The organism is Aliivibrio salmonicida LFI1238, assembly GCF_000196495.1.
Lineage (GTDB): Bacteria > Pseudomonadota > Gammaproteobacteria > Enterobacterales > Vibrionaceae > Aliivibrio > Aliivibrio salmonicida.
This window is the reverse complement of sequence record NC_011313.1, coordinates 634,387-692,057: the sequence shown is the minus strand read 5'-3', so window position 1 is coordinate 692,057 and position 57,671 is coordinate 634,387. Positions and strand designations below refer to the sequence as shown.

62 protein-coding genes and 2 pseudogenes (2 of these 64 only partly in view) are annotated in these 57,671 nt (G+C 37.2%); 25 read left to right on the top strand and 39 right to left on the bottom strand.

Annotation, left to right across the window (positions count from 1 at the left end; translation table 11 throughout):
• Nucleotides 1–2,369: the 5' portion of a bifunctional acetate--CoA ligase family protein/GNAT family N-acetyltransferase gene (locus VSAL_RS19380; protein WP_012551956.1), read on the bottom strand. The gene continues 316 nt to the left of window position 1, outside the view; 2,369 of the gene's 2,685 nt are visible here — the first part of the coding sequence; the start codon lies at nt 2,367–2,369; its stop codon lies beyond the left edge, outside the window.
• A gap of 243 nt (nt 2,370–2,612) precedes the next feature.
• Here VSAL_RS19380 and VSAL_RS19375 point away from each other — a divergent pair, with 243 nt between their 5' ends.
• Together VSAL_RS19375 and VSAL_RS19370 are read left to right on the top strand one after the other, a co-directional pair.
• Nucleotides 2,613–3,170 carry an SPOR domain-containing protein gene (locus tag VSAL_RS19375; protein ID WP_012551955.1) on the top strand — a complete coding sequence of 186 codons (558 nt, stop codon included), beginning with the start codon at nt 2,613–2,615 and terminating at the stop codon, nt 3,168–3,170.
• A 49-nt stretch (nt 3,171–3,219) separates the two neighbouring features.
• Nucleotides 3,220–4,212: a D-alanine--D-alanine ligase gene (locus VSAL_RS19370; protein ID WP_044583653.1), complete on the top strand. Its 993-nt coding sequence runs from the start codon at nt 3,220–3,222 to the stop codon at nt 4,210–4,212.
• Between the two features lie 15 nt (nt 4,213–4,227).
• Here VSAL_RS19370 and VSAL_RS19365 read toward each other — a convergent pair whose 3' ends face one another.
• Entirely contained in the window at nt 4,228–5,145 is a 918-nt protein-coding gene (locus VSAL_RS19365; protein WP_012551953.1) for a tyrosine-type recombinase/integrase, read from the bottom strand.
• A 164-nt stretch (nt 5,146–5,309) separates the two neighbouring features.
• On the opposite strand from VSAL_RS19365, the gene VSAL_RS19360 reads away from it, so the two are divergent.
• A complete protein-coding gene (locus VSAL_RS19360) occupies nt 5,310–5,660 on the top strand; it encodes a DUF3319 domain-containing protein (RefSeq protein WP_012551952.1) in 351 nt (116 codons plus the stop codon).
• 43 nt (nt 5,661–5,703) lie between these two features.
• Nucleotides 5,704–6,015, top strand: coding sequence for a stress response translation initiation inhibitor YciH (gene yciH / locus VSAL_RS19355; RefSeq protein ID WP_012551951.1), 312 nt, complete (start codon nt 5,704–5,706; stop codon nt 6,013–6,015).
• A gap of 508 nt (nt 6,016–6,523) precedes the next feature.
• On the opposite strand, the gene VSAL_RS19350 is transcribed toward yciH, so the two are convergent.
• The 3 genes from VSAL_RS19350 to VSAL_RS19340 are packed head-to-tail and all read right to left on the bottom strand — an operon-like array spanning nt 6,524 to nt 8,237.
• Entirely contained in the window at nt 6,524–6,871 is a 348-nt protein-coding gene (locus VSAL_RS19350; protein ID WP_044583578.1) for a DUF1293 family protein, read from the bottom strand.
• Nucleotides 6,802–8,049, bottom strand: a complete 1,248-nt coding sequence (locus tag VSAL_RS19345; RefSeq protein ID WP_012551950.1) for a replication initiation factor domain-containing protein — start codon at nt 8,047–8,049, stop codon at nt 6,802–6,804. Before VSAL_RS19345 ends, VSAL_RS19350 begins: the two co-directional genes overlap by 70 nt.
• Nucleotides 8,046–8,237: a hypothetical protein gene (locus VSAL_RS19340; RefSeq protein ID WP_044583576.1), complete on the bottom strand. Its 192-nt coding sequence runs from the start codon at nt 8,235–8,237 to the stop codon at nt 8,046–8,048. The genes VSAL_RS19345 and VSAL_RS19340 overlap by 4 nt, the downstream gene beginning before the upstream one ends.
• 123 nt (nt 8,238–8,360) lie before the next feature.
• Between VSAL_RS19340 and VSAL_RS23675 the strand changes: the two genes are divergently transcribed.
• Nucleotides 8,361–8,537: a hypothetical protein gene (locus VSAL_RS23675; protein ID WP_012551949.1), complete on the top strand. Its 177-nt coding sequence runs from the start codon at nt 8,361–8,363 to the stop codon at nt 8,535–8,537.
• Between the two features lie 25 nt (nt 8,538–8,562).
• Here the strand turns inward: VSAL_RS23675 and VSAL_RS24300 are convergent, their stop codons facing one another.
• Genes VSAL_RS24300 through VSAL_RS19320 form a run of 3 tightly spaced genes read right to left on the bottom strand, consistent with a single transcriptional unit; the run spans nt 8,563 to nt 10,249 of the window.
• Nucleotides 8,563–8,847, bottom strand: coding sequence for a DUF1293 family protein (locus tag VSAL_RS24300; RefSeq protein WP_049940463.1), 285 nt, complete (start codon nt 8,845–8,847; stop codon nt 8,563–8,565).
• Nucleotides 8,814–10,061, bottom strand: a complete 1,248-nt coding sequence (locus tag VSAL_RS19325; RefSeq protein WP_012551950.1) for a replication initiation factor domain-containing protein — start codon at nt 10,059–10,061, stop codon at nt 8,814–8,816. Before VSAL_RS19325 ends, VSAL_RS24300 begins: the two co-directional genes overlap by 34 nt.
• Nucleotides 10,058–10,249, bottom strand: a complete 192-nt coding sequence (locus VSAL_RS19320; RefSeq protein ID WP_044583576.1) for a hypothetical protein — start codon at nt 10,247–10,249, stop codon at nt 10,058–10,060. Before VSAL_RS19320 ends, VSAL_RS19325 begins: the two co-directional genes overlap by 4 nt.
• A gap of 123 nt (nt 10,250–10,372) precedes the next feature.
• Between VSAL_RS19320 and VSAL_RS23670 the strand changes: the two genes are divergently transcribed.
• Together VSAL_RS23670 and VSAL_RS19310 are read left to right on the top strand one after the other, a co-directional pair.
• Nucleotides 10,373–10,549, top strand: a complete 177-nt coding sequence (locus VSAL_RS23670; RefSeq protein ID WP_012551949.1) for a hypothetical protein — start codon at nt 10,373–10,375, stop codon at nt 10,547–10,549.
• Nucleotides 10,550–11,351: 802 nt separating this feature from the next.
• Nucleotides 11,352–11,816: an RDD family protein gene (locus tag VSAL_RS19310; protein ID WP_012551948.1), complete on the top strand. Its 465-nt coding sequence runs from the start codon at nt 11,352–11,354 to the stop codon at nt 11,814–11,816.
• A 55-nt stretch (nt 11,817–11,871) separates the two neighbouring features.
• Here the strand turns inward: VSAL_RS19310 and VSAL_RS19305 are convergent, their stop codons facing one another.
• Nucleotides 11,872–12,735, bottom strand: a complete 864-nt coding sequence (locus tag VSAL_RS19305) for a phytanoyl-CoA dioxygenase family protein (RefSeq protein WP_012551947.1) — start codon at nt 12,733–12,735, stop codon at nt 11,872–11,874.
• Between the two features lie 415 nt (nt 12,736–13,150).
• On the opposite strand from VSAL_RS19305, the gene VSAL_RS19300 reads away from it, so the two are divergent.
• The gene (locus VSAL_RS19300; protein WP_012551946.1) at nt 13,151–13,717 is read left to right on the top strand and encodes a PhnA domain-containing protein; all 567 of its coding nucleotides are present in this window, start codon (nt 13,151–13,153) and stop codon (nt 13,715–13,717) included.
• 81 nt (nt 13,718–13,798) lie between these two features.
• Here VSAL_RS19300 and VSAL_RS19295 read toward each other — a convergent pair whose 3' ends face one another.
• The 10 genes and pseudogenes from VSAL_RS19295 to VSAL_RS19250 all read right to left on the bottom strand — a co-directional run bounded on the left by VSAL_RS19295 (nt 13,799) and on the right by VSAL_RS19250 (nt 24,109).
• On the bottom strand, nt 13,799–14,395 hold the full coding sequence (locus VSAL_RS19295; protein ID WP_012551945.1) for a hypothetical protein: 597 nt from the start codon (nt 14,393–14,395) through the stop codon (nt 13,799–13,801).
• Nucleotides 14,396–14,642: 247 nt separating this feature from the next.
• A complete protein-coding gene (gene pntB, locus VSAL_RS19290; protein WP_012551944.1) occupies nt 14,643–16,019 on the bottom strand; it encodes a Re/Si-specific NAD(P)(+) transhydrogenase subunit beta in 1,377 nt (458 codons plus the stop codon).
• 11 nt (nt 16,020–16,030) lie between these two features.
• On the bottom strand, nt 16,031–17,587 hold the full coding sequence (gene pntA / locus VSAL_RS19285; RefSeq protein WP_012551943.1) for a Re/Si-specific NAD(P)(+) transhydrogenase subunit alpha: 1,557 nt from the start codon (nt 17,585–17,587) through the stop codon (nt 16,031–16,033).
• Between the two features lie 259 nt (nt 17,588–17,846).
• The gene (locus VSAL_RS19280; RefSeq protein ID WP_012551942.1) at nt 17,847–18,125 is read right to left on the bottom strand and encodes an HlyU family transcriptional regulator; all 279 of its coding nucleotides are present in this window, start codon (nt 18,123–18,125) and stop codon (nt 17,847–17,849) included.
• A gap of 111 nt (nt 18,126–18,236) precedes the next feature.
• Nucleotides 18,237–18,794 (bottom strand): OmpA family protein, encoded by a 558-nt coding sequence (locus VSAL_RS19275; protein ID WP_012551941.1) that lies wholly within the window; start codon nt 18,792–18,794, stop codon nt 18,237–18,239.
• A 109-nt stretch (nt 18,795–18,903) separates the two neighbouring features.
• On the bottom strand, nt 18,904–20,040 hold the full coding sequence (locus tag VSAL_RS19270) for an ABC transporter permease (RefSeq protein WP_012551940.1): 1,137 nt from the start codon (nt 20,038–20,040) through the stop codon (nt 18,904–18,906).
• Nucleotides 20,033–21,157 carry an ABC transporter permease gene (locus VSAL_RS19265; protein WP_231850926.1) on the bottom strand — a complete coding sequence of 375 codons (1,125 nt, stop codon included), beginning with the start codon at nt 21,155–21,157 and terminating at the stop codon, nt 20,033–20,035. Before VSAL_RS19265 ends, VSAL_RS19270 begins: the two co-directional genes overlap by 8 nt.
• Nucleotides 21,158–21,181: 24 nt before the next feature.
• Nucleotides 21,182–22,162, bottom strand: coding sequence for an HlyD family secretion protein (locus VSAL_RS19260; protein WP_012551938.1), 981 nt, complete (start codon nt 22,160–22,162; stop codon nt 21,182–21,184).
• 5 nt (nt 22,163–22,167) lie between these two features.
• Nucleotides 22,168–23,552: pseudogene (locus tag VSAL_RS19255) on the bottom strand (TolC family protein).
• Nucleotides 23,553–23,647: 95 nt separating this feature from the next.
• Nucleotides 23,648–24,109, bottom strand: a complete 462-nt coding sequence (locus VSAL_RS19250; protein WP_012551937.1) for a TetR/AcrR family transcriptional regulator — start codon at nt 24,107–24,109, stop codon at nt 23,648–23,650.
• 463 nt (nt 24,110–24,572) lie between these two features.
• Here VSAL_RS19250 and VSAL_RS19245 point away from each other — a divergent pair, with 463 nt between their 5' ends.
• Complete coding sequence (locus tag VSAL_RS19245) at nt 24,573–24,869, top strand: YfcZ/YiiS family protein (RefSeq protein ID WP_012551936.1); 297 nt, start codon at nt 24,573–24,575, stop codon at nt 24,867–24,869.
• 69 nt (nt 24,870–24,938) lie between these two features.
• Here the strand turns inward: VSAL_RS19245 and cspE are convergent, their stop codons facing one another.
• Nucleotides 24,939–25,148: a transcription antiterminator/RNA stability regulator CspE gene (cspE, locus tag VSAL_RS19240; protein ID WP_012551935.1), complete on the bottom strand. Its 210-nt coding sequence runs from the start codon at nt 25,146–25,148 to the stop codon at nt 24,939–24,941.
• Between the two features lie 44 nt (nt 25,149–25,192).
• On the opposite strand from cspE, the gene VSAL_RS19235 reads away from it, so the two are divergent.
• Together VSAL_RS19235 and VSAL_RS19230 are read left to right on the top strand one after the other, a co-directional pair.
• Entirely contained in the window at nt 25,193–25,963 is a 771-nt protein-coding gene (locus VSAL_RS19235) for a hypothetical protein (RefSeq protein ID WP_012551934.1), read from the top strand.
• A gap of 39 nt (nt 25,964–26,002) precedes the next feature.
• A pseudogene (locus VSAL_RS19230) lies at nt 26,003–26,915 on the top strand (LysR family transcriptional regulator).
• Nucleotides 26,916–26,919: 4 nt separating this feature from the next.
• On the opposite strand, the gene VSAL_RS19225 reads toward VSAL_RS19230, so the two are convergent.
• Nucleotides 26,920–28,023, bottom strand: coding sequence for a 1-acyl-sn-glycerol-3-phosphate acyltransferase (locus VSAL_RS19225; RefSeq protein WP_012551933.1), 1,104 nt, complete (start codon nt 28,021–28,023; stop codon nt 26,920–26,922).
• Between the two features lie 183 nt (nt 28,024–28,206).
• Here VSAL_RS19225 and VSAL_RS19220 point away from each other — a divergent pair, with 183 nt between their 5' ends.
• On the top strand, nt 28,207–28,827 hold the full coding sequence (locus tag VSAL_RS19220) for an AraC family ligand binding domain-containing protein (RefSeq protein WP_012551932.1): 621 nt from the start codon (nt 28,207–28,209) through the stop codon (nt 28,825–28,827).
• Between the two features lie 30 nt (nt 28,828–28,857).
• Here the strand turns inward: VSAL_RS19220 and VSAL_RS19215 are convergent, their stop codons facing one another.
• A complete protein-coding gene (locus VSAL_RS19215; protein ID WP_012551931.1) occupies nt 28,858–29,370 on the bottom strand; it encodes a hypothetical protein in 513 nt (170 codons plus the stop codon).
• A 6-nt stretch (nt 29,371–29,376) separates the two neighbouring features.
• On the bottom strand, nt 29,377–29,886 hold the full coding sequence (locus VSAL_RS19210; protein WP_012551930.1) for a nicotinate-nicotinamide nucleotide adenylyltransferase: 510 nt from the start codon (nt 29,884–29,886) through the stop codon (nt 29,377–29,379).
• Nucleotides 29,887–30,049: 163 nt separating this feature from the next.
• On the opposite strand from VSAL_RS19210, the gene nadE reads away from it, so the two are divergent.
• Nucleotides 30,050–30,880, top strand: a complete 831-nt coding sequence (gene nadE, locus VSAL_RS19205) for an ammonia-dependent NAD(+) synthetase (protein WP_012551929.1) — start codon at nt 30,050–30,052, stop codon at nt 30,878–30,880.
• On the opposite strand, the gene VSAL_RS19200 is transcribed toward nadE, so the two are convergent.
• Nucleotides 30,877–31,161, bottom strand: a complete 285-nt coding sequence (locus VSAL_RS19200; protein ID WP_012551928.1) for a GIY-YIG nuclease family protein — start codon at nt 31,159–31,161, stop codon at nt 30,877–30,879. The two genes, nadE and VSAL_RS19200, sit on opposite strands and share 4 nt — an antisense overlap.
• Nucleotides 31,161–31,826 carry a YceH family protein gene (locus VSAL_RS19195; RefSeq protein WP_012551927.1) on the bottom strand — a complete coding sequence of 222 codons (666 nt, stop codon included), beginning with the start codon at nt 31,824–31,826 and terminating at the stop codon, nt 31,161–31,163. Before VSAL_RS19195 ends, VSAL_RS19200 begins: the two co-directional genes overlap by 1 nt.
• 155 nt (nt 31,827–31,981) lie before the next feature.
• On the opposite strand from VSAL_RS19195, the gene VSAL_RS19190 reads away from it, so the two are divergent.
• Both VSAL_RS19190 and VSAL_RS19185 read left to right on the top strand, forming a co-directional pair.
• Complete coding sequence (locus VSAL_RS19190; RefSeq protein ID WP_012551926.1) at nt 31,982–32,395, top strand: bactofilin family protein; 414 nt, start codon at nt 31,982–31,984, stop codon at nt 32,393–32,395.
• 100 nt (nt 32,396–32,495) lie between these two features.
• Nucleotides 32,496–32,804 carry a DUF496 family protein gene (locus tag VSAL_RS19185; RefSeq protein ID WP_012551925.1) on the top strand — a complete coding sequence of 103 codons (309 nt, stop codon included), beginning with the start codon at nt 32,496–32,498 and terminating at the stop codon, nt 32,802–32,804.
• Nucleotides 32,805–32,848: 44 nt separating this feature from the next.
• Here the strand turns inward: VSAL_RS19185 and VSAL_RS19180 are convergent, their stop codons facing one another.
• The 4 genes from VSAL_RS19180 to VSAL_RS19165 all read right to left on the bottom strand — a co-directional run bounded on the left by VSAL_RS19180 (nt 32,849) and on the right by VSAL_RS19165 (nt 35,679).
• Nucleotides 32,849–33,286: a PAS domain-containing protein gene (locus tag VSAL_RS19180; protein WP_012551924.1), complete on the bottom strand. Its 438-nt coding sequence runs from the start codon at nt 33,284–33,286 to the stop codon at nt 32,849–32,851.
• Complete coding sequence (locus tag VSAL_RS19175; protein ID WP_044583575.1) at nt 33,287–34,291, bottom strand: response regulator; 1,005 nt, start codon at nt 34,289–34,291, stop codon at nt 33,287–33,289. It abuts the gene before it with no gap.
• 128 nt (nt 34,292–34,419) lie between these two features.
• A complete protein-coding gene (locus VSAL_RS19170) occupies nt 34,420–34,791 on the bottom strand; it encodes a hypothetical protein (protein ID WP_012551922.1) in 372 nt (123 codons plus the stop codon).
• A 336-nt stretch (nt 34,792–35,127) separates the two neighbouring features.
• Complete coding sequence (locus VSAL_RS19165) at nt 35,128–35,679, bottom strand: DUF3332 domain-containing protein (RefSeq protein ID WP_012551921.1); 552 nt, start codon at nt 35,677–35,679, stop codon at nt 35,128–35,130.
• Nucleotides 35,680–35,988: 309 nt separating this feature from the next.
• Here VSAL_RS19165 and VSAL_RS19160 point away from each other — a divergent pair, with 309 nt between their 5' ends.
• A complete protein-coding gene (locus VSAL_RS19160; protein WP_012551920.1) occupies nt 35,989–37,227 on the top strand; it encodes an L-lactate MFS transporter in 1,239 nt (412 codons plus the stop codon).
• Nucleotides 37,228–37,498: 271 nt separating this feature from the next.
• Nucleotides 37,499–38,143 carry a hypothetical protein gene (locus tag VSAL_RS19155; RefSeq protein ID WP_044583574.1) on the top strand — a complete coding sequence of 215 codons (645 nt, stop codon included), beginning with the start codon at nt 37,499–37,501 and terminating at the stop codon, nt 38,141–38,143.
• 8 nt (nt 38,144–38,151) lie between these two features.
• Here VSAL_RS19155 and VSAL_RS19150 read toward each other — a convergent pair whose 3' ends face one another.
• The 3 genes from VSAL_RS19150 to VSAL_RS19140 form a co-directional block, all read right to left on the bottom strand.
• Entirely contained in the window at nt 38,152–38,523 is a 372-nt protein-coding gene (locus VSAL_RS19150) for a PilZ domain-containing protein (RefSeq protein WP_012551918.1), read from the bottom strand.
• 274 nt (nt 38,524–38,797) lie between these two features.
• Nucleotides 38,798–40,198, bottom strand: coding sequence for an NAD(P)-binding protein (locus VSAL_RS19145; RefSeq protein WP_012551917.1), 1,401 nt, complete (start codon nt 40,196–40,198; stop codon nt 38,798–38,800).
• 178 nt (nt 40,199–40,376) lie between these two features.
• Nucleotides 40,377–40,610, bottom strand: coding sequence for a hypothetical protein (locus tag VSAL_RS19140; RefSeq protein ID WP_012551916.1), 234 nt, complete (start codon nt 40,608–40,610; stop codon nt 40,377–40,379).
• 190 nt (nt 40,611–40,800) lie between these two features.
• On the opposite strand from VSAL_RS19140, the gene VSAL_RS19135 reads away from it, so the two are divergent.
• Entirely contained in the window at nt 40,801–42,447 is a 1,647-nt protein-coding gene (locus tag VSAL_RS19135) for an ABC-ATPase domain-containing protein (protein WP_012551915.1), read from the top strand.
• Nucleotides 42,448–42,718: 271 nt separating this feature from the next.
• Nucleotides 42,719–44,086, top strand: a complete 1,368-nt coding sequence (locus VSAL_RS19130) for a YjiH family protein (protein WP_012551914.1) — start codon at nt 42,719–42,721, stop codon at nt 44,084–44,086.
• A gap of 116 nt (nt 44,087–44,202) precedes the next feature.
• On the opposite strand, the gene VSAL_RS19125 is transcribed toward VSAL_RS19130, so the two are convergent.
• From VSAL_RS19125 to VSAL_RS19115, 3 genes are all read right to left on the bottom strand, one after another.
• Nucleotides 44,203–45,882 (bottom strand): HD domain-containing phosphohydrolase, encoded by a 1,680-nt coding sequence (locus tag VSAL_RS19125; protein WP_231850925.1) that lies wholly within the window; start codon nt 45,880–45,882, stop codon nt 44,203–44,205.
• A gap of 120 nt (nt 45,883–46,002) precedes the next feature.
• The gene (locus VSAL_RS19120) at nt 46,003–46,491 is read right to left on the bottom strand and encodes a hypothetical protein (RefSeq protein ID WP_012551912.1); all 489 of its coding nucleotides are present in this window, start codon (nt 46,489–46,491) and stop codon (nt 46,003–46,005) included.
• 48 nt (nt 46,492–46,539) lie between these two features.
• On the bottom strand, nt 46,540–46,962 hold the full coding sequence (locus tag VSAL_RS19115; protein WP_012551911.1) for a DUF3010 family protein: 423 nt from the start codon (nt 46,960–46,962) through the stop codon (nt 46,540–46,542).
• Nucleotides 46,963–47,340: 378 nt separating this feature from the next.
• Between VSAL_RS19115 and VSAL_RS19110 the strand changes: the two genes are divergently transcribed.
• Entirely contained in the window at nt 47,341–47,817 is a 477-nt protein-coding gene (locus VSAL_RS19110) for a CreA family protein (RefSeq protein WP_012551910.1), read from the top strand.
• A gap of 48 nt (nt 47,818–47,865) precedes the next feature.
• On the opposite strand, the gene VSAL_RS19105 is transcribed toward VSAL_RS19110, so the two are convergent.
• Complete coding sequence (locus VSAL_RS19105; protein ID WP_012551909.1) at nt 47,866–48,504, bottom strand: OmpA family protein; 639 nt, start codon at nt 48,502–48,504, stop codon at nt 47,866–47,868.
• 219 nt (nt 48,505–48,723) lie between these two features.
• On the opposite strand from VSAL_RS19105, the gene VSAL_RS19100 reads away from it, so the two are divergent.
• The gene (locus VSAL_RS19100) at nt 48,724–49,161 is read left to right on the top strand and encodes a DUF3069 domain-containing protein (RefSeq protein WP_012551908.1); all 438 of its coding nucleotides are present in this window, start codon (nt 48,724–48,726) and stop codon (nt 49,159–49,161) included.
• Between the two features lie 47 nt (nt 49,162–49,208).
• Nucleotides 49,209–49,454 (top strand): DUF2960 domain-containing protein, encoded by a 246-nt coding sequence (locus tag VSAL_RS19095; protein WP_012551907.1) that lies wholly within the window; start codon nt 49,209–49,211, stop codon nt 49,452–49,454.
• An 8-nt stretch (nt 49,455–49,462) separates the two neighbouring features.
• Here the strand turns inward: VSAL_RS19095 and viaA are convergent, their stop codons facing one another.
• Nucleotides 49,463–50,911, bottom strand: a complete 1,449-nt coding sequence (gene viaA / locus VSAL_RS19090) for an ATPase RavA stimulator ViaA (RefSeq protein WP_012551906.1) — start codon at nt 50,909–50,911, stop codon at nt 49,463–49,465.
• A gap of 27 nt (nt 50,912–50,938) precedes the next feature.
• Nucleotides 50,939–52,579, bottom strand: coding sequence for an ATPase RavA domain-containing protein (locus tag VSAL_RS19085; protein ID WP_012551905.1), 1,641 nt, complete (start codon nt 52,577–52,579; stop codon nt 50,939–50,941).
• A gap of 372 nt (nt 52,580–52,951) precedes the next feature.
• Here VSAL_RS19085 and ltaE point away from each other — a divergent pair, with 372 nt between their 5' ends.
• A complete protein-coding gene (ltaE, locus tag VSAL_RS19080) occupies nt 52,952–53,950 on the top strand; it encodes a low-specificity L-threonine aldolase (RefSeq protein ID WP_044583650.1) in 999 nt (332 codons plus the stop codon).
• 106 nt (nt 53,951–54,056) lie between these two features.
• Here ltaE and mlc read toward each other — a convergent pair whose 3' ends face one another.
• Nucleotides 54,057–55,271 (bottom strand): sugar metabolism global transcriptional regulator Mlc, encoded by a 1,215-nt coding sequence (mlc, locus tag VSAL_RS19075; protein WP_044583573.1) that lies wholly within the window; start codon nt 55,269–55,271, stop codon nt 54,057–54,059.
• Nucleotides 55,272–55,454: 183 nt separating this feature from the next.
• Here mlc and queE point away from each other — a divergent pair, with 183 nt between their 5' ends.
• Complete coding sequence (queE, locus tag VSAL_RS19070) at nt 55,455–56,135, top strand: 7-carboxy-7-deazaguanine synthase QueE (protein ID WP_012551902.1); 681 nt, start codon at nt 55,455–55,457, stop codon at nt 56,133–56,135.
• Nucleotides 56,136–56,239: 104 nt separating this feature from the next.
• On the top strand, nt 56,240–57,671 hold the 5' portion of the coding sequence (gene pyk / locus VSAL_RS19065) for a pyruvate kinase (protein ID WP_012551901.1). Its footprint extends 14 nt past the window's final position; 1,432 of the gene's 1,446 nt are visible here — the first part of the coding sequence; its start codon is at nt 56,240–56,242; its stop codon lies off the right edge, out of view.

Here is a 57,671-nt window from a genome sequence, read left to right as displayed (position 1 = left end):
TCACGATCGTAATCAATTTGAGTAAAATTCGCGAGAGCTTCATGATTAAACTCACCGACCTCAGAAAAGAAACGTTTATATAAATCGTCATGAGAAACTAGAGAAATGAAGTGTGCATGTTTCGGTTCATCTTCAGGAAGAATAGGGCGAAGTAAAACGCTTGAGCCATCTTTCAATTTCGCAAATTCTTCAAGCTCATTTGGATAAGGTCGAATTGCGAGACGTTTATGAATATCTCCACTAAAATGTTGAACTTTCATTGATGAATCAACAATTGTCAGATCCATTCCAGAAATAAGCAAAGGATGGATATCTAACTCTACAATTTCAGGACAATCGAGTACCATTTGGGATAAGCGAACAAGAAAGGCACTCAAGTCAAAGATACTCATTTTGTTTGGTGTATTTCTATGTTGAATAATGTTTTCTTTAATGGCGTATTTAATTAAGTTCTCAGCAAGAGCCATGTTTAATGGAGGCAGGGCAACCGCCGCATTATTATTGAGATCCCATTCAGATCCACCTTCCCCTAATAAGATCACAGGACCAAAGACGGGATCTTGACACACTTTAATTCGTAATTCTTGAGATCCAGAACGAGTGGCCATTTTCTGCACGCTTAAACCTGAAACTCTTGCTGCTGGGTAGCTTAGCGATACTCTGTCTATTATAGATTGAGCTGCGTTAATCACTTCTTCACGTGTCTTTAAGTTCAACATAACCCCCTGAACATCGGACTTATGGGCAATATCTGGAGATCTTAATTTTACAGCAACAGGGTAACCAATTTTATCGGCGACATAGGCCGTTTCTACTGGTTCTTCAGTGATCCAAGTATCAAGCGTTTTAAATCCATAACATTCATAAAGCGTTTGAACTTCATGAGTATCTAAACTAACAATATTTTTAGTTACGCAGTTATCTAACCACTTTCTTGCCATTATGGCATCGTGTTTACTGATATGGCCGGATGAAACGGGTGTTTCTATCAGTAATTTTTGATTTCGATGATATTCAACAAGATGCAAGAATGCAGAGACACCACTTTCAGGAGTTCTATATGTTGGTATTCCCGCTTCTGTAAACAATAAACGGGCTTCTTTAGAAGAGGTTTCTCCAGACCAATTGGTCAAAATAGTGAAATGAGTCTTTCTTTTATGATCGCGAATTAATTTGATCAACGTTTTGGCTGTTTTTTCTGCATTAGAAACGGCAGAGGGGCTGTGCATAATTAAAAGTGCATCACAATCTTCATTATCTAATACGGCATTAACCGCATCACAATATCGTTTTTCATCAGCATCTCCACCAATATCAATAGGGTTTGAATGGGACCAATTTTGAGGTAATACATCATTTAATTGAGATATCAGTTTCTCACTTAGATTGGCTAACTGTCCTCCTTGCTGCATCAGGCTATCTACTGCCATAATTGCGGGACCACCGCCATTTGTGACAATCGCGAGGCGATGACCTCGAAAAGGAATAGGGTGTGCAAGCGTTTCAACCGCAGCGAACAATTCATGAGTATTCGATACTCGAAGCATACCTGCGCGTCTTATTGCTGCATCATAAACAGCATCTAAACTTATCTCGCCATGAGTGTGCAATTGAGCCGCTTCACTTCCAGCGACAGATCGCCCACTTTTAACTACCAATATACGGCGATTTCTTGCCGCGGCCCTTGCAGCAGACATAAAGCGTCGAGCGTCTTTGATTGAATCGATATAAAGTAAGATAGCTTCTGTTTTAGAGTCAGTGCAAAGCGTGTCAAGTAGCTCGCTAAAATCAATATCAAGCCCATCTCCCAGTGAAACAAACGCAGAGAATCCAATGTTTTTCTCATTGGCCCAATCTAATATCGTTGTACATACCGCAGCTGATTGAGAAATAAAAGCAATGTTCCCTTTTTTGGCATTAATAGGTGAAAATGAAGCATTTAGGTTTATCCAAGGAAGAATAATCCCAAGGCTATTTGGCCCCAAAATACGCATATCATATTTGGTTGCGATACGTAATGCTTGAAATGGTAATGGCTCGCCAATGCCATTGGAGTGTAAATTCATATCAGAGGATAAAATAATAACGCATTTTACGCCTTTCCTCCCTAATGCTTCAAGCAACGCTATATTCCGTTGAGAGCTTGTACAAAGCACCGCAAAATCAGGGGTAATCGGGAGCTTTTCTATTGAATCATAAGCGAGAATCCCACACACGGATTTATAACTCGGATGTACAGGCATTATAGGACCATCAAATCCACCTTCTAAAAGGTTTCTCATGACAATATGTCCAGCTCGATTAGAGTGAATAGAAGCACCAATAACGGCAATTGATTGAGGACGTAAAAGCTGTTTCAAATCCGACATGTTTACTCCTTTTATTTCTTTATAAAGAATAAGATAGCTGAGTAAATTTGATTTGACTGTCTTAATGTGAATAAACAAAAGATAGCGCACAAAAAGGACTTAATTTTAGTTAACACCAAGGTATTTCTTGGTGTTGAGCACAAAGATAACAGTTATTTAAGTGGTTTTATGGTTTGTACTTGATTGTGAGTAGCATCAAGTGCAGAATTAAGGCATCAGCATGACTATATATGTGAATTTAAAATGAAAAGAATCATTCCGATTACGTTAACCGCGCTACTTGCCGGGTGTACTAGCAGTTCGTACACAACAAATATTACAACGGATTCATCAGAAGAAGTGTATCAAGTTACTCAACCGATTGAGCAAGAAGACACAACATTTGATGAGACTGAAATTACAGTAGCCTCTGAGACTGAGAAACCAGTAGTAAAATTGACACCTGAAGATGCGGTAGTTGAATCATCTGACAACGCAGTGAAAATTTTACCACCTACATCAAAGCAAGATGAAATGAATAACCGTTATGGGTATACACTTCAAATCCTAGCGTTGAGCCGTAAAACAGATTTATCTTCATACGCTGCAAAATTGCAGGGTGAACAACCAGTATGGATGAATAGAAAAACAGTAAACAACATGCCTTGGTATACTATTTTATATGGTGACTTTTCTACACCGGCAGAAGCACGAGAAGCCATAAAACAGCTACCTGCTGAGATTCAGGCTTATGGTCCTTTTGTTCGTAGTATTAAAAGTATTAAAAATTCAGAAAACCCTGAATTACATAAATTAAATTAATTTTAAATAGGTGCAGTTAATTGCACCTTTTCTTTTTGCAGAAGATATTATGACTCACATTCTTTTACTTTGTGGCGGTAGCGGTACTGAACATGAAGTTTCATTGGTTTCTGCCAATTATATAGCCCAACAACTGTCTGAACTCAATACATTTCAAATCACACATCTTGAGATTAAAGATGGCAGTTGGTTTCATATTGAATCTGGTTTGAAATATGAATTACGCTCAGACAAAACGTTACTTTGTAATAATGAAGCGACAGCCCCTGTTGATTATGTAGTTCCCTGTATCCATGGTTACCCTGGTGAAACAGGCGATATCCAATCAATGCTTGATATGTTTTCAATTCCTTATTTAGGTTGTAACGCAGAAGCAAGTACAAACAGCTTTAATAAGATAACATCGAAGCTTTGGTACGACGCGTTGAGTATTCCAAATACGCCGTATTTATTTTTGACTGAAAACAACCAAACCACCCATGATGAGGCATTGGTTGCTTTTGACCAATGGGGCAGTTTGTTTGTCAAAGCCGCATGCCAAGGTTCATCTGTTGGTTGTTACCACGTAACGTCAAAAGAACAAGTAGTTGAAGCGGTAAACAATGCATTCACTTACTCAGAGCAAGTATTAGTAGAAAAAGCAGTCAAACCAAGAGAACTTGAAGTTTCAGCTTATGAAATTGATGGCGAACTTTATACTACTTTACCTGGTGAAGTTACTGCTCCTGATGGTGCTTTCTATACGTATGAAGAAAAATATGGCAGTGGTAGTCATTCAACCACAACATTAGACGCTAAGAATTTAACTGAAGAACAAATCGAGTTAATCAATAAATACAGTCGAAAAGTATTCACTCAAATGAAATTGAAAGACTTATCTCGTATTGATTTTTTTCTTACCGATGAAAACGAAATATACTTGAATGAAGTGAATACCTTTCCAGGTATGACACCAATCTCAATGTTTCCAAAATTGTTAGAACATAATGGCCATTGCTTTAAAACCTTCTTGCAAAAAGCCATACTGAACGCATTAAAATAAAACAAATAGCCTGATTTATATCGGGCTTTTTTTTGTTTGAAATGTTTTCTTCTGCTCTTCAGAGCGCTTAGTTTGACCTATATATTGATTCGGCATCGCAGGGCTTATCCAACGACCCATTTCTTGAATCTCTTGAATTGAATATCCTTTCTTTGATAGTTCTTTTGTTGCCCCAACACGAGCAGAAAGGCCTGAGAAATTAACCGTATGATTTAATAATATATTCGCACGTCTAAAGATACGATAAATCGAAGAATCATTGAGATGGTTTAATGAGAGGTTTTCATGACGATCCATTGAGCGAAATAGGTAACCCTCTAGAATTTGTGATGCTTCTAACCACTTAGTTAGTAACTGACTTATTTTGATTGAAAGCGGATAATAATATTCTTTCATTTTAATCAAGCCCAAACCTTCATCATTAAAACTAACGTCCGTAACTTTCAAGTCTCTAAGTTCCCCGCGTTTTAATAATAATTCGAACATTAAATGCCAGATCGCTAGGTCACGAATGTCTTTCAATTCAACTGACTCAGAAAGCTGATACTCTAATTTCTTCAGCATTTGAGATGTTATTCCTTCGGTCTGTTTACTGTCATCTTTTTTTGCCAGCCTAATGCTTCCAAGGGAGGCTTTAACTTGTGCATTTTTTGTTGGATCGTTAAATTCAAACGCGATGTGAATATGAGAAATTGAAATTAATGACCGACGAATAGAAGACATTTTCTTTTCTTTCGCTTGTTTCTCTATAAATATACGAATCGCAGTAGTCGAGGCCGGTAGAGCATTCACTTGATGAAGTTGACAAAAATGAACAAAATTAACCCAATCATTTTTAAATGAGACTAAACTATTATCTGAATAGTCTTTTTTCAATATTGACTGTAATTCTTGAATTGTTAATTCACCATTTAAAAAAGTAACGGTATTCATGATGTTTACCTTTAGTAACTAACCTAATGCACTATAACACGATAGTTTAATCCACATAAGATCACGGTTCTCAGTTTTTAATGTATTTTAACTAGAAAAAAGGCACTATTTATTAGATGCTTAATCTATAAATTATCATCAATATCCAAACAAGAGTAATGAGTATGCATAAATCATTATACAGAGGATTTTTCATTGAGAACAAAACAGGAATCCCTGATGGTTGGAAGGTCTTGATTAAAAATAAAGTGCTACAAGGCCACTTAAGTGCAGTAAAGAAAAGCATTGATTGGTGGAATGAAACCGGCTCTATTATTCAACCGAAAGAATTCGGTGATATGGGTGAAGCGACTCTCAATGAGAAAAAAAGCAAAACTCAAACAGAAGAATATAAAGGTTATGCTTTAAAAAATGACACTGGTGAAATGAAGGAATGGTATTGCCTGTACCAGGGTAAATTAGCAAAAGGCAGTATCAAAGCAATAAAAACCTTTTTGGATAAACGAGTAAAATAATTTACAATCAGTCTATTACGAATTTATTCATATCGAGATTATTATGTCTTTAGTATATTCAACAGATATCGGCCGCATTAAACAAGAAGAACCTAAACAAGAACGCCCTAAAGGTGATGGAATTATTCGTGTACAACGCCAAACTAAAGGCCGGAAAGGTAAAGGGGTTTGTATTATTTCTGGGTTAGATATGGAAGATGCTCAATTGAAGTTATTAGCAGCTCAATTAAAAAAAGTATGTTGTTGCGGTGGCGCGGTTAAAGATGGTGATATTGAGATCCAAGGCGATAATCGTGAAAAGATTAAAGAGTTTTTAACTAAGCAAGGACATACCGTTAAATTAGCTGGCGGTTAAAATAATCCGTAGCTAGCAACAAGCTAATAATCGATAGATAGATACGAAGTATTATTTAATGATTATTAGCTATTTTATGGTAAATACGATTATAGTTAAATAGCTTGGTTATGAACATTGGGATGTTATAGGGTAGAGAAAGCAGGTAGATGATGTTCCATACAGTAACTTCAAACCCTATTTAACATAATATACATAATGCGCACTAGCGTATTAATTTAACCTTACGAGCCTTTCTATTTATCAAATAGAAAAAACGGCCTTTACGGATAATACATTGAACCATTTAGTTTCCTCCTTACTCATTTTCACAGATTAGGTTCACTGCGTTCAGCGAATCAGTGAAAATCGAGTCTATAAAAATATTGAATTGTCTTTTACTAAATCAGTAACCGATGCTGTTGGTAACGAATTATTAGTCCCAACGTTTGCGCATAATGTTTTCATAATTACTTCTTAATTAGATTGAGGATGGAATCAGACAAGGAGACCCCACCCTCAGAGAGTTCTATTTATTCGCCATTGATGATTGGAAATGTTTTTTAATTTCGTCATCAACAGGAATCAATTCAATAACAAGTGCGCCTGCTAATGGATTATTATAATCAATTTCAGTATTCAATTTATATTCACGGCGTGGAACTAATGCACCCGTTTTTTCTAACATCAAAGCGTAATCGTAATTAACATGAAGCGGTTGGTCATACTTACTAACCTCACCTGTTTCACCCAGAACGCGACGTTTAAAATTTGTCAAATCCAATGGAGGCAAAGAACGACTAACATTTAATATGGCCGTTTTACCGCGCTCACCTTCCATAAATGTAATACCAAGAACAAATAAACCTTTTGACATGATTCATACTCCAGAGCTGAATAAACTAATTTTTTATAAGTAGAAGGAAAGCCAAGTTTATGACCGCCCCGAGATACAGACGAAATAACTTTATCCAAATCACCATCAAAGAATAAAACTAAATCATTTAATAATTTTCCGTATTGACGTCTAAGCCAAAACGTAGATGTAAGTAAATCTAATACTGGACGCTTATACGGACTACGCTTTGCACTAAATGGTTTACTAGATTCAATTGAACGAGCAAAATCATTTAAAGCAGCAAAGCCACCCGCTAAATTTAATAAGATATCAATATCCCATTTCTTTAATTCAACTTCCGAGCGATACCAAGTAACACCAATATCAGTAACCTTTTGTTCTAATGCTTTATTGTATATACGCCAATAGACTGGAGATTGACGAGAGCCTATCGAAATTTGTTCTTTCTCGAATCGACGATCATTAAATGATTCACCGAAATGAAATTTTCTTTGGTCGTCAACTACTGGAGAACGACCGCGAGGATTTACTCTAAACGCATCTTCATAAGCCGCTTTCAAAGCATATTCACAATCAAAAATTCCATCATAGTCATCATAAGCAATATCAACACGAGATAACTTTGTGATACCAAGAACATTACTTAAATAATGGTGCAGTGAAAAAAGTGAACGACGAGCTAACACATGCTTACAACCAGTTCCTGAAATTTGGAAATGAACTGTATTGTTATTGCCACCGATACCAACCTTTCCACAAAATTGCTCACCATCATTAGAAATCAAGTTAAATGAGTTTTCATAAAACTGGAATGGCTTATCCAAAGGCGCAGACAATGACAAACCAAGAACATGACTAACAAAGACTTTTAGTGAATCTTCATAATATGCAACGAACTCATTTCTAATGTATTTATTATATGCCGCTAATTCTTCCTCACCACCGACACGCTGACACTCGTAACGAGGCTCTACTGGAAACTTAAACTGATAATCACAAGCTGAATAATTATATTTAGGTGCATCAATAGACGGAAAATAAGGTAAAACTTTAGGAGACAATTCAGGATCAACCGCACCAGACAAGTGTCTTAGATTAGAAATACTGAAAGAAAAACTAAGCCAATCCAAATTTACAGAGCCACCTTGATGATGTTTTTGTCTACATTCTTCTAAAATATCATTAGGAGTTTTCAAAATGAGCCACCAATCAAAGTTTGTCTTTCGGTGTGTGTAACACCTTCAACATCAATCAACTCGTAAGAGTAAAAATTAGATTCACAGTAAGAAACAAGGTTTTGATATGTTTTGAAAAAGTCCCACTCGCCACAGACAAAGACGGAAACCGTCCAATCGGGCATAACTTCATAAAAAACCTTTTCCATACCCAAACCTTAGAATCTAAATATTTATTTTATGTGAGAAATCTAAGCTTTTAGATTCTAAGTGTCAACAAATATTAGATTCTAAGTTTATAATAATTTATTAAACATGATGGGAGTAACAAAATGACTACAAGACATATCAAAGACAGCACATGGAAAAAAGTAGAAGAGAAGACCGTAAAATCAGTAATTGAGACAAGAACGAGCATTAAAGAAACAGAAATGTTAGATTTTTTAATAAATCTAGGCTTAGAGAGATTTGAGCAAGAAGACTTTAACAAAATAAAAAAACGTAAATGATCTTAGATGTTACACAAGTTGGAGATTACGAGAACTCCCATAGTAAGAGCAAGAACGGGTTTAAAGAAGAACCTAGAATCAAGAGCGGAATTATCCAAAGGTTGATGAATGGTCGAATGAACCCACGTATTACTAATGCACCCGTTTTTTCTAACATCAAAGCGTAATCGTAATTAACATGAAGCGGTTGGTCATACTTACTAACCTCACCTGTTTCACCCAGAACGCGACGTTTAAAATTTGTCAAATCCAATGGAGGCAAAGAACGACTAACATTTAATATGGCCGTTTTACCGCGCTCACCTTCCATAAATGTAATACCAAGAACAAATAAACCTTTTGACATGATTCATACTCCAGAGCTGAATAAACTAATTTTTTATAAGTAGAAGGAAAGCCAAGTTTATGACCGCCCCGAGATACAGACGAAATAACTTTATCCAAATCACCATCAAAGAATAAAACTAAATCATTTAATAATTTTCCGTATTGACGTCTAAGCCAAAACGTAGATGTAAGTAAATCTAATACTGGACGCTTATACGGACTACGCTTTGCACTAAATGGTTTACTAGATTCAATTGAACGAGCAAAATCATTTAAAGCAGCAAAGCCACCCGCTAAATTTAATAAGATATCAATATCCCATTTCTTTAATTCAACTTCCGAGCGATACCAAGTAACACCAATATCAGTAACCTTTTGTTCTAATGCTTTATTGTATATACGCCAATAGACTGGAGATTGACGAGAGCCTATCGAAATTTGTTCTTTCTCGAATCGACGATCATTAAATGATTCACCGAAATGAAATTTTCTTTGGTCGTCAACTACTGGAGAACGACCGCGAGGATTTACTCTAAACGCATCTTCATAAGCCGCTTTCAAAGCATATTCACAATCAAAAATTCCATCATAGTCATCATAAGCAATATCAACACGAGATAACTTTGTGATACCAAGAACATTACTTAAATAATGGTGCAGTGAAAAAAGTGAACGACGAGCTAACACATGCTTACAACCAGTTCCTGAAATTTGGAAATGAACTGTATTGTTATTGCCACCGATACCAACCTTTCCACAAAATTGCTCACCATCATTAGAAATCAAGTTAAATGAGTTTTCATAAAACTGGAATGGCTTATCCAAAGGCGCAGACAATGACAAACCAAGAACATGACTAACAAAGACTTTTAGTGAATCTTCATAATATGCAACGAACTCATTTCTAATGTATTTATTATATGCCGCTAATTCTTCCTCACCACCGACACGCTGACACTCGTAACGAGGCTCTACTGGAAACTTAAACTGATAATCACAAGCTGAATAATTATATTTAGGTGCATCAATAGACGGAAAATAAGGTAAAACTTTAGGAGACAATTCAGGATCAACCGCACCAGACAAGTGTCTTAGATTAGAAATACTGAAAGAAAAACTAAGCCAATCCAAATTTACAGAGCCACCTTGATGATGTTTTTGTCTACATTCTTCTAAAATATCATTAGGAGTTTTCAAAATGAGCCACCAATCAAAGTTTGTCTTTCGGTGTGTGTAACACCTTCAACATCAATCAACTCGTAAGAGTAAAAATTAGATTCACAGTAAGAAACAAGGTTTTGATATGTTTTGAAAAAGTCCCACTCGCCACAGACAAAGACGGAAACCGTCCAATCGGGCATAACTTCATAAAAAACCTTTTCCATACCCAAACCTTAGAATCTAAATATTTATTTTATGTGAGAAATCTAAGCTTTTAGATTCTAAGTGTCAACAAATATTAGATTCTAAGTTTATAATAATTTATTAAACATGATGGGAGTAACAAAATGACTACAAGACATATCAAAGACAGCACATGGAAAAAAGTAGAAGAGAAGACCGTAAAATCAGTAATTGAGACAAGAACGAGCATTAAAGAAACAGAAATGTTAGATTTTTTAATAAATCTAGGCTTAGAGAGATTTGAGCAAGAAGACTTTAACAAAATAAAAAAACGTAAATGATCTTAGATGTTACACAAGTTGGAGATTACGAGAACTCCCATAGTAAGAGCAAGAACGGGTTTAAAGAAGAACCTAGAATCAAGAGCGGAATTATCCAAAGGTTGATGAATGGTCGAATGAACCCACGTATTACGTATTACAGGACGTGGGTTCTAATCGCTTCTCTTCCTCCTCCTCAGTTTTCGTCGCTCGTCATCGTCGCTAATTAGTTAATAGCAAAGCTATAAACAATATTAGTTGTGATAAGAATGCGGCTAGGTTCAGGAGCAAGAGCGATTCTTGCAGTGATAAAGGCAGTTTATTGATGTGACGTTGTAATGCAGGTTGACGACCATTTTACATGATCGTCAATATTGATTATCTCGGGTGGTCTTATTGGTGAACGCTAGGAACGAAGCAAACCATTAACGGAATTCATGCGCGGTATGTCATTTTTTGACATACCAGTATGTTATCGATAACAAACTAATGCGCATTACAGGAGTTATATTCAATTGTCCGCCAGTGCTAGCGCAATTATACTGACGGCCAGTTAAACATAACTCAATGCATATAATGCGCACTGGGCCATGAATTCTTTAGGGGTGCCAACCCACATGGCTAAACTACTATAAATCATAGCTAATACGATAAACAACATTGATTGATAAAATACTGTTGTCTCTGAATTTTGTCTGATTAAATGCAAAATCTGATGGTTATCTTAATGTGTCTTCTAATTTTCTAGTATAAACCTAAAACATAAGATACTTTGTCACCTTAAGTTGGTTAGATGTAATTTTCAAAAAAGGAAATATCGTATATGAATAATCCAAGTAAATTTGAATATGTTGGTTTTTGGCCTCGTGTCGGTGCATCACTACTCGATACCATTATTCTATTGGCAATTATAGTTCCACTAATGTACCTGTTCTATGGGGATAGATATTTCTATTCAACGGATACATTTTTAGGCTCTGCTGATGTGCTAATCAATTACATTTTTCCTTTGATTGCTATCCTTCTATTTTGGACATACAAATCAGCGACTCCGGGAAAAATGGCAATTAAAGCCGTTATCGTCGATGCCGATACAGGAAAACAACCAACAATGAAGCAATACATTATTCGTTATGTTGGTTATTTCGTTTCAATGCTTCCATTCTTCGTCGGTATTATCTGGGTTGGTTTGGATAGTAAAAAACAAGGATGGCATGATAAAATGGCAAATACGGTGGTTATTCGCCAACAAAACCACAGCGTTAAAAATGTGAAATTTAGTCGTTAATCATCATCTTCAACATAAAAAGCCCTCGTCAAGAAGGCTTTTCATTTGATTATGATTAACCTGCGGTACATAATTTGGACTTCATTATGCCGTTATCATCATCCATTGTATTAGGGTCTCTAAAGCTATCATCGTTTTCAGACAATGAGTATTTTGATTTTAACTCTATTGCATTTAGAAATAACCTTGGATCATTAATGTTACTCAGTATTAAAGTATCCGGTAAACAATCATCATCAATATAGTCAACCGCTGAATCGAAAGTTAAAATATCCAAAGCTAAGCGATCTAATCCATACAAACCACGATGTATCATATCCGCGGAAAAAACCAATAAATCACCGGCTGCAAGTCCAATCTTTTTTCCTCCCGATATATCCTCATGGCTTTCGTGTCCATTTTCTTCTTGTCGGATATCAAACTCTTCAGCATTGTCCCAACGTTTATGTGTTCCTGGGATAATCTCCATACCGAGTTCATCAAACAAAGGAATTCGAAGATGTACGACTTGTGTATCGTGAATTACTTTTTTTTGTACTTCTACATCATGATCATACTGACAGTCACGATGCCAAAAATCTTTTTGCTGAGGGTTTACTGGATTAAAGAACAATTGAGTATTCATAAAAACAGGATTTGTGGGGATAACCACATCGACTGCACTCATTATTTTCTTTGAGCTAATAAAATTAAACAGTTTTACCCTATCGTTGAATTCTAAGTATTGGCTGCCAGTAATTAAAGACGAATTGAATGCTTCTTCTTGATAAAATTCTGCGTTGTCTTCTTTCCATAACTCATGAAATTTTAATATAACGTCTCTAAGAGATGACATTTCAGATGCCGTAAAATAATTTCTAATGACAAAATAACCTTGCTCTTCATAGCTACTTTGTAACTGACTTTGATTATCTACCATTTAACAACGATGACCTCTATTAGATTATTAGAACTGAACTGCCATTCAAAGATACCAGCCTTATTCTTCGCTGCTGCATAGTACTGGTTAATTTTGGTCATTCAAGTTTAATCACACAAAAAGTGCAAAATAGAATCATCGCTTCTTTTTTTATTCAAAGTACGATAGCTGAATTAGCCAATATTATCGTTATAAAGTAGTATTTAGCAGATTTATTCTGTCGTTGATTACTGGTAAATAATGAGAATTTTAACGCCATTTACGATTATGTTTTACCTCTTTGAAAAGCTATGTTTACTCGAGTGATACCAAACCTCCGATTAAGAAGAAAAATTACAGTATTCTCACCGCATTCCTTCTTCTTATGGTATAAACTTGGCATAATATAAACACAACTAAATAAACAGGCATAATTATGAGCACTGCAAAAACGCTATTAACTCGTTGCGATTCTAAATGTGAACTATGTGGTTCAACCTCTTCACTTGCACCATTTGCTGTGCCGCCAATGACAGATATCAATGTAGATAACTGTGTAATGATTTGTGATACTTGTACTGCACAAATTGAAGATCCAGCAACTATGGATGTAAATCACTGGCGTTGTCTAAACGACAGCATGTGGAGCCAAGTTCCTACTGTTCAAGTTATTTCTTATGTTCTTTTAAGCAAGCTTGTTTCTGAATCTTGGGCTCAAGATTCTCTTGATATGATGTATGTTGAAGAAGACGTTAAAGAATGGGCTGAGAAAGCACTTCTTGCTGACGGCGAAAAACCACGTGATATTAACGGCGTTGAGCTTAAAAAAGGTGACGACGTAACCGTTACTAAAGACCTTCCAGTTAAAGGTACTAACCAAGTTATCAAACAAGGCACTGTTATCCGCGGTATCAACCTTGGTGACGACCCTCGCCTAGTTTCTGGTAAAGCTAACGGTGGTCAATCTATGTATGTAATCGCTGAATTCTGTCGTAAAAAGTAATTCGTTACTTAATAATCAGATAGACAAAAAAGACGCTAATATGCGTCTTTTTTTATGTCTGAATTTTCTTCACGTTAAATGTTAATCACGACTCCATTCATAAACATCAGCCTCCCCTTTATCTCTAAAATAGGTAGGATGAAGCTGCATGAATTGATCTTTCTTTAAATCACCTAGAGGCCAATTTGAGAAATCTTCGGATAATGAAAAATCTTTACTCTTAAGATATAAGTTTGATAACTTTCGCCAAACTTGCCTAAATAAATAACGAGTTCCATCGTCGTTACAAATCAATGATGTTCTTTCTGGTGTTAAATCACCGATTTGAAGCGTTGCTTTTATTCGTGATTTGGGCTGACAAACCGCTTCATGAATAACAACAACCTCAAATGTATTGGTATACGTAGTATCAACGTAAATGGACGTATTGTTAGCCCTATTTACCCTTCTTAATATTAATTGCTTTGTATCTTTTGTTCTACCAACCTGAAGACCATTTGAAAGTGGCTCGTAATAACTCCAAGACCAGCTCCAATCAATATTGCGAGGAAAATAGTTTAATTGTGATGAGGAATGCTGCCATAATCCTGCTGGTAATACGATTGAAATTAATAATATAAATACAGCTACTGCTTTGTACATAGGATGACCAACAAGTGATAATGCTTTTATTTCCATGATCTTATCTTATATTAGCTTTACTTTCAAAAAAGCCAACCCATTCATAAATACGCAAATTGATTTGTATAACCCCCGTAATATTTTTAATAATGTGCGTATTTATTGAATTAAATAAAACAAAAATGCCTCTTTTTTTATTTAAACGTTAGATTCGATAATGTTACAACACAATCATTAAACCCCTAGATATAAAAAAGCCGAGATATTAAATCTCGGCTTTTAATCAGAATATCAACTCGCTACATTAAAGATGCTTACTGATTTCAATACAAGTTGCTTTTGCATCACCAAAAAGCATCTCTGTATTTTCTTTGAAGAACAATGGGTTTTGAACTCCAGCATAACCTGTGCTCATTGAGCGTTTGAATACGATAACATTTTTCGCATTCCACACTTCAAGAACTGGCATTCCTGCGATTGGACTGTTTGGATCTTCCATCGCTGCAGGGTTAACCGTATCATTCGCGCCAATAACAAGAACCGTATCTGTGTCAGATAAGTCATCGTTGATCTCGTCCATTTCAAGAACGATATCGTAAGGCACTTTTGCTTCTGCAAGTAGTACGTTCATGTGGCCAGGTAAACGACCCGCTACTGGGTGAATACCAAAACGAACATTGATACCTTGTGCGCGAAGTTTTTCTGTAATTTCGTGAACTGGGTATTGAGCTTGTGCTACCGCCATTCCGTATCCAGGAGTAATCACTACTGACTTAGAATTCTTTAGCATCTCAGCAACTTCTTCAGCTGTTGTTTCACGATGTTCACCTTGCTCTTCGTCATCAGAAGAGATAACCACGTTTTGGCCAAAACCACCCGCGATAACACTAATGAAAGAACGATTCATTGCTTTACACATAATATAAGACAGAATCGCACCAGAAGAACCAACTAACGCACCAGTAACAATCAAAAGATCATTTGAAAGCATGAAACCCGCTGCTGCTGCTGCCCAACCAGAATATGAATTCAGCATTGAAACAACCACTGGCATATCTGCGCCACCAATTGAAGCAACTAAATGGTAACCGAACGCAAAAGCAATTAGAGTAACTAGAATAATTGCAAACATGCTGCCGCCAACACTAACAAAGTAGTAAAGGAGTGCAGCTGAAGCAATTAATGCCACTAAGTTTAATTTATGACGGTGTGGTAATTGAAGTGCAGACGAGCTGATCACGCCACGTAACTTACCGAATGCAACCAAAGAACCCGTAAAAGTCACTGCACCAATAAATATACCTAAGAACACTTCTACTAAATGGATATTTAGCATTGCGCCAGTAAGTACACCGTGATCGATGTAGCTGTTATAACCAACAAGTACGGCTGCCATACCAACAAAGCTATGAAGAATTGCCACAAGTTCAGGCATTTCTGTCATTTCAACTTTCTTAGCGTAATAAAGACCGATTGCAGCACCGATTGCCATAGCAACGATGATCCAACCTGTTCCCGCTGAATCAGGACCAAAAATGGTCGCAATTAACGCGATAGCCATACCTGTCATTCCGTAATAGTTACCAGAACGAGCGGTTTCTTGTTTAGACAATCCTGCTAAACTCATGATAAATAGAACGGCAGATACAATATAGGCTGCTTGAACTAATCCTGCTGACATTATTCTACCCCTTACTTATCTTTACGGAACATTTCAAGCATACGCTTGGTTACAGCAAATCCGCCAAATATATTAATACTTGCGATAAGAACTGCAATAAATGCTAAAACAGAAACAACGCCATTACCTTGACCAACCTGAAGTAATGCACCAACAATGATGATACCTGAGATTGCATTAGTTACTGACATCAGTGGTGTGTGCAGTGAATGGCTTACATTCCAAACAACATAATAACCAACAACACAGGCTAAGATAAATACAGTGAAGTGAGCTAAGAATTCAGCAGGAGCGACAGAACCAACCCAACCAAAGGCTGCGATACCAGCACCAATCATTCCATATTTCTTAACTGGAGACATTGGAACTTCAACTTTTGGTTCAACTTTCGCTTTTGGTGCAACTTTCGCTTGAGGCTGAGCTGAAACTTGAATTGGTGGCGCAGGCCATGTTACTTCGCCTTCTTTAACCACAGTGACACCGCGAAGAACGACGTCTTCAAAATCGATGTTGATGTTGCCATCTTTCTCTTTGCATAAAAGCTTAAGAAGGTTAACTAAGTTTGTGCCGTAAAGTTGTGATGATTGCGTTGGTAAACGACCAACCATATCAGTGTAACCTACAATTTTCACGCCATTGTCTGTTGTAATAACTTGGTCTTTTACTGTGTACTCACAGTTACCACCATTCGCGGCAGCCAAATCAACAATTACACTGCCCGCTTGCATGCTATCAACCATTGCTTTAGTAATTAGCTTTGGTGCAGGACGACCAGGGATAAGTGCGGTTGTAATGATGATATCAACATCTTTAGCTTGAGCTGCATATAACTCTTCTGCTTTTTTGTTAAACTCATCAGACATTTCTTTTGCGTAACCATCACCTGAACCTGAATTTTCTTTGAAATCTACTTCAAGGAATTCAGCGCCCATTGATTGCACTTGCTCTTTTACTTCTGGACGAACATCAAATGCTCGCACAATAGCACCAAGACTACCAGCAGCACCGATAGCCGCAAGACCAGCAACACCTGCACCAGCAACAAGTACTTTCGCAGGTGGAACTTTACCCGCTGCGGTAATTTGGCCAGTGAAGAAACGACCAAACTCATGGGCAGCCTCTACAACAGCACGGTAACCCGCAATATTAGCCATTGAACTTAATGCATCTAACGCTTGCGCACGAGAAATACGAGGAACTGAATCGATCGCCAAAACATTAATGTTTTTAGTCGCTAATTTGGCTAAAAGTGCTTCATTTTGAGCTGGCCAAATAAAGCTAATTAAACTAGCTCCATCTTGAAGTAATTCAAATTCATCAACACCTGTGGCGTCATTGATTTGAGGTGCGTTTACTTTAAGAATGATTTCTGATTTCCAAGCATCCTCTGCAGAAACAATAGTTGCGCCTGCTTTTTCAAATGCTGCGTCATCAAAGCTTGCTAAAATACCAGCGTTTGATTCTACAGCAACTGTAAATCCAAGCTTTAATAGCTGCTCAACTGTTTTAGGAGTGGCAGCAACACGGGTCTCCCCCGCGAATACTTCTCTAGGTACACCAATTTGCATAGTTATTCCTTGGCTATTGGCATGAATTGATACCTTCGTTTTATCTAACATAAGGTATTAATTCAAGTGTTTTGTAATAAAATGACATGATTTCATTACATAAAAATTGTTATCTGTTCATTCTCACTGTATTTCAGTAAAAAAAACAACATTTTGATGACAAATAGAGGTCAAACCACTTTCGCTTACTTATTGATTTTAATCACAAGTATAGAGTAAAAAACATACGGAAAAACAATCTATATCAATTCATTAACACTTATTTGAAAATAGAATCGCCCATTTGGTCTATTAACATTTTGGATTTCCTTTCCATCAGTTCATCAGCGTTAGTTTTTGAAGAAATCACATCAGAACGAATAAAACGGTGCTCTTTTATTTCACCATTTATTTCTTTCGTTATTTTTCCTGCAATGCGAAATTGCCCATTATCAGGTTCTGAATTTGGATAGATGAGAAAAGAGTGATACTCAATTGGTGTGATTGTTGGCTCTTTTTTAGAAGAAGATGAGCCGAATATACGAGAAAAAAGCCCCATTTCATTTTCCTTTTTGAAATAAGGCTTATTATACCTCAACAGAGCATAGATGCAGTAGGATACTGAGAGCAATACTCTGATTAAGTTTATGTAATGTTAAGTGTTATAGCACTATTCTTCGTCAGTGAATAAATCAGCGACTGGCGTGATACGAATTTCAATTCGGCGGTTTTTCTTTCGTCCATTGGCATTCATATTCGAGGCAATAGGTTCCGCTTCACCAAAACCATACGTATTTATTCGATTAGCATCAACGCCTTTCTGCTCCAATAATGCCAAGACTGAATTTGCTCGCTTATTGGATAATGAAGTATTAAATTGCTTGCTGCCACTGCTGTCAGTATGACCTGCAATAAATACCTCTGAACGAGGCTTGTTATTCAGTAATTGTGCTAATTGAGTCAGTGCGTCTTTACTCTCACTTTTAATGACAATACTGCCTGAATCAAAACTGGTATCACCATTTAATAGCACAATGATTTCATCATTCACTTGTGCAACACTGCCAATATCATCTGTGATAATCGCATTCAGTTCGTCGTGATGGTAAGTAATAAAACTTTCAATAGTAGGTGTCGATTTAATTGCTGTAGTCTCATCTTCTGATGTACTTTGACAGCCACTAAGTAAGCTCCCTACTATAATAACTTCGAGTAAGTGTTTCTTCATTATAAGTATCCCTAATCCAACTTAGCGCTAATTTATCAGACTTCGTTCGCTTATACATGATGAGTAAAAATAGAATAGAGACACTTCACGTACCTGTGAAATTGAGTTGTCACTCAGTTTCAATATTAATACGATTCTTTACTTTCTTTAGATAAATCAAAGAATAAACTAATAAGTAAAAAGCACTTAATCCATATAATCCAAGAAGACTCTTCATCACGCCTTGTAACCCACTTCCTTGTTGATTCAATAATAGGAAGCCATTGATAGCAAAATCACTCGGTAATAAGTGCATAACACTCACCAATAAGCTTGGGATCATTTCTACAGGCCATATAAAACCAGCACTAAATACAATAGGCATAGAGCTAAACAACACGACCAAAAGAAGACTTTCACAGTTAGGAAATAACTCACCGAGAATGAATCCAAGTAAGATAACGGAGGTTAGAAAAGGAACCAATAAAATTAATAGCTCTAATGGGTGACTAAAACGACTAATATCATAAAAATCAAATACAGAACCAAAGTAGAAACAGGCAAGAACCAGCTCAACACACAAAAAGAGACTGAATCTAATCAGCATTATTTTTGGTGATTTCTCATGAGGTTTTACGATTTTTTGCCTTACACCAACGGCCATCAATAATGTTTGTTGCAAGATCAAAACAAATACTGCGGGTACAACATATTGCTGATAACCCATATTATGATTAAATACAGGGATATAATTAGAATTAAAAGGCTGAAAGGTCTTCACCGCTTGAGTTATTGGTATCCCATCAATTGTCATGTTAGCGACTCTTATTTCAGCAGAAATAGTTCCTCCTGCCTTCATTAATCCTTCGATAATGGTGCCATAGACTAAAAAGTAAGAGGCATCCCCTGCATAAGCGACAGTTGGAGATTGTCCTAACAATACATTTTTAGAAAACTCGGTAGGGATAACAAGAAAACCACTGACTTTCTGCGCCATGAATTGATTTTTAGCCTCAGCTACGCTTTCGGCTTGATCAACCACATTTACTTGTTGTGAGCTATTGACCATTCTAATGAATTTTCTACTGAGATCTGATTTATCTAAATCCACCACCGTGATCTTTTGCTCTTCTGGACTCTGGTGTTGATAAGGTAACGGATAAAGGAATGCATAAAACAATACACCTCCAACCATCGCCATTAAAATGGTGCTGTTAGTAAAGATGGCTTTTGCTTCAGTCCCAATTGCGCGCCATAATTTATGCATTTGATTTCCTTAATCGCGCAGTCAGTATTAATAAAGGCACTAAAAATAACGATAATGCCATTACATTAGGAATCGATTGAATCAAGTTATACCCATAATTAGTCTGCTCTATTTGAGCTCTAACAAAATGACTCGCCGGTAAAATTGAATGCCAAAATGTCGCGATGCTATTCATGTCTGTCACGGGGAACGTCACCCCTAAAAAAGCAAAGCTTGGTGCCGTATATGCGCCAGAGATGCTCATTGCTTTTACTATATCATTAGTGACATAGGCAATAAGTACACCCAAGCTAATACAGGCCAATGTCATTGCACTCATGATCAATAAGAACTCAGGGATATTCGCCAAAAATGGAAAGCCTAAGATCTTATATAAGAAAACAAATAAAATGGAACCTACAAACATAAAGATGAAAAAATAAAACCCGACAAATTGCATCATCGTATTTTTTGTTTGATGGTCAAACCAAGATCTCAACGACGATTGATTCTCAATTTTCATGGCATTATTCATTGCCCATATCATGCCAACAATCATCGCCATTTGCCAAATGGCAGGAAGAATTGCAGACAGCAAAAACTGATTATAATTACTGCCTAAATTAAATAAAGGCGTGATTTGTACATTAATAGGAACGGCCGTATTAATGGCTTGAGTCCATGTTGTTTCATGGGTACTTAAGGTTTTAATTGTGCTTAATTGAGCTTGTATCGTCATGTCAGTCTGCAATAACGCTGAACTGATTTGTTTCGCAATCAAAATATACTGTGCATTGTAAAAACCTGATATATTTGGGCTTTTACCGAGTAATACGTCTTTTTCAAAATTAGCGGGAATAATGACATACCCATAATTATGTCTATCTTTAAGCGCAGTATTTGCAAAAGGAATGCTTTGTTGAATCGACCGAACTTGCAATGTGGGTGTCGCATCATAATTACGAGTAATCATGCGTGATAAGCTAGATTGGTCAAGATCAACAACATCAATAGGCAACTCACGGACGACAGAGGCTGAGAATACCCACCAAATCATCAAAGATAAAATAACTGGCAATCCAAACGTAGCTCCTACTAGCCAGTAATTAGAAAGATAAGAACGCCATAATGTTTTCATAGTAGTACCCAAAGTAGCGTTGTATTACTTTTCAATTCGAACAATAGCACTCATACCTACTCTTAGATTTGGTATTTTTTTCGTTGGATGCGCTTCAACTTCAAATGTTTTCAAATCAAATCCTTGACTGTTATCCGTTGCACGCCAAGTCGCATAATCCCCTAATACAGAAATATGAGTAATGGTAAAAGGAACCGTCGCATCAAGGGCTGGTAGATAAACCGACAACTCATCACCTTTGTTATAGTGCTTTAGGTTATCTTCTCTTACATGAAAAATAGCCCACGCATTATTCATGTCAATAACCGTCACAACAGGAAACCCTTGAGGCGCAATCTCTCCAGCGTTTAGTAAGACTTGTGACACCTCTCCTTCATACCAACTGTTTATTTTGGTATCTGCGGCATAAGCTTCAACTTCAGCAACCGCACCAGAGGCCATTTTTACTTTTTCATTAGCGGCTCGTTTTGTTTCTACTCGAGCCCCTTCTTTTGCCATTTGATACATTTGGTATGCTGCATTTTCAGTGTATTTAGCGGCTTGCCATTGAGTGTATGTTTCATCTTTCTTTTGTTCAGCAACCACACCATCGTTGTAAAGGTTATTTACACGAGCGTATGTTTTCTCTAATAGTTGGTTCGCTGCTTTCGCTTTTCTCCACTGATCACGAGCTGCCGATATTTGTTGTTTTCTTGCTCCTTTTTCCGCTTCTTGAGCTAATGCACTTGCGGCGGCTTCCCCCGCTTTTGCTTGAGCCAATTTTGCCTCTATTTCAGGACTGTAAAGAGAGAAAACTGCTTGGCCTTTTTCTATTTCATCGCCTTTTTTTACAAAAACACTTTCAATACGCCCAGGGACTTTTGAAGAAACATTGTATTGCTCCGCTTCAATTTGACCTTGTAGTAACTCTGGACGAGGCTGATAAGCTGCCCAAAAGCTGTATCCAACCCAAGAGACCACTGAGACGGCAATAAGAGAACCGATAACGTTAGTTGCTTTACTCATGATTATTACCCTTGTCTTGCTTGCAGTTGATATTGATTAAATGTATCGGTTTGATTGCTTAATGCGAGTAACTTTACTAGCGAAATCACATAATTAAACGAAGCAAGTGAACGTTGAGTTTTAATACTGGCTAAATACAGCTCGGCATCGACGACATCAAGTGATGTAGATAATCCTTGCTTAAACGCTTTTTCACGAAGAAACACGTTTTCAGTTGCCAATGTAACACTCGACGCTAATCCATTATATTCGTCAATGGCTTGCAGTGCTTGGCGGTATGTTTTTTCAACAAGTAAAGAGAGATCTTGCTTCGCCTGTTGTTTTAAATACTGAACTTGTTGTATTGCACGGTGTGCCGCCACCACTTTCTCTGAGCGACCTTTGTTATCTAATAAAGGGACATTCATACCAATACCTACCATCCAATCGGGAGCTATCTCAGCAGATAAGCTGTCACCTTCATATAAATTGTAGTTACCATAGAGGTAAACTTCTGGGTAGTATCGTCCCTTTTCTGCTTTTACCAAACTTTGAGCTTGAACTTCTTTCGCGTCTAATAAAGCTAAACCAGGGTATGTATCTAAAGTGCTATCAACAAAAGAACGTAATTCTGGGAGTGTTGCATTTATAAATAACATGGTTTCAGGCGTTACCGCGTCACGGGTTTGAAGCATTTGAGATAATGCGGCATTGGCAATATCCCGATCTTGTTCCGCTTTACGTAAATCAACCTTTGCTTTGTCATAAGAAGCATCCGCTTGAAGTCGTTCAACTTTTGCTATTTGCCCTTGCTGTTGAAGTTTCACAGCATTGCTACGGTGTTTAGCGAGTCCTTGTTCCACTTCTGTATAGGTATTCACAACTTCATTGGCTAAAACGACACTAAAATAATATTTAGCGAGATCTTCATAAGAGGCTTGTTGTTTCATTAATAGTTTACTACGAGCTTCCGTTGTCTTTCCTTCCGCGGCACTCTCTGCTGCCGAAATCCTACCGCCAGTAAATATAGGCCAAATAGCACGAATAGAGCTGGTAAAAATGTCTCTTTCAGTTAGCGTCGATGTAATAGGCCCACCGAGCTTATTGATCAACCCAGATGCTGCACCGGCAAAAGCAGGGTTAATATCGGTACTATCGAGTAGCTGTTGGCTACTTACGGTGACATCGTCATCTAAATAAGTGTAGTTTGCTGTCAGTGAAATGGAGGGAAGATTTAAATCACTCGTAGCAGAAGCTAATGATTCTTGGCGTTGAACATTCGTTCCGCCGCGATACCATTATGATTATTAAGAACGTTTTTCCATGCACTATCAAAGTCGACCGATTTAGCCTGAACAGAAATAGATAAAACAGCGGTTAAAATAATTGATAAGCGAGTCATTTTTAGCATAAGCCCTCCGTTGCGTAGAGTATATACTCTAGATTGATCCATATGCAAAAAAAAAGCTTACCACAATAGGTAAGCTTTTTTAGAAAAAGAAACGATTATTTAGTCATACGGACAAGAGACAAACCAATTAGCCACTCTAAATCTTTACGGCTTTCTTCGCCGTATAAATCTTCAACCAAACCGTATAAACGCTCAATACCGTTGTGCGCAAATTCGTGAGCGTTAGCTGATGTTACGATGTGGTGGAATAAAAGACGTAAAATTGCGCGGAATTGTTCATCTTCTAGAGAAGCAATCCAGCTATCAATGAATGCTTGTTTATCACCTTGCATTTCAAGACGTTCTGCAAACAAACGGAAGATACGACCATCTAATGCTGCTGTAAAATCAGTTTTCTTTGGAAAATGATGGCTAATACCAGTTCTTGATACACCAGTCTGTTGACTTAGTGTGGTATATGACATTTTGTCATAGCCTAGGCGTAATAGTTGATCAATAACTGCATCCATGATCTTCTGGATGGTGATTTCAGTATCTTCTTTACTTCTTTTTGGCATAATAAAGCTCTTCTAATGTGGTTAGTCCATTAAGAAATTAATCATAAAAATTTACTAATGACAATTATATAAGTAAATTTATAGGATTCAATTCCATTTGTATAATTATTTTTATAATATTTTGCACAATCAGTGATGTCGCGCAAACGGTTCGCTTATAAAATACCTCTTAAATATGAGAAATAAATTTATTAAGGTAAAATAAGCAAAGACTTACAGCAAATAAATGCACACTTTATATGGGCAGTCTGCGTTATACAGTATGGAATTACAATACACTACACTGCTTTATGACAAAGAATTGTCATAAAGGTTCATTTTTTGGGAGAATAGTCCCAGGTTACAAGCTTGAGATTGAAAGATTGTTACTAAACGAATGCATTTTAAAGAAGCCAATAAAATGGTAGTTTTCTTACATAAAGCGTCATAATATAAAGACATTACTACTATTGAGGATATAACTATGAGTTCTGATGTTGAACAAAATGTACCTTGCGATGCCTGTGGTTGCAGTGCAGAAATGGGCTTTATCATTAAAGAAGGCGATGATGTAGCTGAAGTAAGTATCTTTGCGGATAATAAATCACAACTTAATGCAGAGTTTGCTAATTATCTGACTCTTGCAAAAGAAGTGTGTGCTGAAGTAAAAACGGACATTGAAATAACAGAAAATGAAAAAGAATTACATGCACGCCTACAATTTTCATGCAGTGCAGAAAAACTGATTTATGAATTAAAAACACGTTCACTTCGACGTTAGTTTTTATTTTTGTATAAAAAAAGGCTCCAACATTATTGTGTTGGAGCCTTTTTTATTAAATTAGAGAGATTAAGCTGCTTCGATTTTTGCAGCTTGAGGACCTTTTGGTCCCTGCTCTACTTCAAAAGTTACTGCTTGGCCTTCTTTTAACGTTTTAAAGCCTTCGCTTTGAATCGCGCTGAAATGAGCAAACACATCAGGACCGCCATTCTCTTGAGTAATAAAACCGAAACCTTTATCTTCATTAAACCATTTAACAGTACCAGTTGCTTTAGACATTACGTCTCCTTAACACTTAAAAAATTAACTACCAGTGATTCAATATGTTTATCACTGCGACAATCAATGCCGAATTTCACTATATCAAATGTATTTTGATAAATGAAACGCTAAATCATGACCGATATCACTCATTTAACATTAAACTTATTTACGCAGTTGTCGATAATACAGTAAGTCTTTTATTCAACGTTGTGTCTATGTTCATATTGAATCGCTCTATTTTCTTTATCTTATTATCTGTGTTGCTCAGCGCCCCTGTTTTAGCTGAAAAATTAAATAAACACCGTTTGATTAATCATATCGATAGCTACGGAAACATTAGTTTGAGGAATACCGGCTACACCGAGTTACCTGACGATTTGGTGGTTAATGGCGATCTTAATTTAGCAAAAAGTAAAATAACAAAGTTACCCCAAGGGCTCGTTATTAACGGTAATCTAAACCTCGCTAATACCGCTATCACTAGAATACCAAGAGGCACAAAAATTGTAGGATATTTAAATTTAGCGGGAGCGACTCAATTTAAACGCTACCGTCGTGGTGTCAAAGTGGCTGGATTTATTAACCTTGCAGGTTCAGGCTTAACCGAACTACCAGCAAGACTGACCGTTAATGGTGATTTGAGTGTCATTAGAACACCGTTAGCAACATTACCAATGCAGCTAACAGTTAAAGGCAATCTTTATCTTGGCTATTCAAAAATAACGACACTGCCTGATGATCTCGTGGTTAATGGCAATATTTACCTTGGTGGCCAACAAATAACTGATTTCCCTAAATCAATAAAAGTGAATGGCTATATTTTTAAGTAACATTACAATAGTAACAATCGTTAATGTTGGGGCTGTGTAATGTTAGACAATTTACATCAAATGGTAATTTTTGCTACGGTAGCAAATGAACTTAATTTTACGCGTGCGGCTGAAAAGCTCGGCATTTCAAAATCGCACGTATCAAAACAAATTAAAGCATTAGAATTACGATTAGATTGTCAGCTGGTTCAACGTAATAACCGTTCGGTATCAATCACTGCGCTTGGCAGTCAGTATGCCGAATACAGTCAGAAGCTACTCGATATTGCCTATGAAGCCGATGCCCTTTTAGATGCTCACCACGGGCGTATTTAAAGTCGGTATTGCTCAGTCTTTTGGGAATCGTCACATCACACATGCGTTGGCTGTTTTTCAAGAACTCTATCCAGAATTAGAGCTTGAAGTCAGCTTGTTTGATCATAAACCAAAACTACTTGAAGATGGCTTTGATTGCTGGATCGCCATTCACGATGATTTACCAGAAGGTATGGTTGCAAGAAAAATTGCCGATTGCCGATTCATTGTTGCAGCAGCACCAAGTTATTTAGAAAAACACGGTGAACCAAGTAGACCCGCAGAGCTCTCCCAACATAAATGCATTACTTATCAAAGTAATGAAAGAAAATTTAACGAATGGGAGTTTACTCGTGATGGCGTTCATCAAGTCGTTAACGTGCACAGTAACTTCAAGATTGATAATGCGTCTGCGATACTAGACGCAACCAAAGCCGGTGCAGGTATATCTTATTTAGCGAGTTACTTACTTGAGAATGAGTTTGCGAATGGAAGTTTAGTTCGATTATTAAGTGAATGGGAAGCGGATATGAAATTGCCTATTTATGCGGTTTATCCGAGAAGACAGCATCTACCACCAAAAGTACGAACTTTTATCGACTTCTTATCCCAACAAGTTGGTAATCCTCCTCATTGGGATAAGAAACTGTTTAACTAAATCACTACTGCGCGTTCTTTACTGGGTTAGCATAAAGAGCGCGTAAAAATGGTTTTTCTTCTTCAGTTAATACCGATAATTTTGCATTTAATTCATTCTTAACACTATCCGTTACAACATCAGAATCAATATTAGCGGCGGCATAGTTAATAGGGAACAAATGATAGTTAGTATGGATTTGCACATCAATACTTTTGGCTAGTTCGTCAGCAGAGTCAGAATCCGTATTCACTACGTCACCAAAGTGAATATGAATACGTTTTTTATTACCGATAATACCTTTAATGATACTGTCGATGTCTTCAAACTCCCCTTTCTCATATGATCCAAGTGTCGCAACTGCATTTAGTTCTTTTGCTTTTTGAATATCCAAAGGATCATTTTCGTATGAAATAGACACAGGAACGATATTCAATCCATTCATATATTCAGAAAAAGTTTCTTTACGTTTACGACCTTCAACATGAAACATTTTTAAAATTGCAGCATCAGTAAAGTCATTCCCATCTTTAGCTCGACCTTCTTTTTGTGCAATCCAAATTGAATTATTTGTTTCAAGAGAATGCTTGATATAAGAAGAGAGTAAGCTAAGTGCTTTTAACATCTGGCGAGGGGCTTTTGCTGAACGCTTAACAATGAAACTCTTATTCAATTTCATTAATTCAGTACTGCATGCTTTTTTAAGCAAGTTATCGCCAATAGCAATACGTACTGTCTGCATCTTATTGTTGTATAGAACCCAATTCATCAAGGCTGGGTCCATTGCAATATCACGGTGGTTAGAGATAAATAAATAGGCTTTATTTGAATCTAACTTATCAATACCGCTGTAGGTGATCCCATCCGTGGTATTTTTTACTGTTTTATTGAGATAAGTCGCCACTTGCAGCTGTACATCTTCAACTGTTTTGATCTTAGAAAGACTACGACGAAGTTTGCAACGAATTAAAGGCGCGAGAAACCAAAACAAAATTTTGGATGCCGAAGGAAACTTATAATGCAAAATAGCATTAATGAATTCATCATCAGAAATTAAACGTTCAATTGCCTCAGGGACTTCACTGTCATTATACGGGCGAATTTCTTGATAGATATCTTGTGTGGTCATGTGGGTACTTATGATTACCGAACAGAATTAATAAGCGCGTATTCTACTCGATTTTATCTCTGTTGTACGTGATCTATTTAAGAGGTCGTACCATTCAGGCCATAATATAGGTTAAATTCTTAGAATACTTTGATTTTTTAGCGGAAAGCAGTAAAGTGACGGACTTCAAAGTAAGAGGTTTTTATGAAAAGCGCAATCACATTCCACTCAAAAACATACGAACAGCTTTTTTATACCGCTCGTAAGAAGAAAAACTATTATGAACTGGTTTATGTCAATACAGGTACCGCTCTCATCCGCTTAGGGAAATGGGAATACGTAGTATCAGCTGGAGAGTTTTTTTGGTTACCGTTTGATTCTTTAACTTCAATCACTATTGTTCCAAACGCTCAAATTGCTCACATTGCTTTTTCTATTCGAACTCGCGAAGATTTACCGACACAAGGTGGCTTTGTTAGCCAAACAAGTTTGCTTAACGCGTTAATAGCAAAATTGTTCACAGCCTCATTAAATGAACAACAAGAACAACGCTTACTGGCTGTGATTCAAGATGAGTTGTTACTGGCAACGTTTCACACTGATGTGTCTAAAGAATCAATGCAGGTTAATAATTACATTAGCGTATTAAGCGACCAAAAAACGACAAATGAAAGTAATGTTATCTCTGCTGAAATGGCATTAATGCTAAAAGTAAGAGAGGCTGATAAAATGCGAAAATCAGGCGCGAAAGACGTGATGATAGCAAAGCGCTACTTTTCAGATGACATACAAGCAATGAACAGCTCATTCAGTATCTTTCTATAAAAAAAGTAACGTCCGTAATAAAGTCGATGATTATTGAAAAGGAATTTCAAATTGCATGAACACTTGGTCATCCACTTGTTCATGCCATCTATAATCGATTCTAAACCTAGGTTCGTTCCCCTTTTCTTCTCCACCAAAAGCCAAACTAAGCTGTAATCCATGGCTTTCAATCCAATCGGTATAAGAATCAAATTCTTCTATCTTTTTGTCGTAATACTCTTCTGGTTGCCAAACCGTAAACCCGACAGCACTGTCACTAAGATAACCGGTAAGTAATGGGTAAGGTTCTTCACCACTACTGTATTCCCATTTATCCCAATAACTTTCTTCAAAAAGCTCAGACTCTAACTGATTAGTAATATCGTATAACTGGCTAATAAATTGATTTACTTCAAAAAGAGGTATCAAACAAGTAGACGATGACGAGTAAACCTCGCGTGAATAAGAGGCATAACTGTCTTGCAAACAAGTTGCTTTTTCTTCTGCACTCAATTCAATAGGCAGAAGCAGGGTTAAACTAAAAAAACCAACTTGTTTTTTCATCACGCGTTACTCGTATAACTGGTGAGCCTTAATATATTGACTCACACCTTTGGTTGTTAGGTGACTTATGTCATGACCATTTTTTATGGCATGTCTTATGTCTGTACTTCGTATTGGCAAGGTTTCAGGGCAAGCCATTACATTCCACTTTTTTGCTATTTCATCCGCTTTAAAGAATTGACTAAACTTCATTAAATTATCTGGTCCGATGATAAAGGTTATATCGGCGTCTGGATTTTTTTCTTGAAGATAAGTCAGTAAAGAAAATGTGGTTACGCTTTGTTTTGGAACGTAGAGCTCACTTTCGATACAAGACAACGCTACATTACTATTAAATTCATCAATAAAAGTTAACACCATGTCAATACGAGTGTCAAAAGGAAGCATTTCTTTCCCCCAAGCATGAGAAATACTTGGGACTAATAGCACCTTATCAAAATGACTAAGGCGTTCAATGACACTTTTATGCCCTAATGATGGTGGATTAAAGGCGCTACCAAATACCGCTATTTTCATATATTACTCGATGTTGATACTATTATTAATCAGCATAAGTGAAAAATTTGTCAATCACTATGCATTAGCTCATTACTCTGTTATTAATTCTTTAAATTCAGTATTATATTAGGACTAATTACTCGTAATCACAACTCCAATGAATGATTTGAAAGGAATGAGAATGCAGAAACAGATTGTTGAAGAAATGAAAGTTAAGGTATCAATTGATCCCCTTAGTGAGATTCAACGCCGTGTTGATTTTATCAAATCCACATTGACACAATCAGGATGCAAATCGCTGATTTTGGGGATCAGTGGCGGTGTTGATTCAACAACATGTGGACGCTTAGCTCAAATAGCCGTTAATGAATTAAATAAAGAATCGAATTCATCTGATTACCAATTTATTGCGGTACGCCTTCCTTATGGTATTCAAAAAGACGAAGACGAAGCACAATTAGCTCTTGAGTTTATTAAACCAACACATTCAATTAGTATTAATATTAAAGACGGCGTTGACGGTTTACATAAAGCAAACCATCTTGGTTTAGCTCATACTGGTTTACTGCCTACCGCAAATGATAAAATCGATTTTGTAAAAGGTAACGTAAAAGCACGAGCTCGTATGATTGCTCAATATGAAGTGGCTGGCTATGTCGGTGGTTTGGTATTAGGGACGGATCATTCGGCAGAAAACATTACCGGATTCTATACAAAATTTGGCGATGGCGCTTGTGACTTAGCTCCTTTATTTGGATTAAATAAGCGTCAAGTAAGAGACGTTGCCGCAGAGCTTGGCGCACCAGAACAATTAGTAAAGAAAGTACCTACGGCTGATCTTGAAGAATTAGCACCACAGAAAGCCGATGAAGATGCATTATCTGTCACTTATGATGAAATCGATGATTTCTTAGAAGGCAAAAAAATTGATACTGAGGCAGAGGCTAGATTAATTAAAATCTATCAAACGTCCCAGCATAAGCGCAAACCTATCCCAACTATTTATGATTAATCATTGATACTAGGTAACGCTCTTTGATCACTGACTAACGCTTCTTTTGACGTTTTAGTCAGTTTTTTTATTCGATATTCATACTTTAACGCCAAGGATTTATTTTCTACCTCATAAGACCATACCAATTGTAATGGCCCCTTCCCTTTTAAATATTTAGCCCCTTTCCCTTGCTGGTGAGCCAGAAAACGACGATCTATATTATTTGTGATACCACAATATAGTGTATTTAATTTGGTTCTAATTAAGTAGATAAACCAAGGTGAATCAGTTGTTTTCATTATGCTAATAAATCATTAACTAGTTGAGTCAGCTGAGCCATTTCGGCTTTTAGCTCCGCAACTTCAGATTCTAACAAAGTGATGCGCTCATCATTCTCTGTTGAGTTTGAATGGTTAGTCACGTTTGTTTTATCAACAACAGTGACATCATTAATAACCTCACCACAAAATAAATGGGCATAGCGTGCTTCTCTCTTACCTGGTTCTTTTTCTAACTTAGTCACCATTGGCGATGCTTCACTTAAGCCTAATGTCGTTAATACGGACTCGACTTCTGCGACATTATCAAACTCACATAAACGTTGGGTTCGAGTACGCAGTTCCCCTGGTGTTTGAGGTCCGCGTAAAAAAAGAACGCACAATACAGCCATTTCTTGTTTTGACAATTTTAAACTACCAAACTCCGTATTACAGAAACGATGTTGGTATTTTGCCACTCTTGAATTTCCACGAGTTTCATCCGTAACCACACGTTCTGACACTAATGTATTTAAACTATCTAAAACATCCGAATCAGACATCGATGTGACAGGGTCACGGTTGCTTTTTTGATTACATGCTGTTGTTAGTGCATTCAGTGTTAATGGATATTGCTCAGGGGTGGTAACCTCTTTCTCGATAAGGCAACCTATAATGCGGATCTCGGTTTGATTGAATATTCTCATTTGTTAATTCCTTCTGACGTAAATATAACCATTACACGGCATAAAATGCGAAGCCTGCAAGCAAATCACTGTATTAGCATTGAATTAGTAATCTAACCTCTTAATATCCATGATAGTATTCCTTCGTTAGATTAATATCAATTGGAGAAATAACCATGGGCCTTTTTAGTAGTCGCTCTTCCTCATCCTCTTTATCCATCATAGCAAAAGGTTGCCGAGTTATCGGTAATATTGAATCTGATCAAAGCATTCAAATTGATGGGTTTGTTCAAGGTAATATTACAACGGATGCTGAAGTCATTGTGACGCCGACTGGCCGCGTTCAGGGTGAGATTAAAGGAGGCTTAGTTCTTATCAACGGATTAGTTGAAGGAATGTGCCAAGGAAATGAAGTCAGCATTCAAACTCAAGGTAAGTTTAAAGGAACGATGCAAACTCAGCAACTTACTATTGAGAAAGGCGGTTTATTGATCGGTGAAAATCGTGAAATTGAAATCGTAGAACAAGTATCTAAAGTCATTTCAAAAGAAAAGCTAAAAACGCAAGATAATGTAGAATCTATAGCGTAATTTTGTTTTTTTAACACAGTATTGATCTTGTTATTGTTTTCGCTATTACATTTGTGATTTAATCAAGAAAGTAGCTATTGAATATTATAGGAAGTTTAAAATGAACAACGTATTCGAAATTATCAACCAAGCACGTCGTAAAAACAAACTGAAACGTGAATTGCAAGATAACCAAAAGAAAATCCGTGATAACCAAAAGCGTGTTGTACTATTAGAAAACATGCTTGATTATATTGACCCAAGTATGACTACTGCTGAAGTTATTACCATTGTTCAAAACATGAAAGGTGATTACGAAGATCGTGTTGATGACCACATCATTAAAAGTGCTGAGATCTCAAAATCTCGCCGTGACATCAGCCGTAAAATCCGTGATTTAACGGAAGCAGATAAAAAAGCAAATAAGTAATATTTTACTAAATTAATAAAAAATGGAGGCTAACGCCTCCATTTTTATTTCATGCCTTCAGCTAAAGCTTCAGCGGTCACGTCTTCAACAGCCAGAAACATCGATTTGATCTCTCCCGTTGTACTCCTCATCGGATTTAATGTGACGTTTTGGTACATAAATTTTGTTTGTTGGGTAATTGGACGAACATTGCGACAATGAAAAAGGTACGGTTTTTGACGCCAAATGACAAAACTTCGAGAGCCAAGCTCAAACACTGGCTTAGATTTCGCTCTAAACCAAGCTTCGTTAATTTCAGGGAAAACATCAAAAAGAGACTTCCCCATCACATCATGCGATTGCTTACCGCTATGGTGTGTCATAAATCCATTCCATAAATGAACCGTAAACTCTCTGTCTACAACAATTAAACCGACATCAACATTTTGTACAATATCAACCATCCAATGAAATTGCTCAAACTCTGCAGGAATACCATTCATTTATTCATCATCCAGTAAATACGCTAATTTATTATCTAAAATCGGCAATGATTCATCTACAATCATCAGCAACATATCGCATTTTATATCAGTACCATCGATATTATAGCTAACTTCAAAAGACATTATTTTATTAAAGGTTCCTTTGGTTGATTCAACAACACTGTCTACCGATACATGCTGGCCAAGCAACACGGGAGCGCTTTGAAAAAATCGGACTTCCGCTTGCTCTCCAATCCCTTTAAGAAAAGCACCAACCAAAATATTAGAAACATCCATTAATAATTCAAGTTCTAAACTATCAGAATCGGTTTCTGGGTAGTCCATCAATTTCGTTAAATCGGACACACTAGAGTCACTTAATAAGACTAATGCCTCTCCAGCAATACCTTCACCGCTAAATCCTTGGCAAACCCCTGACATATGTTCGTTACTCGCTAAATGCCTTAGCGTCATTTGAAGCTCACTCATTTCAAATAAGTTTACATTAGGTAATGGCATATTAACGAACACATCAAAATGACGAGCTAATGAATCAGCAGCTCGACCTATTGCTACGTTGGCAACTTCTAAATAGACGTCACGACGTCGTAATTGAGCATTATTTACCTGAACAGGCACATAACTTTGTGGTCTTTCTGGTGTGATATTCAAAGACTTAAGCGTAGATAAAAGTGTTGCTTTATCTACTGGTTTTTTTATGAATGCTCTTGCACCTAATGCTAATACTTTCTCTTGAGCTTTAGGTTGTATGTCACCAGAGACAACGATAACTTGTGTTTTAATGTGTCGGGAATTAATTTCGTCAAGAGTCCCATAACCATCCAATTCAGGCATAGTAAGATCAAGAAAAAGAAGATCAAAAGAAGAGGATTCAAGTTGATTGATTGCATCCCATCCATGCATTGCAAATTGAATATTTGCTCCCCACGATTGAGGAATAACTCGAGCTAATTGCTTTCGAGCTAATGCCGAATCATCACAAATCAGGATGGATATAGCCATCTGTGTTACCTTTTTAAATAAAACTATCAATACTATATCAATTATTAATAATCTTAGATACGGTACACTATAGGTAAATAAAAAAAGGAGCCCTAAGCTCCTTTTCTATTGATTCGATTTTTACTCAGTTACGCTGTTTTTACGTACTTTTTAAGTAATGGCACTGAAATTTTTGCGTCTCTAATTTTGAACCAAAGATAAGTAGCAACAATAGAGAAGAATAAATACGACACTGCAAAAATGAATGGTGAGCTGATTAATTCAGCTTTCATTCCAATGACAACACCAGTTATAGTCACTGTCATTTTCGCAAATAGACCTAACACTAACACTAACATTAACATAGCAAGCTGTGGATATTTTGTCGTTCGAAATGCAAACCAATGACAACAGCCAACCGCTAATGTTGCGATGCTTAATCCTAAAATAAACGAATGAAAATGCTCGGCCGCGGCGACGCCACCAAGAGTTGATACTAAAAATATAAGTAATAATTTCATATAAACCTCAACAAACTAAACTGAGAGCATCCTTTCAATTATGGAATCTTTGTTTTCAACCTATTCTATCGCTTTTTATATCTAATTCAACTAGATAAAAAACCATTAAATGTAAACGGATTGTTGCAAATAATTACGGTATTCAACTACTTAATACTAAGTGTCAGATAGAAAAGAATACTTTCTTACATCTGATATAATGTTTGTTACAAAATAGTTAAAATCAACTATTTATTTTTTTTAAAATTTTTACTTTTTTGATGATTTTATGAACATAACCACTTTACAGGCATAAAAAAAGCACTCTAATGAGTGCTTTAGAAATTAAAGGGACAATTAAGCTTCAGAAGCAGCTACATAGTTCTCTAATTCATCAACTTGTACAGTTGTGATGTATTGACCATCTAGGTAGAAAGCAACGCTGTCTTCTACTTTCTCTCCGCGAAGTGTTTGCACTGTTCCATCTAATAATGCGACGTGCATTTCAAGAGTGTTTGCGTCGATTTGTTGAATAGTAGTACTTTCAACATTATTGTTTACTTGAAGTGGAGCAATTGGTGCTTTAGTCATCGAAGAATCAATTTTATCGTTAACTTTAAATACTGCACCGCCAACATCAGTATCAACGACTGCTGGGCTCTTTCCTGTAATGATGTTTTTACCAGTCCAGAATTCAATTGAGTTAAAAATGAAAAGGTCCGCAAACGCTGCTACACCGTATACTGGTGCAAGTAAAATGTATAAACCTTCACGAGCATAACGGTTATCTACTGCTTTAAGGTTACCAAAAGCAACTAGCTTTGATACGCCCATTTGACCCATACAACCCGTAAGAGTTGTAATACCTAACGCTACTGCCACTGCTACTTTAATTTTTTTAATGTTCATAATTTTCTCTAATTGTTTATTTATGTATTGTTTAACGCCGCGGATATTACCAAGTAACACTTTGTAAAAATAGGTTAATATTCATGATTTTACATAAAAATGACATTAAATCGTCAAAAAACCGACATCGCTATATTTAAAATCTTATATTGCAAAAATGTGGTGTAATTTTCATACAGAGTATTCCAATGCATTCAGAGTACTGATAAACTCCGCGCAAATTTACGTGACTCATGTCATATATTTAAGAAACAAACCATACAATTAAAATTTTAGATTGTAATAAACTTTCAATTCACTGAGATAACGATGAAAAATATCGATAAAGCAATGCGCATCCTGCTTGCAGGCTTCTGTATTAACCTATGTTTGGGTATCCTTTACGCTTGGAGCGTATTTAACAAAGCTCTTGTTACTGATATGGGTTGGACCGCATCACAAGCATCGCAACCTTATGCTATCGCAACAATCACATTTTCACTTTGCCTTTTAGTTGCTGGTATTTTACAAGATCGTATGGGTCCGCGCTTGATCCTTATCTTCGGTACTATCCTCGTTGGCTTAGGTATGATTTCATCAAGCTTTGTTGATACTGTATTTATGCTAAACATTACTTTTGGTGTAATAACGGGCGCCGGCATTGGTTTTGGTTACGCATGTCTTGCTCCTTCAGCAATGAAATGGTTCCACCCTTCTAAGAAAGGTATGGTTAATGGATTAATTGCTGCTGGTTTTGGTCTTGCCGCAATTTATTTAGCGCCAGTAACTTCAGTATTAATTTCTATGTACGGAATTCAAACTACATTCTTAGTTCTTGGTATCGCGATTCTGATTATTGCAACACCACTAGCGACAACAATTACAAACCCACCAGAAGGTTACACTCCTGAGCTACCTAAGGTTAAAGCAGGTAAAGCACCGCTTTCAACTCGCCAGCCTCTTGATCTGAACTGGAAAGCAATGCTGAAAACACCGCAATTTTATTCTTTATGGATAATGTATGCATTTGCGGCTTCTGCTGGCTTAATGATCATCGGTAACATAACAACGATTGCAAGCATGCAAGCAAACCTGCCAAATGCGGTTTACTTAGCGTCTATCCTTGCAGTATTTAACTCAGGCGGTCGTGTTGCTGCTGGTATGCTATCGGACAAAATTGGTGGTGTTAAAACCTTACTTATCGCTTTTGTTCTTCAAGGTATTAACATGGCTCTATTCAGTACATTCGACAGCGAAGTCATGCTTGTTGTTGGTACTGCAATTGCGGCGATTGGTTACGGTACATTGCTTGCTGTATTCCCATCACTAACGGCTGAATTCTACGGTCTGAAAAACTACGGTACAAACTATGGTGTTCTTTACACATCATGGGGGATTGGTGGTGCTATTGGTGCAGCTGTTGTTGGTTATTCAATGCGTCAAGGTGGCGATTACAATCTTGCTTATACAATCTCTGCCGCTATGGTGGGTGTTGCTATTATATTAGCTATCGTGACGAAACCAATATCTGAAGAAAAAGTGCAGCAACTAAGCCCTGCTAACGTTTAATTTGTTCAATTAAATTAAAGCCCGTTTACTGTTCAGTAAGCGGTTTTTTTTATGTTTATTGAATCGATTTGAATTCAAATAAAAGGGAGTCGATACAAGTCACATTTATTGGCAACGTGAAAACAATATATGTCTAAATACGGTGTCAATTAGAAGGCGTTATAAATAGAAGAAGATTATAATTAGTTCGAGAATCGTGTATTCTTAATTTTGGTCATTGAAAAGTAAGTGCACAAAAGAGACACTGGCTTTTTTAGAAGGATATTTATTGTTGGATCAGTTATTTACAGAATGCCTTGAGTCATTTAAATATGACTACAAAACGCTGTGTGAGCACCATTACCCTACTATTCACAATAGAGGAATGTCACCCGTTCACCTAAGTGCTGCATTTAACCGTAGATTATTGTCTGTTTTAAAAAAGAATGAGAATCCTGAAAATTCGCAACTGCATATTATTCAAGCAGAGGCGTACCGCTACATTTGTTCATTAGATACCAATAAAGGACATTCTGATAATAAAAAACTGTGGCTTTTGTATCCCCAATTTCTGAATGCAAAAACGGAGGCAAAATCTCAAATATCAGCCTCAATAGAATTTCTTTTTGAATCACACGAAATACAACAGTTAGACTATATCTGTATCATTTGCGATCATTGGTTTGATAGAACAACCAGCAGTAAAGAGTTGTACTATTGGTGGAAAGGCCTATTACCAAAACAAGAAACAGATTATGAATCACAAGGCATTCATAATCTCATCTCAAAAACAACGTTAAACAGTACCTTAGAAAGCCGATTCAACCTCAGTTGCGTTAGTAATCATATAATCCACCCACTAGAATCGAATTCTCGTCAATGTGAATTATTAAAATACTTATTATGTACCGCGGTGTTTCAATTAAACAAAGATTAAATACAGCCCTAACCTAATGGATCTTCACTACTTTTGACATGTTCAAGATGAATCACACCTTTACAGCCAAGGTTTTCAAGCTGAGTCTTGCTAAGTTGAGTGCTTAAATAAAAGCCATAATGATAAATACTGTCGCCTTTATTATTAGCAACCACTTTTCTATATACAATATCACCGACTAAATTCGGAAAAGAACGAATCCTCAGTTCACAACTGCCTTCTTGTAATTTTCTCTCACTTGTAAAGCCAAATCCTTTTTTAGACACATCCATTAACTTTACAGTAACAAAAGGCATTAATTTATGCGCCCAGAACACTTTAGCATTCACAGATTTCGGACATTCGAATCTAGGCCATCGGCGTTTAAGTAAAAATTCCACGTTTCACCTTACAGAAATTACGATCGGCCTATTCTCAACAAAAAAGCGAGACAATACAATAAAATTATCCACTTTTACATATCCGTACGCCATAATATATCTTGGGTTATCTTTGTTTTACCACAAGGCATATACACGATAACTGTTACGCTTCAAAAACATACCCTCCCATTATATAGCCTAGCTTCTTTCATATTTATACAGATTAGGCTATAAGATGATAAAATGGCTTTAATGTCATGAGGTTTAACAACAGATTTAATCGATAAACCAATTAATACACTTCAGCTAATTCAATCGGATAATGACGTTCAAAAGCTAAAGAACGAGCTAATATTATCACCTCATCTTCATTTAATACCTTAAGAGAAGACGTCTTAATGGTAAAGTTAAGCACCCTAGCAATCTCTTTTGCACATTCGATTCCTGAAGACGCTTTAACAATCTCAGCTCTGAAGTAACCATCTGCGGTATAAGAAATATTTGCTGCTCGTAACGTCACATCGGTACCAGGAATTTGTTGAGCTCCATATAACGGCTTTCCTGCTGATGTCGCGGTTTTAAATGAAGGGATAAATTGAGCAATATGCTTTATCGCTTTATCCGTTCGTTGCTGCTGAATCGAGAGATCCCAACCTTTTACAATTTTTTTAATCAATGCTTCTGATAATTTAGGCTGTGCGGACTCATTACTTGATTGTGACAAACCATTTTTAAAAAGCGTAATATCTTCCGTCATACCATGCAATTGAATATACCCATTTGGATATGGCGTGAATTGAGCCATTCCCAGAGGTGTCCCTCTCTCCCCATGAAATATAACTTCCGGCCACTTCCCATAGTCTGATTGATTCCATTGAGTAACATAAGCGGCTTTAAACTCAACTAATCGATGAGTGTGCTTTTGTACTAAATCATCAATAATCCCAGTTCTAAATCCAGCACTATTAATGACACAATCAAAATACTTGCTTTCTTCTTTCCCAGACTCAGCGTAGTTAATCACCCATTGCTGGGCGTTTTTTTGAATATTATGAACATGTGAATTAAAATTAAGCACGGTATTTGATTTATTATTTAACGTGATCTCAGCGGTTGCGGCCATACGAAAAACACTAAGGCCATATTCTTGAACTAACACTACGGGATACTTTAGTTGCTCTAAATCGACACTTTTTACGAAAGGAATTAACCAATCATCTAAACACGTAGGAGTTTCAGTTGGAGTCAACTGGGATATTAGCGTTAGCTGTTCACGGCTATAGATTTTGAAGTAATCAGAAGAAGGACCAAAGAATTCATTTTTAGGATTGTCATCAATGAGTGTTTGATAAGCATTTTTTAACAGGATTAAACGCGGTAATAAGTCAGAGGGTTCACCGCTGTCGGTTTTAGGCACTGCAATAATGGTTGGCCGTTTATTCATTGTATGAGGAAAATAGCGAACAGTATCGATAGATTCTTTTAATAACGTTAAACACTGTTCATCAGATATCTCACGATATAAGTTGCCTCCAGCATGCAAATGACAGATAGGAGGTCCGTTCACTAAACTAACGCCCTGTTCAAAGAGTTCAATATCAACATCGAACTGAGATAAGTACATCGCAATACTCGATCCGGCTATCCCACCACCAATAATGGCAATCTTCTTTTTAGAGTGTTTTTGTTCCATCTTTTTTATTAATCCAAGCCTAAATATGATTGACTTAGCTATTTTACTTCGCAGTACAAAAAAATAATAGTTTATCTAAAGAAAAAGCTTGATCAGGTGTTAATTTCTTTAATAATCATTAAGATAACTGGTTATACCTATAGTTACCCACAGAAATTGTGGATAAGTGTGGGGAATTTCATCCCCATAAGGTTAAATTGATAATACGCACAGTAACTCCAAGGATAAAAGTACTAATACCAAGTCGGTACCATTTATACTCTTGAGCGCTCATTTCTATACGTTTAACAAATAATGCACACGCACCACGCCAATCTGACGTTCGTTTTCCATATTGTGTGACCGATAAACATAAAAAGAGGATCCCGGTGCCAATCAATAACAGTTCAATACTATTTAAAACCAATTCCATATTTACACTCCTTTGTTAACAGTAAGTATTTTATTGTTAGTAACACTGGGATGTAAATTAGCCAAAGGTCTTAACTTGCTTCATTGTTAATCATTACCCAACTTAAACAAATAAGTTTACTTAAAGAAGTACGTCTTCTTCACGGTATTTTGTTATACTGCTCACAACTTTATTTTATGATGTGAATGTAATGGAACAACTTGAAGCCAAGCTAAAAAAATTAGAAAAAAGAAATTACCGTAGTTACACTGCTATAAAGGGTAAATACGATTTTACAGACTTCACTTTGTACATCGATAATGTTCAATCTGACCCATACGCGCCGCCTTCTCGCCTTCGTGCAAAGCGTGCTTGGTCATTAACACACCTACAATGGCTGCAAGAAACCTCTTTAGATTATCAACGTGCAGCAAGAGACTTCCTTGCTCGTCACTTTAGCCAGCTTCTTGAAAAAGACGCAACTCTATCTATTGCGCTATCAGGTCAAACGGTTTTAGACCATACATCGGTTGTTTTTGATGATGAAGGTATTGAACTTCGTTATAACATGAACTTACCTGCTGATGGCCGTGAAATTTTAGCAAAGAGAGCCATTAACATTCTGACTTTCCATATGCCAAAATACGTTCGTAGAACACTTCTGGCTCGTGAACTTCCTATTGAAGAATTAAAAGAACATTGTAAAGTTATTGTCGATCAAGTTGCCCTTCGTCGTCAGCTTGCTGAGCATAATCTAGTCGCGTTTGTTGCTAATGGCAGTATTTTACCTCGTATTGCGGGTAACAATGATCGCCCAATGAAAGAAGCCATTGCTTTTCAAAGCCCTGCATCTTTAGAAATTGAATTATCTACACCAAACAAAGGCCTAATTAAAGGCATGGGGATCCCAAAAGGGATCACGCTTATTGTTGGTGGTGGTTTCCACGGTAAATCAACGTTACTTAATGCACTAGAGCGCTCTATTTATGATCACATCCCAGGAGATGGTCGTGAATATATCGTTACAGAAGAATCGACAACAAAAATTCAAGCAGAAGATGGACGCTGTGTTCATAGTTTGAACCTGTCTAACTACATTAACCATTTACCGATGGGTAAAGACACGACTTGTTTCTCAACTCAAGATGCATCAGGCTCAACATCTCAAGCCGCTTGGTTACAAGAGTCTCTAGAAGCTCAAGCTAAAACATTACTTATTGATGAAGATACGTCAGCAACTAACTTCATGATTCGTGATGAACGTATGCAAGCACTTGTAAGCAATGGTGCAGAACCTATTACGCCGTTAGTTGATCGCATCGGTCAACTTCGTGATGAATTAGGCGTTTCTACGATTTTAGTTATGGGCGGTTCTGGTGATTACCTTGATGTTGCCGATACGGTAATCCAAATGCATGATTACCAAGCCGTTGACGTAACAAAACAAGCGAAAGATGTTGTTTTAAGTCACCCGACAACAAGAAAGAAAGAAGGCTCTGAACATTTACTTCCTACGATGACACGCCAACTTAATCGTTCATCATTGCAGGCAATTCTGCAAGAAGGTAAATTCAGAATTCAAACCAAAAACAAAAACTCTTTACGTTTTGGTCGTGAACTTATTGATATTACAGCGATGTCTCAACTTCAATCATCAGCACAAGTACATGCTATTGGTTGGGTATGGTTCCAGTTATCGCAAGATCAAGGTTGGGAATTAAACCCAGTTGAGTTTATCGCTCAACAGCTGCATGACAATTGGCACGAAATCATGCCAAAACATGGTGATCTAGCGAAGCCACGAGTCATTGAAGTGATGGCCGTATTGAACAGAATGCGTGTTGCTGAGTTCAAATAGAACATGATTCAATAAAAAGCCTCCTTTACTGGGGGCTTTTTAGTATTTACCACTTCATTTTTTCATCATAACAAACAAAATCACTCTATAATCGCCCTTCTAATATTCATATCCCCTGTATAAAAGTGAATAATTACTTTTTTTTAATGAATACTATTCCACTTTTAAAAAAAACAGTGTAATCTCCACTTTACTGAATGAATACGGAAGTTTAGTGAATAATAATGCTAAGGATTAGCTTTTTATTAACTAGTAGTAATTTGAGAGATTTATGCAAAATTCAAGTGAGATTACCCCTATGAGCAAAAAGAAGAATCTTCTGATGTTCCTTATCCCATCATTAATTGGTCTGATCCTGTTTATGGCTCCGATCACTTATAATGGTTCTATTACCATCCCTGTTGCTGTTTTAGCAAAATCAATCCAGGTATTATTTGGTGAGCACCTAGTAGCAATCGTTACTGGTATCATTATGTTTATGTCTGTCATTACTATTTTAGCTAAAATAGTTAAACCTAAAGTTATCGCAAACAACGCATTTTTATTTGGCTTACTTAATCCAAGCCCACTTTGGTTTGTGGTACGCCTAGTTGGTGGTATTGCCGCTGCAATGGTTTACTTTCAATTTGGACCAGTAGTTATTTGGGAACCAAACACGGGTGGCTTAGTTCTTAACGATCTTCTTCCTGTTCTATTTTCTGTATTTATCTTTGCAGGCTTATTACTTCCTCTATTACTCAACTTTGGTTTATTAGAACTATTTGGCGCCCTACTTAGCAAAGTAATGCGCCCAGTATTTAACTTACCGGGTCGTTCAGCAATTGACTGTATGGCTTCATGGTTAGGTGATGGCTCTGTTGGTATCTTACTAACGAGCAAGCAGTACGAAGGTAAATTTTATACACAACGTGAAGCGGCCGTTGTCGGTACCACTTTCTCTGCAGTATCGATTACTTTTAGTTTAGTTGTGATTGCTCAAGTTGAACTAGAAAGCTACTTCTTACCATTTTACTTAACGGTTTGTTTAGCGGGTGTTGTTGCTGCAATCATCATTCCTCGTTTACCACCTCTTAGCTACAAGAAAGATTTGTTTATTGATGGTACTGAACGTGATGCTGATGCTGAAGTTATCCCTGAAGGTTACACAACGTTCTCTTGGGGTCTTGAACAAGCAATGAAAAAAGCAGCAAAAGTCACCTCAATTAAGAGCGTATTTGGTGAAGGCGTTAAAAACGCAGTAGATATGGTCTTTGGTGTACTTCCTGTTGTAATGGCACTTGGTACCATTGCTTTAGTTATTGCTGTATACACATCTGTATTTACAACACTAGGCCAACCTTTTATTCCATTCTTAGAGTTACTTGGTGTTCCAGAAGCAGTTGAAGCCTCTCAAACGATTGTTGTTGGTTTTGCTGATATGTTTATTCCTTCAATCCTTGCAGCATCGATTGACAGTGAAATGACTCGTTTTGTTATTGCAGCAATGTCAGTAACACAATTAATCTACATGTCTGAAGTTGGTGCTCTACTACTTGGTAGTAAAATTCCAGTAAATATCTTTGAGTTATTTGTAATCTTCATTCTACGTACATTAATTACTTTACCCGTTATCGCAGGTATGGCTCACTTGATTTTCTAATCTTGTAGAATCACCAAATACAGGAAAGCCCTAAGTATGATGAACAATCTACTTAGGGCTTTTTATTGTATTCAATAAATAACAGCATTATCTATAGGCTCATTGGTTGCAATATATCAATCTGGGTATTCTCTTCTAATCGCAATAAACTGTTCTATTTCTTGCAAAAACATCTGACATAATTGAAGATCAAATTGCTTTCCGCATTCTTCATTAAATAAAGTAATGACCTTATCTAATGGCCAAGCGTCTTTGTAACATCGTTTACTCATTAACGCGTCAAACACATCGGTAATTGCAGTAATACGAGCAAAAATATGAATTTCTTCTCCTACAATTTGGTTTGGGTATCCCTTTCCATCCCAGTGTTCATGATGTTCTAATGCAATTCTAGCGGCAGAATGCATGATCTCACCATCACCAGACATTAATAATTTATACCCAATTTCAGTATGTGTTTCTACGATAATACGTTCAGCAGGGGTCAATTTACTTGGTTTATCTAAAATGGATTCCGATATCCCAATTTTTCCAACATCATGCATCGGACTAATGACTTCAAGTAGCCGGTATTCATTCTTTGGTAAACCATAAATTTTACCGAGTAAAGATGACATTTTCGCAACTCGACGAACATGATTCCCAGTTTCTCCAGAGCGAGTTTCAATCGCCTCACCCAAGACTTCAATCATTTCTTTTTGAACGTTTAATGTTCTTTTTTGCAGGGCAAGAATATGGGACTTGTTTTCACTTAATTCTTTTTTACGACGAATAGCAATTGATTGAGTCATAATTATCCCAAGCAACATAGCGATAAGTAACAATGTGACGGTAATGATATTTCGATTATCATAAAAATAAGAATGGGGTTCGTTTACGATAACTGACGTATAAGGCAGTGTGCTTTTACTAATATTAAACTGGTTAATAACTTGGTTATCGAATACATACCCTTCCCAAGCTTTAGGGAAACCAGCAATCTGTTTATTAATCGTAAAGTTTAACTTTTTTGTAAGGCTTATTACCGACTGAACTCCCAGTGCGTAAGATCGATTAACGTAACCACCTAGTACACCATGTCCAAGGTAGTGCTCCCAAAATACGAAAATAGGGATTTGACTGTCTTGGGATAATTTAGAAGCAACTGTATTATAGTCGTAATAATGCCCATCACTTAACTCTGTATTATAGTGCGTTAGAAACGCGACTGAATTAGAACTCGCTTCAGATAATAACTTAGCGGCATCAGCTAAACTTTGATGACTCACAACCTTAATATTCAGGCCTTTAAATGCAACGGCTTCTTCAATAAAGCGTCGACGAATAAGCTGTGACGTTAAGCTATTATCACTTAATAAATAGACCGTTTTTAAATTAGGATAAAGTTTTTGAGCCAATTCTAGGTTTTTAGTAATGTGATCTTTTTCATAAAATACCGCGGTACGGTGCTCTATGGTCGATAAATTAACTGACAGGTTATTGATACCTACCGCAATGATAGGGATTGAAGGGAATAAATGGTCGCCATAGCGAATTAAAAAATTAAGCGCATTATCGTCTGACACAATGATGGCATCAAAATAATGAGTATTATATTTACCGTTAAGGTAACTCTCGTACTGTGACGTATATTTACTGCCATCAATACGCTTTGAATCCATGTATTCTATAGATAAACGAATGTTTCGCTCAGAGGTTGCTGTCGCGTTCTTAATTCCCTCTTCTATTTTCTCAGTCCATTCATAAGAAGGACTGTAAGAATGAAGAACGAGGATATTGATTGGCTTTTTATTCAAATCATTCTGCGAGTGTGTTATCGCAGGATTGCACAAACACAAAATAATAGTGACTAGAAAATAAAGAGAACGGAACATATTATTTCTACGGAGCTCAACATAAGAAAACAATAACTAAGTTTATAGCTTCACACATGAAGTAAACTTAGACCCAGAAAGGCTAGATTGTTGTTCCATAACTGCGCTAATAAATCCGTTTTCATTAATGCTATCCCCATTAACCACAACATCAGAAACATACATTGTTCCATCAATGATTTGTGATATACAGGCTGCAACAGGTTTCATTCCATCTAAAGCAACAAATAATTGATACTCATCAGAAACATCTACTTGAGTCAAAAACTCGAGAACATCGTCGTAAGTATTTTCCCACTGACTTGCTACCGTCATTGCCCAGCGAATCGTCAATCGGTGTTCAGTTACTTGTAATACAGTAACCGTATCGCTAATTAATCCGGCATCCGGAGTAAAAGTAAGCTGCTCGGTTAGTGATTGAGATAAATAAACGTCTCTTCCTTTAATACTTTCTGGCGTAGGAAATTCCACGTCCACTTGACTGCTTAGCCAATCCATTTTATTTTTATAAAATGCTTCATTATTGATCATTTTGGAACCTACAAATAAAAAAGGATGGCTAAGCCATCCCTATATCAATTAAAAATTCAAGAACGCAAAGCCTGTTTCATAAGCTTCTTGTTGATAACCTTTTAAACCAATTTCTTTCACGCGAACCATTTCAGGAAAACGTTTTAAGCTTGCTTTTTGATCAGCAGCAGAAAGCATTTCAACTTCAACTGTATCAATTAACTGAATAGCTGCTTCCAGTTTAAAACCAATAGCACCACCAGCAAACTTACCTTTCATTAAGCGTTCTTTGATTACCACAGTATCAACTTGGTAATCTTCCATCAATTTTTTAAACTTAAACTGAAAATCACGAATTGATTCAGCTTTTGATGGATCAGTAAAATCAAACTTAGATACTCGACAATCAGGCAAATCAATCATGCCATCTGATGAGTTGATTAAACAAATAATTGCTTCACTACCTTTTAGCTCAACGCCACATACTTTCATTATAGAATCCTAACAATATCTTGAACTTAACGATTATAGCTTAATTATAATAAATAGATACGTTGAATCTTATGTGATGACGCTTTATCTACCACCACAATTATAGAAATAGCGTTAGATCACTGACCCCAGATATTGCAAAAATCAGGCACGCACATTTTTGGTTGTGCTCCTGAGCTGCAACCACCTAATACTAATGCGATAATAATGGCCGCAAACATTTGTTTTTTCATGATAAATACTCACAAATTCATACTATAAAATAAACTCAAGTTCACTCTACAACATGTAATAAAAGAAAAATTGTTTTTTAATACAAAAGCACTTTTTTAGATTCCTATGCTAAAGTGTTCATATTGCTCAATTTAGGAATCTATTATGTTTAAGAAGGCCCTTCTGCTTGGTGTTATCACTTTAACACTTTCTGGTTGTGATAATAATGAAGTCGGTGATGTTTCTCTTGGTTTATTTACAACAAAAGACATCAAACTTAGCGTATTAACAGACCCTGAAATTCCAGGCGTTACCTGTCATATTGCAAACGTAGAAGCCGATCTTGATTTCGCAGACCCAAGTGACATGTCTATTTCTTGTCGCCAAACTGGAGAAATAACACCAGATATGATGGTTAATATTGACCGTTCTAAATCTGGTGAAGTCGTTTTCAAAAAATCAAAAAGTATCTTATTCAAAACATTAAAGATTCGTCGTATTTTTGATGAAAAATCACAAACCATCATGTATTTATCTTATTCAACAAAAGAAACGTCTGGCAGTTACAAACACAGCCTCTCAACGGTACCATTATGGGGAACGAAAGCTTACCAAGAACAGCCTATCGTACCCGTAGAATAAAATAGTTGGGTGAATTCTCCTTTTAATAAAGAGAATTCACTCACTGCGTTACCAATGCATTTTTAATACGGTAATTTCTACTCGACGGTTACATTTACGGCCTAGCGTGGTTTCGTTATCACACAAAGGTAAATATTCACCAAAACCACGAGAATAAAGCTGACTCGCATTAAGATTGTTATCAAGTAAATAACGACGCACTTCATTTGAGCGTTTTTCTGATAAATTCTGGTTATTTATCGCGTTACCACTGATGTCAGTATGCCCATCTAAAACCAAAGCCAATTCAGGTTTTGTTGCCATTATCGAAATAAGTTGATTTAACAATGAGGTTGCTAGTGGTGTCAATGTGGCTTGTGCTGATGCAAAATGCACTTTTTCTTGAATCGTAATAACGAGTTGGTCATCACTCATTTCATGATACACGATCCCCATTTGAGTCAGTTGCTCTGCAACCTTTCGCATATCATCATCTTTAAGTTCACCATTTGGCCCCGTAAGTGCAGAAGTCACTTCCTTGCTATCCACAACATCAATCACCTTTTCTTGAGACTCAACATATGGATCTTCAAACGTAGGATATGGTGCATCTTCTTTCGTTTTTGGCGCCGTATCTAATAAGTTATTACTATAAGACGTACAGCCAACCAATAGAATGGAAAAACATAACGATAGAACTCTTAACATGGGTTACCTGAATAATATGGATTCTTAGATACCTTATCGACAAAACCAATAACATCTTTAGCTAAAATATAGGGATTTACATGAGTAATGTGAGCTTTGTTCCGTCTTATTGACTCAAAATAAACCAATTTATACCTTAATTTTCATTCATGCGATTAATAGAATTGACATTTTTTCTGGTCTGGTTACCATTTCTCTTTTATATGACGAGAAATCCCTATGTCTGAAGTTGAAAATACACAAAAAGAAGCAATTGATCTAGAAACGATCTCACCAGAACTTAAAAAAGTTATTGAGTTTGAAAGCGTTCCTGAAGAAATGTGGCACATGCTTGTTTCTGTACACGAAGTAGCTGAAATTGCGGTTCGTGAATCTTGGGATGGCATGCCAGTAAGTGCTCAACGCGTACTGGACAACTTTGAGCAATTTCACGCACTAGTTTCTTTAAGCCAAAGCTACGCTGGTTATGATTTCATGGCAGAATTCGAAACAATCGATTTGCCAGAAAACATGGATGATGATGCAAAAGCGGAATACCGCTCTCAACTGCTTGACCAAGTGTTACATAACTGTGTTAAAGACTTAACGAAGCAAATTAAGAAAGCACGTCGTGATCCAATCATGAAACGCGAACTTGCTGAAATCTTCAAAAAGTAATTATTGATAAGGATGGAGACTATCCATCCTTTTATTGAGGAATAATAATGGCTCGTACTGTTCGTTATACTTATAAATCAAAAACGAAAGAGATCCCTTTTTCGTTCCGTGAATTTCACGGTCCATTTGAAGCAGCAGCGGCGGCTGAAGGTATTGATATCTCTAAATTTGATACCATGCTAAAGCAAGTAGAAATGGCATCATGTGATGCAGGTGCAGTAAAAGATTTTCGTTACAGCTATTTTGCTAAATTAGGTTTTAGTAAAGTGAGTTTTGTAAAAGACGAAGAATAACGCCTCCATTATCGGATTTGCGTTAACCTGCCTAGCATTGATGGATGATATGACCATGTGTGATCAAACATCTCCATTAATGCTGGATTACCATATTTAGACAAGCACACCGCATGAAAACGATTTTGATGCTTCTTTAACTCCCCGACCATTCCATCAATGCGCTCAGAGTGCGTAGGTGCAATAAAGTCAGATAAAACGACTAAATCCGCATTCTTATATTTATCACCCCGCATAAGCTCTATAGACTGCTCTAATACGGGTTCAAGATCCGTTCCACCATGAAATTGATACGATAAAAAATCAGCAACTTCTTTCAGTCCGTCTTGTTTACTTAACTCATAAGTAATTTGTTGCGTAGAAAACAAAATAACATAGCAATCTCGTCCTTCCGCTAACGCTATCTGCATTAACCCATAAGCCAGTGCTTTTGCACATTGTTCAGGAAATCCGCTCATCGAGCCTGAGGCATCAATACAAACAACAAAAGGGCCTTTATCTACCATCACATCACCAGAAGCTCTCGATTGTGTGGTTATTTTCCGAAGCTTTCGATCCGCCCCTTCCATTCGATAATTCATTAACCGCTTATCAACGAGATGTTGATAAAAGATAACTTCTAATTCGGGATGAGATAAAAACAAAGTCTCGTTAGGAAGTAAACGACTTAAATCATCGCCTTCTTTTATTCCAACAATATCGTCGGTAACAAAATCACTTTTCTCTTCAATGACTTTAACTTCTTCAGCCATTCCTTGTGAAAGATTAGGATCCTGAACATCGTTGGCCATTCGACCAAGTTTAGAGGCGATGTCTTGCAATCCTTTATTCTTTTTCAAAAAACGCGCGTGTAGCTTCATGATATCAACATTGGATTTGGTTAACTTAGCCGAAGCCATGTCCCATAATTTTCCAATTTGAGTATCGTCACCTTCCACAGTGACTGACTCCATTGTTTTTAACGTTTCTATCCGTTGATACAAATCAGCCAGTAGCTTTTCTTTGTCTTCTTTTAATTCGGTTACTTGTGCTATTTTGATCGAGTCAGATAAACTTTGATACCACCGTTCGCAAAAGAATCGTGGAAACATAGGATTCATTAACCCTTTGTTATTATTTACTAACTCTTTTGCTTCTACGTAAAATGCAGAATGCCATTTCAACTTAGCGACGACATCATCAACATTCGTGTAAAACTCAGATTCACTCCAATAAATCACTTCTTGATATAAAGCGAGTTCATCTTGAATCCGTTCCGTTTCACACACTTTAGTCATCTTATGTTTAACACGACCACTCCACTTAAGAATGTGATTCTTAATGGTCGGTTTAATGTTGGGGTTTGATTTTGCTGCCGTCAAAAATTGTGGGCGTGACAATATCTCTGTTATGGATGAATCAATCATCCCAGATTCCGCAACCATCATCACCAAATTTAACGCATCAACACCTAACATAAATTTCCTTATACCTACGAATACACGTTAAGAGTAATAATCACTGAATTTCAACATACGACGACTCGCGTTTTCAAATTGAGTTTTACACCCTTCAATTCGCTGAGACAACAACTGTAAGCTGTTTTCAATCACTGATGGCAAACTCTCTTCTATGAAGTTATGAGGTAAAGCTGCATGGAATTGAGTTCGGCTCATACGCAATTGATGATCCGCTTCGTTTAGTTTTTTCTTGTTCTCTTCAACTTGCTCTGCCCATTGAGTAAATTGAGCGTCTGTTGGATTATTATGACCAACCATACCAACGAGTACGGAACGATTTGCAATGTCTTTAATGACAAGACGAGAATCCGCATCCAATTCAAAGTGCAGCATGCACAAGCTTGGATTTTGGTTAACATAACCATAAACCTCCGCTTGCCCCTCTTTCATTTGTTTTGCTATATCATCAGGATTCACATACACCCAACGACTGTCGCCTTTTTCACCTTCAGATACAGACATATTAGACTGTAACATTACTAATTTAATTAATTGATGGGCATTGCCTACACTATAACGTTTACCTTTTGAAAAATTAAACTCGTAGCTCTCTTTCTTAATGAGACGATTTCCACCACTTTCAATATGTAATTCGATGCCTTGTTTCACCAATACCGCGGCTTCCATGTCCGCTATATCAGCTTGAATCATCTCAATATTCATTGATACGTCTTGTTGCTCAAAGGCTTTTTCTGACGCGAAACGTCGAATGGTTTCTCTGACTTCTTCGCGGTTTGCTGGAGTTGTCCACAAGCAATCTTGAAGCAATAACAAATCCATTGGATTAATTTCATTACGGCCACTAGAGAAAGCCGCTGCTTTAAGCAATTTTACTGATTTTTTCCAACGACGATCGGAAACATACAATCCATCACCAGATTGCAAATCAATCATATTCTTTAATTCAAACAGCTTTTCAAACACAGAATCGGTCAATGCCAATCCATCCAAGTCTTTTTGCCATTGATGATATTCAGCATCAGTCACAACAAGGCTAGGATCAATTTCAGTTTCCTGAATCGTGCCCGTCATTAACATGGATTTAAAGTTGTTTTTATTTTGAATGCGATTAACGAAAACACGAACCAGCATTCGGTCATATAGCGCATCTAAGCCACTGTCTTCGTCTGGTAATTCATTGGATGCAGATATCAGTAATCGCATGGGTACAGGAAGGATTTCATTGCCGTTTTTAAACGTTTTTTCATTCACTACGGTAAGTAGCGTGTTTAATATTGCTGGTCCCGCTTTCCAAATTTCATCGAGAAAAACCACTTGGGCATCAGGAAGGTAACCATCAGTTAAGCGCACGTATTTACCGTTGTCTTTCAATTCTTGGATAGACAACGGTCCAAAAACCTCTTCTGGTGTTGAAAAGCGCGTCATTAAATATTCAAAGTAACGACTGTTATCAAATGCTTTTATTAAACGTTTCGCAATTAAACTTTTTGCAATACCCGGAGGGCCAAGTAAGAAGACACTTTCACCAGAGAGCGCGGCAAGCAAACAGAGACGCATTGTATCTTCACGCTCATAGACGCCATCAGACAATGCCGTCGTCAATTTTTGAATTCGCTCAGACAACAATGCGCGTTCTGCACTGGTTTTAATTGAGGTACCTTGCATTACATTCCCTTACATTTCAGATGTCACATTTATCTTGAGTATAATGTAATTTCAATAGTGGTTATAGTTACATATTTACATAATTGTTTGATAAACAATCATTATAACTACCTAATTAGTCATATTTCCCAATTTATGACCTTTTTATTCGTTAATAATAATGCTTAACCGTTGTTATTTGATCATGAGAAGGATGTGAAAATTAGGTTTATTTTCGTTGAATCGAATTAACGATTATGACATTAAATTCCAATACATGTATTTTTAGTGATGGATTGTTACATTTATAAACACTATTATAGCGTTGTTGAAATATATAATAATGGCAAGAAACCCTCTCTAGTAATAAATGGTAATCAAGGAAGAAGCATGATTGATTTTCGCTCTGACACCGTAACCCGTCCAACTCAAGCTATGCGTGATGCAATGGCTAATGCCCTTGTCGGTGATGACGTTTATGGTGATGACCCGACTGTAAATGAGTTAGAACAATGGACCGCAGAGCGTCATGGATTTGAAGCGGCATTATTTACCTCTTCAGGTACTCAAGCTAATTTGCTCGGCTTAATGACGCATTGTGAACGTGGTGATGAGTATTTATGTGGGCAACAAGCGCATAACTACAAATACGAAGCTGGCGGAGCGGCGGTTTTAGGTTCAATCCAACCTCAACCGATTGAGAATAATCCAGACGGCTCGTTGTGTTTTACAAAACTAGCAGCTGCGATTAAAGCCGATGATTTTCATTTTGCTCGTACAAAATTGTTAAGTCTTGAAAATACAATTAATGGGAAAGTGTTGCCATTATCTTATCTTGCTCAAGCTCGTGAGTTTGTTAATAAGCATAATTTAGCGCTTCACTTAGACGGCGCTCGTGTTTATAACGCAGCAACAGCACTTAATGTTGATATTAAAGAAATCGCACAGCATTTTGATAGCATGACTATCTGTTTATCAAAAGGGTTATCGGCACCCATTGGTTCTTTGTTGTTAGGCCCGAAAGAGTATATCCAGAAAGCACGCCGCATTAGAAAAATGTTAGGTGGTGGCATGCGTCAAGCCGGTATCCTTGCCGCCGCAGGTAAATTGGCGTTAACTGAGCAAGTTCCTCAGTTAGCTATAGACCACAGCAACGCAAAATACCTTGCTAAACAATTGAATACGGTGGATGGTTTTTCTGTCAATGTTGAACATATTCAAACAAATATCGTATTTGCAAAATTAGACGCGAACGTTGATATACACCATATTGAACAAAAAGCTCAACAGCAAGATATCTTAATCTCTGCGGGTAACCCTATCCGTTTTGTGACACATAAAGACATTTCAAAAGATGATATCGATACGTTTATTGCCTTTTTAAACGCATAACTCGTTATCGACAACAACAGTCTTAATACTAAAAAGAGCATTCTAATAATGCTCTTTTTTGTTTATACCCACTAAACTTATCCGTTAAAATAAATAGAGCTAAGAATTACCCTTCAATCACTCTCATTAATAACGAGCCATCAAACATTGCCTGTTTCACTAGGGCTGCACCCGGCATCGTCGCTTGAGTGTAAAATCGACTTTCTTCTAATCGTATATCTTTCGCATATAAAGGAAGAACCTGATTCTGGATACAATCCATGATTGCTGGATATAAAATGTGTTTAGAAAGATTAATTTCTCCACCAATCAATACAATTTCAGGGTTAAATAAGTTCACCATAATGGCGACTGCTTCACCTAAACTGTGCCCAAGCTCAGTGATCACTTGTTTCGCCAAAATATCACCTTCGTTCGCGGCTAAACAAATATTCTCTATCGTGATCACTTTGTTTTTCAATGACGTCTCGTGCCCACTATTGATTAAGTTTTGAACTTGATCACGTAATGCTTTTGCACTGGCAATGGTTTCTAAACACCCAGAGTTACCACAGTGACAACGTAACCCAAGTTTGTTAATTTGAATGTGCCCCATTTCACCGATATTACCGGTTCGACCTTGCAACACCTCCCCATTCATAATGATTCCAGCCCCCACCCCATGATGAATAGAAACAAGAATCGAATTATCAAATTCTTGGGAATTACCAAAGAGCTTTTCAGCTAACGCCCAACTTCTGGTGTCATTACCGACAAAAACAGGCAAGCCTGTCGCTTCATAAATCTTAGGACCAAGAGGGAGATTATGCACATTATAATGTGGCATCTGAATCACTAGCCCTTGAGACGACACAATTAAACCAGGCAGTGAGATAGCAATGCTGGTAATTCGCCCAAGAATACGAGCATGCTTTTGGAAAAAACGTTCAATTTCAGTCAACAATTTGGCTAACAGTTCATCTTGTTCTATTTCTTTGATATTCTGCTTTTCTTCAATGATTTGCTGACCGCCTAAGCTGTGCAAAGCAATAGTTAAATACCCACGGCCTAAACGAAGTGAAAGGAATTGCCACCCTTCATTGTCAACTTTCAACCCAATCGCTGGACGACCGCGACTATTTCCTTCTTGTACCTGCGTTTCTTTGATAAGGTGTGCATCAAGTAGTTCACGCGTAATTTTAGTTATGCTTGCAGGCGCTAAATGACTCTCTTTTGAGAGCTCGATTCGAGAGATAGGGCCACGTTGGTCAATTAGTTTATAAACCCGTCCTGCATTTACTTGTTTTAAGTGATCAATCTGTCCGGGCTGTGCCACGTACATGGGTGTCTCCAGTAAAAAAATGTAGCAATAAATCATTTTTTTACTTTGCGAAGTAATTGTGAAGCTTAAGAGTTAACCTACGTGACTTTAATCACGAAGTTTATGAAATATTTACTGAAAATGCGACTTTACCCCGTATTTCATCCACCGAATTTTATAGTTTTTTATTTGAGTAAAATAATTATGTCATCCGCGTTATTTAAAATTAATGAGTTATTTGAAACCATTCAAGGTGAAGGCACTTTTACAGGTGTACCCTCTATTTTCTTACGTTTGCAAGGTTGCCCAGTGGGCTGCTCATGGTGTGATACCAAACAAACATGGGATGTGGAATTAAGCGATAAAACAGACTTAGCGACCATTCTAGCAAAAACAGAAGACGCACCAAGCTGGACTGAATTAACGGCGTTACAAATTATCGATATGTTAGTTCAACAAGGGTATACCGCAAAACACATGGTTATCACCGGTGGTGAACCTTGCATGTATGATCTCACCTCATTAACAGAAGAATTAGAAAAGAACGGTTACCGCTGCCAAATTGAAACCAGTGGCACCTACCCTATTCTTACTTCAAATAACACTTGGGTGACCGTGTCACCAAAAATAAACATGAAAGGTAAGCTTCCAGTATTAGACGAAGCTCTAATGCGTGCCAACGAAATCAAACACCCTGTAGGCACCACTAAAGACATCGAACAGCTAGAAGCGCTATTGGATGGCGTTAATCTATTAACTGATGTAACGATTGCATTGCAACCGATTAGCCAGAAACCACGCGCTACCGAACTGTGTATTGAAACCTGCATTAAGAAAAACTGGCGACTTTCTATACAAACACACAAGTATTTAGCGATTGCGTGATAAAGTTTTACAATTTCCTTGTTTGAATCATGGAAATGTCATCATTCTCGATATATGTTTATCTAATAATGAAGTAAATACAATAACATCCTCTTGGAGATAATATGTCTAACAGACTACGTAGAACAAAAATCGTTTGTACTCTTGGCCCTGCAACTGACCGTGATAACAATCTTGAAAAAATCATTGTCGCTGGTGCAAACGTTGTTCGTATGAACTTTTCACACGGTAGCGCAGAAGACCACATCGAACGTGCAAAAAAAATTCGGGAAATCGCAGCAAGACTAGGCACACACGTAGCAATCCTTGGTGACCTTCAAGGTCCTAAAATTCGCGTATCAACGTTTAAAGACGGTAAAATCCACTTAACTATTGGTGATAAATTCACCCTAGACAGCGATTTACCAAAAGGTGAAGGCAACCAAGAAAGCGTTGGCCTTGATTATAAAGAATTACCACGTGACGTTGTAGCAGGAGACGTTCTGCTTCTTGATGACGGTCGTGTTCAATTAAAAGTTACCGCCGTTGAAGGCAATAAAGTTCACACTGAAGTAACGGTTGCGGGTCCTTTATCAAACAATAAAGGCATCAACAAACAAGGCGGCGGTCTTTCAGCTGAAGCACTAACAGACAAAGACAAAGCAGACATCATCACAGCTGCTGCAATGAAAGTAGATTACCTAGCAGTTTCTTTCCCACGTAATGGCGAAGACATGAACTACGCTCGCCGTTTAGCGCGTGACGCAGGCCTTGAAGCGAAATTAGTCGCTAAAGTAGAACGTGCAGAAACAGTAGCAACAGAAGAAGCAATGGATGACATCATCATGGCTTCTGACGTTGTTATGGTTGCTCGTGGTGACCTAGGTGTTGAGATTGGCGATCCTGAATTAGTCGGCGTTCAAAAACAACTGATCCGTCGTGCTCGTAGCCTTAACCGTACGGTTATCACAGCAACACAAATGATGGAATCAATGATCACAAGCCCAATGCCAACTCGTGCTGAAGTGATGGACGTTGCTAACGCCGTACTTGATGGCTCGGATGCGGTAATGCTTTCTGCTGAAACAGCGGCTGGTGATTTCCCTGTTGAAACCGTAACTTCAATGGCAAGTGTTTGTATTGGTGCTGAAAAAGTACCAACAGTGAACGTATCTAACCACCGTTTAGACCGTCGTTTCACTACGCCAGAAGAAACGATTGCAATGTCTACTATGTATGCAGCAAACCACATGGAAGGCATCACTGCGATGATTACGCTGACTGAGTCTGGTCGTACACCATTAATGATGTCTCGTCTAAGCTCTGGTTTACCAATCTTCGCTTTGTCTCGTAACGAAAGCACACTGAACCGTGCAACACTTTACCGTGGTGTTACGCCAGTGTTCTTTGATGAAAGTGCAGATTCTGGCTTACCATCAACACACGCCGCTATCAATGCACTAAAAGACAAAGGTCTATTAGTAAAAGGCGACCAAGTTATTATCACTCAAGGTGATGTAATGGACATCGTAGGCTCAACTAACTGCATGCGAATCA

Coding starts and splice junctions, on each gene's coding strand:
- VSAL_RS19375 (WP_012551955.1), top strand. CDS start 2,613: ATGAAAAGAATCATTCCGATTACGTTAACCGCGCTACTTGCCGGGTGT.
- VSAL_RS19370 (WP_044583653.1), top strand. CDS start 3,220: ATGACTCACATTCTTTTACTTTGTGGCGGTAGCGGTACTGAACATGAA.
- VSAL_RS19365 (WP_012551953.1), bottom strand. CDS start 5,145: ATGAATACCGTTACTTTTTTAAATGGTGAATTAACAATTCAAGAATTA.
- VSAL_RS19360 (WP_012551952.1), top strand. CDS start 5,310: ATGCATAAATCATTATACAGAGGATTTTTCATTGAGAACAAAACAGGA.
- yciH (WP_012551951.1), top strand. CDS start 5,704: ATGTCTTTAGTATATTCAACAGATATCGGCCGCATTAAACAAGAAGAA.
- VSAL_RS19350 (WP_044583578.1), bottom strand. CDS start 6,871: ATGTCAAAAGGTTTATTTGTTCTTGGTATTACATTTATGGAAGGTGAG.
- VSAL_RS19340 (WP_044583576.1), bottom strand. CDS start 8,237: ATGGAAAAGGTTTTTTATGAAGTTATGCCCGATTGGACGGTTTCCGTC.
- VSAL_RS23675 (WP_012551949.1), top strand. CDS start 8,361: ATGACTACAAGACATATCAAAGACAGCACATGGAAAAAAGTAGAAGAG.
- VSAL_RS24300 (WP_049940463.1), bottom strand. CDS start 8,847: ATGGAAGGTGAGCGCGGTAAAACGGCCATATTAAATGTTAGTCGTTCT.
- VSAL_RS19320 (WP_044583576.1), bottom strand. CDS start 10,249: ATGGAAAAGGTTTTTTATGAAGTTATGCCCGATTGGACGGTTTCCGTC.
- VSAL_RS23670 (WP_012551949.1), top strand. CDS start 10,373: ATGACTACAAGACATATCAAAGACAGCACATGGAAAAAAGTAGAAGAG.
- VSAL_RS19310 (WP_012551948.1), top strand. CDS start 11,352: ATGAATAATCCAAGTAAATTTGAATATGTTGGTTTTTGGCCTCGTGTC.
- VSAL_RS19305 (WP_012551947.1), bottom strand. CDS start 12,735: ATGGTAGATAATCAAAGTCAGTTACAAAGTAGCTATGAAGAGCAAGGT.
- VSAL_RS19300 (WP_012551946.1), top strand. CDS start 13,151: ATGAGCACTGCAAAAACGCTATTAACTCGTTGCGATTCTAAATGTGAA.
- VSAL_RS19295 (WP_012551945.1), bottom strand. CDS start 14,395: ATGGAAATAAAAGCATTATCACTTGTTGGTCATCCTATGTACAAAGCA.
- pntB (WP_012551944.1), bottom strand. CDS start 16,019: ATGTCAGCAGGATTAGTTCAAGCAGCCTATATTGTATCTGCCGTTCTA.
- pntA (WP_012551943.1), bottom strand. CDS start 17,587: ATGCAAATTGGTGTACCTAGAGAAGTATTCGCGGGGGAGACCCGTGTT.
- VSAL_RS19280 (WP_012551942.1), bottom strand. CDS start 18,125: ATGGGGCTTTTTTCTCGTATATTCGGCTCATCTTCTTCTAAAAAAGAG.
- VSAL_RS19275 (WP_012551941.1), bottom strand. CDS start 18,794: ATGAAGAAACACTTACTCGAAGTTATTATAGTAGGGAGCTTACTTAGT.
- VSAL_RS19270 (WP_012551940.1), bottom strand. CDS start 20,040: ATGCATAAATTATGGCGCGCAATTGGGACTGAAGCAAAAGCCATCTTT.
- VSAL_RS19265 (WP_231850926.1), bottom strand. CDS start 21,157: ATGAAAACATTATGGCGTTCTTATCTTTCTAATTACTGGCTAGTAGGA.
- VSAL_RS19260 (WP_012551938.1), bottom strand. CDS start 22,162: ATGAGTAAAGCAACTAACGTTATCGGTTCTCTTATTGCCGTCTCAGTG.
- VSAL_RS19250 (WP_012551937.1), bottom strand. CDS start 24,109: ATGCCAAAAAGAAGTAAAGAAGATACTGAAATCACCATCCAGAAGATC.
- VSAL_RS19245 (WP_012551936.1), top strand. CDS start 24,573: ATGAGTTCTGATGTTGAACAAAATGTACCTTGCGATGCCTGTGGTTGC.
- cspE (WP_012551935.1), bottom strand. CDS start 25,148: ATGTCTAAAGCAACTGGTACTGTTAAATGGTTTAATGAAGATAAAGGT.
- VSAL_RS19235 (WP_012551934.1), top strand. CDS start 25,193: ATGTTTATCACTGCGACAATCAATGCCGAATTTCACTATATCAAATGT.
- VSAL_RS19225 (WP_012551933.1), bottom strand. CDS start 28,023: ATGACCACACAAGATATCTATCAAGAAATTCGCCCGTATAATGACAGT.
- VSAL_RS19220 (WP_012551932.1), top strand. CDS start 28,207: ATGAAAAGCGCAATCACATTCCACTCAAAAACATACGAACAGCTTTTT.
- VSAL_RS19215 (WP_012551931.1), bottom strand. CDS start 29,370: ATGAAAAAACAAGTTGGTTTTTTTAGTTTAACCCTGCTTCTGCCTATT.
- VSAL_RS19210 (WP_012551930.1), bottom strand. CDS start 29,886: ATGAAAATAGCGGTATTTGGTAGCGCCTTTAATCCACCATCATTAGGG.
- nadE (WP_012551929.1), top strand. CDS start 30,050: ATGCAGAAACAGATTGTTGAAGAAATGAAAGTTAAGGTATCAATTGAT.
- VSAL_RS19200 (WP_012551928.1), bottom strand. CDS start 31,161: ATGAAAACAACTGATTCACCTTGGTTTATCTACTTAATTAGAACCAAA.
- VSAL_RS19195 (WP_012551927.1), bottom strand. CDS start 31,826: ATGAGAATATTCAATCAAACCGAGATCCGCATTATAGGTTGCCTTATC.
- VSAL_RS19190 (WP_012551926.1), top strand. CDS start 31,982: ATGGGCCTTTTTAGTAGTCGCTCTTCCTCATCCTCTTTATCCATCATA.
- VSAL_RS19185 (WP_012551925.1), top strand. CDS start 32,496: ATGAACAACGTATTCGAAATTATCAACCAAGCACGTCGTAAAAACAAA.
- VSAL_RS19180 (WP_012551924.1), bottom strand. CDS start 33,286: ATGAATGGTATTCCTGCAGAGTTTGAGCAATTTCATTGGATGGTTGAT.
- VSAL_RS19175 (WP_044583575.1), bottom strand. CDS start 34,291: ATGGCTATATCCATCCTGATTTGTGATGATTCGGCATTAGCTCGAAAG.
- VSAL_RS19170 (WP_012551922.1), bottom strand. CDS start 34,791: ATGAAATTATTACTTATATTTTTAGTATCAACTCTTGGTGGCGTCGCC.
- VSAL_RS19165 (WP_012551921.1), bottom strand. CDS start 35,679: ATGAACATTAAAAAAATTAAAGTAGCAGTGGCAGTAGCGTTAGGTATT.
- VSAL_RS19160 (WP_012551920.1), top strand. CDS start 35,989: ATGAAAAATATCGATAAAGCAATGCGCATCCTGCTTGCAGGCTTCTGT.
- VSAL_RS19145 (WP_012551917.1), bottom strand. CDS start 40,198: ATGGAACAAAAACACTCTAAAAAGAAGATTGCCATTATTGGTGGTGGG.
- VSAL_RS19140 (WP_012551916.1), bottom strand. CDS start 40,610: ATGGAATTGGTTTTAAATAGTATTGAACTGTTATTGATTGGCACCGGG.
- VSAL_RS19135 (WP_012551915.1), top strand. CDS start 40,801: ATGGAACAACTTGAAGCCAAGCTAAAAAAATTAGAAAAAAGAAATTAC.
- VSAL_RS19130 (WP_012551914.1), top strand. CDS start 42,719: ATGCAAAATTCAAGTGAGATTACCCCTATGAGCAAAAAGAAGAATCTT.
- VSAL_RS19120 (WP_012551912.1), bottom strand. CDS start 46,491: ATGATCAATAATGAAGCATTTTATAAAAATAAAATGGATTGGCTAAGC.
- VSAL_RS19115 (WP_012551911.1), bottom strand. CDS start 46,962: ATGAAAGTATGTGGCGTTGAGCTAAAAGGTAGTGAAGCAATTATTTGT.
- VSAL_RS19110 (WP_012551910.1), top strand. CDS start 47,341: ATGTTTAAGAAGGCCCTTCTGCTTGGTGTTATCACTTTAACACTTTCT.
- VSAL_RS19105 (WP_012551909.1), bottom strand. CDS start 48,504: ATGTTAAGAGTTCTATCGTTATGTTTTTCCATTCTATTGGTTGGCTGT.
- VSAL_RS19100 (WP_012551908.1), top strand. CDS start 48,724: ATGTCTGAAGTTGAAAATACACAAAAAGAAGCAATTGATCTAGAAACG.
- VSAL_RS19095 (WP_012551907.1), top strand. CDS start 49,209: ATGGCTCGTACTGTTCGTTATACTTATAAATCAAAAACGAAAGAGATC.
- viaA (WP_012551906.1), bottom strand. CDS start 50,911: ATGTTAGGTGTTGATGCGTTAAATTTGGTGATGATGGTTGCGGAATCT.
- VSAL_RS19085 (WP_012551905.1), bottom strand. CDS start 52,579: ATGCAAGGTACCTCAATTAAAACCAGTGCAGAACGCGCATTGTTGTCT.
- mlc (WP_044583573.1), bottom strand. CDS start 55,271: ATGTACGTGGCACAGCCCGGACAGATTGATCACTTAAAACAAGTAAAT.
- queE (WP_012551902.1), top strand. CDS start 55,455: ATGTCATCCGCGTTATTTAAAATTAATGAGTTATTTGAAACCATTCAA.